Here is a 56260-nt window from a genome sequence, read left to right on the forward strand (position 1 = left end):
GGACGGCGCGGAGACGCTGGACGGGCCCACCTCCGACGCGATGTCGGCCGCCGCCCGGGCCGCCGGGGCCTGGCTGCACGCCGGTTCGATCGTCGAACGCGATCCGGACGGGCCGATCTACAACACCTCGCTGCTGTTCTCCCCGGACGGCGAGCTGGTGCACACGTACCGCAAGATCCACCGCTTCGGCTTCGACAGCGGCGAGGCGGTGGTGATGGGGGCCGGTCAGGAGATCGTCACGGCGCCCGTCGACTTCGCCACGCTGGGCCTGGCCACCTGCTACGACCTGCGCTTCCCGGAGCTGTTCCGGGCGCTGCTGGACGCCGGCGCGCAGCTGCTGGTGGTCCCGGCGGCCTGGCCGGCCCGGCGGCGCGAGCACTGGACGCTGCTGGCCCGGGCCCGGGCGGTGGAGGAGCAGGCCTTCGTGCTGGCCTGCAACACCGCCGGGACGCACGCCGGGGTCGAGCAGGCCGGGCACAGCATCGTGGTGGACCCGTGGGGCCGGGTGCTGGCCGAGGCGGGGCCGGACGAGGAGGTCCTGACGGTCGAGTTCGACCCGGCCGAGGTGGCCAAGGCGCGGGAGGAGTTCCCGGTGCTGCGGGACCGCCTGCTGGGGATCCCGGCGCCGGTCCAGCGCTGAGCCGGGGCGGGGCCGGGGCGCGGGGACGGCGTTTCGGAGGGTTGGTTCGTACCTGGGCCGGTCGGGTTTGAGAAGATGAGCACTCGTCGTGTTCCCCACCGGTCCGGACGAGGGCCGGCACGGTAGGCCGCCCGAGGAGGTCGCGTCCATGCCTGGCGACGGCGCAGGCGACACCCCCCGCCCCGTCATCCACCGCAACAGCCTGCGCGAGCAGATCGCCGGAGCGCTGCGCGAGGAGATGATGGCCGGCCGGCTCGCGGCCGGCCGCAACTTCACCGTCAAGGAGATCGCCGAGCTGTACGGCGTCTCCGCGACCCCGGCCCGCGAGGCCCTGGTCGACCTCGGTGCGCAGGGCCTGCTGCGGGCCGAGCACCACCGCGGCTTCACCGTGCCCGAGCTGGGGTGGGACGACTTCCTGGAGATCTTCGAGTCCCGGGTGCTGATCACCGACAGCTTCCACCGCCAGTTCGTCGCCCGCCGGTCGCTGCCCGACCTCAGCCGGCTGCCCTCGCTGCACCGCCGGGCGGACGCGGCGGTGCGGGCCGCCCGGGCCGGGAACCTGGACGTGATGGTGGGCTGCGACCGCCGGTTCTGGCAGGAGGTCGGCGGGCTGCTCGGCAACCGCCGGATCGCCGACTACCTGGACTGGCTGCGGGTGCAGTCCTGGATGTTCGCCGCGCGCTACCTGCGGGAACTGCCCGCACTGGGCGGGATCTGCTGGGAGCGCCACCCGGACCTGGTCGGGGCGATCGAGGCCCGCGACTCGGTCGGCGCGCACCGGATCATCTGCGAGTACAACCTGTACACCGTCCGGCTGCTGGCCGGGCTGGCCGGGCAGCCGCTGGAGTCGGTGACCGTCCTGGGGCTGCTCACCGAGTACGTCGGCGAGGAGCTGCCGCCGGTGCCGGTCGAGCCGCCGCCGGCACCGGCCGTCGAGCCCGCCGCCGGGCCCGGTCCGGAGCCCGGCGCGGCCCGCGCCGAGCGGAGCCGCCGCGGCGACGAGGTGGGCCGGGAACTCGGCCGTGAGCTGGGCCTGGGCCTCGGCCTGGTGCCCCAGCCGCGCACGCTGCCGTACGGCCGGTTCGGCCGGCGGCTGGCCGAGCCGGCCCCGGAGGCCGGGCGGGGACGGCCCGACCCGCACGCCGCGCCGGGCCGGTAGGGTGGGCGGGCGTCGGACCGGGCGCCCCGCCGAAGGGCCGTCCGGGCACCGACCCAGCCCCGTCGTCGCCCCGTCCGCGCGGGCGATCCCCGCCTCCGGAGAGGAACTGCCGGCCATGGCCTGCGACCTCTGGCTCGTCCCGCTGGTGGACGTGCTGAGCCACAGCACCGACAACCCCTTCCGGGACGACCTCGCGCTCTACAACTCGGTGCTGGCCTCGCGCGGGCTGCCCGAGGTGCCGGTCTACCGGTTCGTGCCGGGCGTCAGCGGCGCGGTCGAGCCGATAGCCGCCTTCGACTACGACTCGCTGCACTTCCTGCGCCGCGCCTACCTGTTGGGCCTCACCGGGCTGGACATCACCCCGGTCGACGCGCTCGGCGGCGACTACGAGCAGCTGCTGGAGATGTTCGAGAGCAGCGCCGAACAGTCGCACCTGGTCTGGCACTTCGACCACGCCGGCGCGTACGTGCCGGTCGAGTTCGCGGTGCCGCTGGTGGACGACACGCTGCTGGCCTCCGGCGGCCCGCTCGGCTCCAGCCACGGGCTGCTGCGCGAACTCCAGGCCGTCGCACCGGCGCTGGGCATCGACCCGCTCAACCCGCCGGACCCGACCCGGCCGCTCGGCCCGACCGGCCTGGAGCAGCCGTTCGGGCCGCCGATCGACGACGTCCACCCCTTCGCCCGGGAGCGGCACGCCTGGTCGGGGCTGTACGCGGCGGCGACCAGGAGCGTCACCCAGGGCTCGATGATCGTCTTCGCCTGAGCCCCCTCCGCGGCCAGGGCCCGGGCCCTCGCGGCCGGGCCCCGAGTCCTCACGTCCCGGTCCCGAGTCCCGCCGGGGTCCCGGGCGCTACCGCAGCGGACCCTCCGGCGGCCGCTGGCGCGGCATGGTGGGCCGGGTGCCGGGCGGCGGCAGCACCCGCACCTGGGCGCCGACACCGGGCTCGCTGCGCCCGCCCCAGGCTCCGCCGGACTGGGTGGGCAGCTGGGTCATCGAGGCGCGGAACTCCAGCATCCACTCCGAGGTCTCGGTGCGGACCATGTCCGAGACGTCCTCGCAGAACCGGCGCAGCACGCCCAGGCAGCGCTCGGCGGCCTCGCCCGCGGTGCCCTCGGTCGGGCCGAGCACCTCGCGCACGCACTCCGACGCCCAGTCGAACTGGAACGCCTCCAGACGGCGTTGCAGCGCCTGCCCGGTGGAGATGTCCCGCATCCAGCCGGAGGTGAGGCCGAAGACCCGGTCGGCGGCCAGACAGGCGGCGGAGAGCGCGAAGCCGACGTAGCCCCAGCCGGTGCCGTGCGCGAAGGCGCCGGCCAGGCCGACCAGCGGGGCGACGACCCCGCCCACCGCGAAGCCGGCCGCGCCGAACCGCAGCAGGCGCGCCCAGCGGCGCTTCCAGATCCGGTCCCGGCGGTACCACTCGATCGCCTCCACCGCCCGCTCCTCGGACCAGCGGTAGAGCTCCTCCAGCCGCTCGGCGGGCTCGCCCCAGTCCCCGAGGGGGAACTGGCGGGTGCTCAGATCGGTCCGGCGGCTGGTGGAGGCCCGTCGGACGACGGCGGCGACGGGCTGGTCCTCCTCACCGATCTCCTTGCCCCAGGCACTCTCCTCGGGCTGCATTTCCGGCTGGCTCACCTGTGGGGCTCCCTGTGGCGGGCGGACTGCTGGTCTGTCGGCGCAACGGCTGACGTGGTGTCCGCCGGTGGTTCTCCAACAGCACTTCTTACCGCCAAATGGCTGACCGTGGGGGCGCTTCTCCGCTGATCGTTACCGGTTTCGGCCAACGGAACCCGAGGTGGGCGGGTTGCGGGAGGCGGCGAGATTTCACCCGTCCGAGCGAGGGCCCGGTGACCCGACGTCGTGACCCGGCCACCGACCGCCGAACCGGCGGCGTCCGGATTGGAGGATCCTCCGACGCGCTCGCCCTGCGGAGCCGCCCTCCTGGAGGATCGGACGGGACCGGAGAGCGGCCGGAACCGGCCACCGACTACGCTGCCAGGCGTGAAGGTCCTCGTCATCGGCGGCGGCGCCCGCGAACACGCCCTGTGCCGCTCTCTGTCCCAAGATCCCGCAGTGACCGAACTGCACTGCGCCCCGGGCAACGCCGGGATCGCGCAGGTCGCGACGGTCCACCCGGTCGACCAGCTGGACGGTGCGCAGGTCGCCGCACTGGCCGGCCGGCTCGGCGCCGCCCTGGTCGTGGTCGGCCCGGAGGCCCCGCTGGTCGCCGGCGTCGCGGACGCCGTGCGCGCGGCCGGCGTCCCGGTGTTCGGCCCGTCCGCGGCGGCCGCGCAGCTGGAGGGCTCGAAGGCCTTCGCCAAGGACGTGATGGCCGCGGCCGGCGTCCCCACCGCCCGCTCCTACGTCTGCACCACCGCCGCCGAGGCCGCCGAGGCGCTGGACGCCTTCGGCGCCCCGTACGTGGTGAAGGACGACGGCCTGGCCGCCGGCAAGGGCGTCGTGGTCACCTCCGACCGCGAGGAGGCGCTGGCGCACGCCGCCGCCTGCGAGCGCGTGGTCATCGAGGAGTACCTGGACGGCCCCGAGGTGTCGCTGTTCGCGATCACCGACGGCACCACCGTCGTCCCGCTCCAGCCCGCCCAGGACTTCAAGCGCGCGCTGGACGGCGACGAGGGCCCCAACACCGGCGGCATGGGTGCCTACTCGCCGCTGCCGTGGGCGCCCGCCGGGCTGGTCGAGGAGGTCCTGGAGACCGTCCTCCAGCCGACCGTCGACGAGCTGCGCCGCCGGGGCACCGAGTTCTCCGGCCTGCTGTACGCGGGCCTGGCGCTCACCTCGCGCGGCACCCGGGTGATCGAGTTCAACGCCCGTTTCGGCGACCCGGAGACCCAGGTCGTGCTGGCCCGGCTGCGCACCCCGCTGGCGGGCGTGCTGCTGGCCTCCGCCAACGGCACCCTGGACCAGCTGGAGCCGCTGCGCTGGGACGAGGGCGCGGCCGTCACCGTGGTGGTCGCCTCCGAGGGCTACCCGGCCGCCCCGCGCACCGGCGACCCGATCGAGGGCCTGGCCGAGGCCGAGGCGGACGGCACCGCGTTCGTGCTGCACGCCGGGACGAGGACGGGCGAGGACGGCCGGGTGCTGAGCGCCGGCGGCCGCGTCCTGTCGGTCACCGCGACCGGTACCGACCTGGCCGAGGCGCGCGAGCGCGCGTACGCCGCGGTGGACCGGATCTCCCTCAAGGGCGGCCAGCACCGCACCGACATCGCGCTGAAGGCGGCCACCGCCTGAGGCGACCGCGTCCGCGCTGCCCGCGGCCCCCGTGCGAACCGCTCGCACGGGGGCCGCGGTGCGTGTGGCGCCCACGAGCACGGTGCGTGGCGCCCACGAGCACGGGGCGGGGGCGGGTCCCGACGGGGACGGGCGTGGCGTGGGCACGGGCGCGGCGCGGGGACGGGCGCGGCGCGGGGACAGCGGACCTCGGCGGGGCGAGCGGGAATCGAACGCCCGAGCCCACCGGTCAACCCCCATGGGCGCAGCGTCCCGGGCGTTTCGGGAGCGGAGCGGCCGCAGGGGCGGACGTCCCGTTCGGCCGACGGATTCCAGCCCATCGGGTGACAGCGTCCGCATCCGGCTGACGCAACCGGCCGTGCGGCCTTATGGTGCGCTGGATCGCGGTGCGCGGGGTCCGTGCGCCGGGGTCGCCGCCGGGTAGCGGTGCTCCCACGGGGGGATGCTGGACGGCGTCCGGCCGGGTGGTCGTCCGGGTGCTTCGCACCGGACCGGCCGCCGGAGTCCGGGTGGTGTCACCGGAACGACCGCGTCACCGGAACGACCGGGCGGTGTCACCGGGACGAGTGGAAACCGGGGCGATCCGGAACACCCGCCCGGACCGGGGCGTCGAAAATGTCAGTAGCGCCACGCAGCATGCACTACCGGGGATCGGACGCCTCCGCTTCCCGGTCGGAACTGATCGTTTCGAGTCGGCTCAGGGCCCGAAGCCGGGCGCCCGAGGGCTCCGAAGGGGGTGCCGCACCGTATGGCCGCAGTCGACATCGCGCGCGCTCACGCCCAGGCGGTCCTGCGGGTCCGAGGCCTCGCCCGGGCCGCCGCCGCCCTGCCCGCCGCCGTCGCGGTGGTCCTGCTCGCGGGCCGGTTCACCGGCCGGATCGGCGCGCCCGGGGCCGCCGACGCGGCGGGCTGGGACGCCGCCCGCTGGGTGGTCTGCGCGGTCGCCGCGCTGACCCTGGCGGTGGCCGGGCTGACCGCCCGGGCCGTGCGCCGGGCCGTGCCGCCGCGCACCCCGGCCGTCCCGCTGGACCGCGCCGAGGCCCCCGAGCTGTACCGGCTGATCGACGAGCTGGCGGACCGGCTGGACGTGCCCGCGCCCTCCGCCGTCGCCCTCACCCCGGACTGCGACAGCTGGCTGGAGGACGTCCCGTCGGCGGGGCGGCCGGCCCGGCCGCACCGGCGGGGCCCGGACGCCGGGGCACCCGCCCCCGTCCTGGTGATCGGCTCGCCCTTCCTGTGGTGGATGCGGGCGGGGGAGCTGCGCGCCCTGCTCGCCCCGGTGGTGGCCGGCACCGCCGCCTCCGCCGATCCGGAGATCGCCGCCGCCCGGCGCTTCCTGCGCGGCCTGGACGCCTGCCTGGACTCCGGCGGCGGCGCGGCCCCCGGCCTCGGCGGCGGCACCCTGGCCGCCCCGCCCCGGCCGCCCCGGCGCGGTCCGGCCGCGCTCGCGGACCGGATCGTCCGCAGGATCGTCCGCCGTCTGCTCGGCGCCTGCCGGGGCCACTCCGCCGAGCTGGAGCGCTCGGTCGCGGGCTGGGCCTCCGAGCAGGCCAGGGCGGTCGACTACGGCCTGCGGATCGCCGCCCAGGAGCAGGTCGGCCTGGCCTACGCGGGCTGGGACCGGCTGCTCACCCGGGTCGCGCTGCCCGCCTGGCGGCTCGGCCGGCACCCGGTCCACCTCAACGCCGGCGTGGTCTCCGCGCTCACCGAGCTGTCCCGGCGCGACCGGCTGGCCGACGGCTACGGCAGCCGGCTCGGCGACCGCCCCGCCTGCGACCTGCTGGAGGAGCCCGGCGCCGTCGACCGGGCGGTCTCCCGGCTCGCCGCCGAGCTGTTCTTCGGCCGCCCGGCGGCCGGCGCCTGGCACGAGCTGGAGTGGGCCGACTACCCGGCCGAGGTGGTGGACGCCGGCTGGCGGGCGGGCGCCACCACCCTGCAGACCGCGCTGGACCGGCTCGCCCCGCAGTCCCGTCCCGGCGCCCCGACCCTCACCCGGCTGCTCGGCCGGCTCGCCGAGGGCGACGGCGAGCTGTTGGCCGCCGCGCTCGCCGCCCAGCTGGCCCGCACCACCGCCCCGGCCCCGCTGCTCGAACCCGACCGCGGCGGCCGCGACCTGCTGGTCGACCACGTCACCGCGATGGTCTGCTGCGCCGCCGTGGACACCGCGGGCGGCGCCCCCGGCCTGGACTGGCTGGACGGCCCGGTGCTGCTGCTCGGCGGGGTGCGCCGCACCGACCTGGCCGGCCCGGTCGCCCAGGCCGTCGAACAGGGCCAGGACGGTCCGCTGCGCACCTGGCTGGACGCCGCCGACGTCCGCCTCGAGAAACCCGTCCGCCTCTGACGTCCCGTGCGTACCGGAAGGGCGCTCGGCATCCCGCCGCGCGCCCCCAAACCGGCCGACTGCCGGGCGTCTTCGCAGGCCGGAGGCCCTGCCCGGGAGGCGCGCGAGATTCCCTGCACCAATTGCTACCGGAGGGTGACGTTGCGCCAGCACTCTGTGGTGTATTAGACCGCACGCACATCCGGGGGGCACGTGCCAACCGGGCGGAAGTGCACCTGGGAGGGGCGCGTGGGGACCGAACTCAACCGCCGCTGGGAGTCGGGGACGCACGCCTACAGCGTCTCCGACCCCTTCGGGCAGGGCCCGCTGCCCTGGCTGCGCAGCCCGGACCAGTACCTGGCCGGCGCGGAGGGCGCCGTGCCCTGGTACGTCTCGGTGGACGCGCCCGGCCAGCAGTCGCTGACGGCCGGGGTCCGCCGCAAGCCGTCCGTCGGCTCCCCGCAGGGCGCCAACGACGTGGACCAGCAGATCAAGGGCTTCGCCTCGGCGGGGGTGGTCCGCCCCGGCGGCTCGGTGGACTTCCGGGTCACCGTCAACCCGCCCCGCGAGTTCACCGTGAACATCTTCCGGATCGGCCACTACGGCGGCGACGGCGCCCGCCACATGACCTCCAGCCCGCTGATCGCCGGCCTCGCCCAGCCCGCCCCGCTGGTGGTCGACCGGACGGTCTCCTGCCACCACTGGTGGCACTCCTGGCGGCAGCAGATCCCGGCGCACTGGAAGCCCGGCGCGTACGTCGCCGTGCTGACCACCGCCGACATGCTGCACCGCAGCCACATCCCGTTCACCGTCCGGGACTTCGAGGAGCAGGGGCGCACCGCCGAGCTGCTCCTGGTGCTCCCGGACGTGACCTGGCAGGCGTACAACCTGTTCCCCGAGGACGGCCGCACCGGCGCCAGCCTCTACCACGCCTGGGACGGCCGGGGCGGCCTGGTCGGCGAGCCGGAGGCGGCCGTCACCGTCTCCTTCGACCGCCCGCACGCCACCGCCGGACTGCCGCTGCACGTCGGCCACGCGTACGACTTCATCCGCTGGGCCGAGCGCTACGGCTACGACCTCTCCTACGCCACCGCCACCGACCTGCACGCCGGCCTGGTGGACGCCTCCCGGCACCGGGCGTTGGTCTTCCCCGGCCACGACGAGTACTGGTCGGAGCCGATGCGCCGGGCCGCCGAGCGGGCCCGGGACGGCGGCACCTCGCTGGTGTTCCTCTCCGCCAACACGATGTACTGGCGGGTCGAGCTGACCGCCGCCGCCTCCGGCGAGCCCAACCGGCTGCTCAACTGCCGCAAGCGGCAGAAGGTCGGCCCGGGCAGCCCGGCCGCCGGGGCGCCCGGCGCGGCCAGCGCGCTGTGGCGGGACGCCGGGGAGCCCGAGCAGCACCTGCTCGGGGTGCAGTACTCGGGGCGGGTCGCCGCGCCCGTCCCGCTGGTCGCCCGGCACACCGCGCACTGGCTCTGGGACGGCACCGGCCTCCAGGAGGGCGACGAGCTGCCCGGGCTGGTCGCCGGCGAGGCGGACCGCTACTACCCCAAGGTGGCGCTGCCCGAGCACGTCGAGCGGGTGCTGCTGGCGCACTCGCCCTACCAGGACCCGGCCGGCCGCACCCGCTACCAGGAGACCTCGCTGTACCGGGCGCCCAGCGGCGCGTACGTCTTCGCGGCCGGGACGTTCGCCTGGTCGCCCGCGCTGGGCCGCCCGGGCCTGACCGACGAGCGGATCCAACGGGCCACCGCCAACCTGCTGGACCGGCTCTGCAAGAACGAGTGACCGACGGCCGGAGGAGCGGCGTCCGGCGGGCGTGAAAGACTGCGGGGGCAGTGACCTCCCCTTTCGCGGTGCCCCCGCCCGTGAACGACCCCTGAGGACTGAACACCTTGAGCGGATTTGTCACCAAGCCCGAGCCGGTCCAGGTACCCGGCCTGGTCCACCTGCACACCGGCAAGGTGCGCGACCTCTACCGCACCGGGTCGGGTGAGCTGGTCATGGTGGCCAGCGACCGGACGTCCGCGCACGACTGGGTGCTGCCGAACGAGATCCCCGACAAGGGCCGCGTCCTCACCCAGCTGTCGCTGTGGTGGTTCGAGCGGATCGCCGACATCGTGCCCAACCACGTGATCTCCACCGAGGTCCCGGCCGGCGCCCCGGCCGACTGGAAGGGCCGCACGCTGGTCTGCCGCAGCCTGGAGATGGTCCCGGTCGAGGCGGTCGCCCGCGGCTACCTGGCCGGCTCCGGCCTGTCCGAGTACCAGGAGAGCCGTACGGTCTGCGGCATCGCGCTGCCCGAGGGCCTGGAGAACAGCTCCGAGCTGCCCGCCCCGATCTACACCCCGGCCCTCAAGGCCGAGGTCGGCGAGCACGACGAGAACGTCTCCTACGAGGAGACCGCCCGCAGGATCGGCGCCGAGCTGGCCGCCCAGCTGCGGCAGACCACGCTGAACGTCTACGCCCGGGCCCGGGACATCGCCCGCGACCGCGGCATCATCCTGGCCGACACCAAGTTCGAGTTCGGCCTGCTGGACGGCGAGCTGGTGATCGGCGACGAGGTGCTCACCCCGGACTCCTCCCGCTACTGGCCCGCCGACCAGTGGCAGCCGGGCCGCTCGCAGCCGTCCTTCGACAAGCAGCTGATCCGCGACTGGCTGGTCTCCCCGGCCTCCGGCTGGGACCGCTACAGCGAGCAGCCGCCGCCGGCGCTGCCGGCCGAGATCGTCGAGCGTACCCGGGCCAAGTACATCGAGGTCTACGAGCGGCTGACCGGGACCACCTGGGCCTGAGCCGCCCCGGACCGCCCGCGGGCACGGGCCTGGCCCGTCGTCGAACTCGCCGACGCGGACGCGATTTCGACGGCGGGCCTCAGATCCAGCCGTGCTCGCGGGCGATCCGCACCGCCGCGTGGCGGTTCTCCGCGCCCAGCTTGGTGGCCGCCGCGGACAGGTAGTTGCGCACGGTGCCCTGGGAGAGCGAGGCCCGTTCGGCGATCTCGGCGATCGAGGTGCCGTCGGCGGCCAGCTCCAGGACGTCCGTCTCGCGCGGCGTCAGCGGGGTCTCGCCGGCGCTGATCGCGTCCGCCGCCAGCTCCGGGTCCACGTACCGGCCGCCGGAGCGCACGGTGCGGATGATGCCGGCCAGGTCCGCCGCCGAGACGGTCTTCGGCAGGAAGCCGCGCACCCCGACCTCCAGCGCCCGCTTCAGGTAGCCGGGGCGGCCGTGCCCGGTGACGATCATGCAGCGGCAGTCCGGCAGCTGCAGCCGCAGCTGGGCGGCCACCTCGATGCCGTCCCTGCCCGGCATCTGGAGGTCCAGCACCGCGACGTCCGGGCGGTGCGCCTGCGCCATCGCCAGCGCCTCCGTGCCGGAGCCGGCCTGGGCGACCACCTCGATGTCGTCCTCCAGCGAGAGCAGCGCGGCCAGCGCGCCCCGGATCAGGTGCTCGTCGTCGGCGAGCAGGACGCGGACGGGTGCGGTGTTCTCGGTCATCGGGCGGTCCTTCTTCCTCAGCCGGCGAGCGGGACGGTGGCGAGCATCCGGAAGACGCCCGCCCCGGTGGGGGCCACGGTCAGCTCGCCGTCGTGGGCGGCGAGCCGCTCGCGCAGTCCGCGCAGCCCGGTGCCGCTGCCCTGGGAGGGGAACGGGATCTCGGGCACCCCGTCATTCTCCAGTTCCAGCACGGCCCGTCCGTCCTCGGTCCGCAGCCGGATCAGGCAGCGGTCGGCCTCGCTGTGCCGCAGCACGTTGGTGGTGGCCTCGCGGATCACCCAGCCGAACACCGACTGGACCGCGGCCGGCAGTTCGTCGGCGTGCTCGCCGAGGTCGATCTCGCAGGCGACGTCCGCCGAGCGCAGCACCGCCCGGGCGCCGATCGCCTCGGCGTGCAGGTCGGCGGCGCGGTAGCCGCGGACGACGTCCCTGACCTCGCGCTGCGACTCCTGGGCGATCCTCTGCACCTCGGCCATCTGGTCGGCGGCCTCCGTACGGCCCCGGCGGGCGAGCTGCACGGCGAGTTCGCTCTTCAGCGCGATGGTGGTGAGGTTGCGGCCCATCACGTCGTGCAGGTCGCGGGAGAAGCGCAGCCGCTCCTCGGCGACGGCCAGCCGGGACTGTGCCTCGCGGGCGGCGTCCAGCTCCCAGACGATCGAGGTCAGCCAGGCGAAGCTGCGGCAGCTGGAGCCGAGGAAGGCCATGCCGATGGTGAGCCCGGTCAGGTATCCGGCGGTGCTCGCGGTGTCGAGCCCGGCCAGCGTCGCGGCCGGGACGACGGCCGCCAGGATGCCCAGCCCGACGGCGGTGGCCCCGCGCGGGGTCAAAGCCACGCAGACCTGGCCGTGGGAGAAGAGCAGCAGGCTGCTGGCGACGAACAGGGTGAAGGGCGGCCCCGGGCTCTCCGCGCTGCCGCCGGTGGGCCCGAACAGCAGGACGGTCCAGGAGCCGGCCACCGCGAGGCCGACCGAGAGGGCGGTCCAGACCCGGTGGTCGGCGGGGCGGCCCAGATAGTGGTCGAGGGCGGCCCGGTAGGCCCGCAGCAGCACCAGGGTGACGGCGAGTCCGATCAGCACGGAGATCCGGACGGCGGGGAGGTTCCCGGGCTGGTCGGCGGCGCTCCCGGCGGCGATCAGGACGCTCGGGAGGACGAACAGCGCCATCAGGTAGAGCGACCAGCGCAGGTACAGCTCGGTGCGCTGGGGTTTGCTCAGGCCCGTCCAGCTGCGAAGCGGTGACCGCATTCTCAATTCTTCCGCCCCAGTTCGATCACGATCTTGCCGGTGTCTTCATATCAGAGGCCCGGAAGGCGCCCATCCATCGGATGAGCGCCTTCCGGGGGGCACGTCCTTCGGGTCAGCGGCGCGGTTCCCAGCGGAAGTAGCGCACCGCGCCCCAGACCGCCAGGCCCAGCCAGATGGTCCCGGTGACCAGGTGCGAGCCGGCCGCGCCCCAGGAGCCGATGAAGTCCGTCGCGGGGGCCGAGCCGTCGGTGCCGAACCAGCCGATCCGGATCAGCTGGAAGGCGGGGGTGGTCGGCAGCAGCCGGCAGACGTCGGCCACCTGGGAGGGCATGACCTCCAGCGGGACGAACAGGCCGGAGCCGAGCTGCATGACCAGCATGACCGGCAGGGTGGTGATGCCCGCGCTCTCCACGGTCCTGGTGAAGGCGCTGGACAGCGCGGCCAGGGCGATCATCGTGGCCAGCGCCAGCAGCAGGCCGACCAGCATCAGCAGCGGGTTGACCGGCACGGCCAGGTGCAGGCCGAGGCTGCCGCCGATCCCGATCAGAGCGGCCATCAGCAGGCCGAGGGCGAGCGAGGGGACGGCGGTGCCGAGCAGGATCTCGACGTCCCGGGCCTCGCCGGTGCGCAGCCGCTTGAGGACCAGCTCGCCGCGCCGCCCGACGTACGCGGCGGTCAGGTTGTAGTACACGACGAAGGCCAGGATCATCCCGACCGAGCCGTAGACCAGCAGCGAGTCGACGTCCAGCCCGGGGTGGGACTCGGCCTGCGCCGACAGCGTGCCCCGCAGGGTGAAGACCAGCACCAGCGGCAGCACCAGGGCGGTGAACAGGGCCGTGCGGTTGCGCAGCAGCAGGGTGGCCTCGGCCCGGCCGAGGGCGAGCAGCCGGCGGACGGCGGTGCTCCGCGGACCGGCGGTGGCGGCGGGGACGGCGGTGGTGGTCATCGGGCGGATCCGATCAGGCGGCGGCGGGCGGGGCGGGTGGCGGCGGGCGCCTGCGGGGGGTTCCGGTGGGCGGCCTCGGAGGCGATCGCGAGGAAGGCCTCCTCCAGCGAGGCGCTGCGGGCGTCCAGGGCACCGAGCGCGATCCCGTGCTGCCGGGCCCAGCCGAGCAGGTCGGTGAGGGTGTCCTGGAGCCCGAGGGTCTGGACGGTGACCCTGCGGCCGTCGACGCCGACCTCGGCTCCGGCCAGTACGGGCAGCGCGGCCCCGGTGAACGCGGGCAGCTCGAAGGTGATCCGGGAGGGCCGGCCGGCGATCACCTCGGCGACGGTGCCGGTGGTGACGACCTGGCCGCCGTGCATGATGGCCAGCCGGTCGGCCAGCTCCTCGGCCTCCTCCAGGTAGTGCGTGGTGAGCAGCACCGTGGTGCCCTGGGCACGCAGTTCGCGGACCAGCTGCCAGACGGCGGCGCGCGCCTCCGGGTCCAGGCCGGTGCTGGGCTCGTCCAGGAAGAGCACCTCGGGGCGGCCGAGCAGGGCCATCGCGAGGTCCAGCCGGCGCTTCTCGCCGCCGGACAGCTGCTTGACCCGGACCTTGGCGCGGTGGCCGAGGCCGACCAGCTCCAGCGCCTCCGCCACCGGGCGGGCGCCGCTGGTCATCCCGGCCCAGACGCGGCCGGTCTCGGCGGCGGTGAGCTCGCCGGGGAAGCCGCCCTCCTGGAGCATGATGCCGATCCTCGGGCGGACGGCGGCGCGCTCCCCGAAGGGGTCCCGGCCGAGCACCCGGACGGTGCCGCCGGTGGGGGCGGCCAGGCCCTCGATGACCTCCATGGTGGAGGTCTTGCCGGCCCCGTTGGTGCCGAGCAGCGCGAACAGCTCGCCGCGGCGGACGGTCAGGTCGACGCCGCGCACGGCGTGGTACCCGGAGGTGCCGCCGCCGTAGTGGCGGTGCAGGTCGGTGACCTCGATCACGTCTTCGCTGGGGCGGGAGGGCCGGCTCGTTTCCATGCCCCAAGCCTCCCGTCGGCCGGGCCGCGGGGGCAGTGCGCGCCGTCATGACCTCGCGGTGGGGATCCACGGGTCGGCGATGACAAACGTCATGGGCGATATCGCGACAGCCGGGGCGGGTTCCGCGGGCGCCGGGGAGGGAATGCCGAAGGGCCCCCTCATTCGAGGGGGCCCTTCGTATCGGAGCGGACGACGAGATTCGAACTCGCGACCCTCACCTTGGCAAGGTGATGCTCTACCAACTGAGCCACGTCCGCAGGTCAAACTATTGAGTTGTGCTGTGCTCGCGCACTGCGAGCGGACGACGAGATTCGAACTCGCGACCCTCACCTTGGCAAGGTGATGCTCTACCAACTGAGCCACGTCCGCATGGTGCCTGGTGGGGCACCCGCCGCCTCTTCGGATCTCTCCGTTGCGGCGACGAGGAATACTCTACAGCATCGTTCGGGGTGGTCGCCCCACCCTTTCGGTCCGGGCGGGCGGGGCGACCGGGAGCGGGCTCCCGCAGGGCTCAGTTCGCCTCGGCGAACGCCTCGTACACGTGCTTGGGGATGCGGCCGCGGGCCGGCAGCTCCATCCCGCGGGACAGCGCCCAGGCGCGGACGGCGGCCGGGTCGGGGGTGAGGGCGGTGCGGCGGAACGACTTTCCGGTGCGGCTCTGGCGGCGGCCGGCGGCGACGAACGGAGCGAGGGCCTCCCGCAGCTTTTCCGCGTTGTCCACGGACAGGTCGATCTCGTACGACTTCCCGTCGACGCCGAAGTGGACGGTTTCCGCGGCGGCGCCGCCGTCCAGGTCGTCGGAGAGCGTGACAACTACACGCTGAGCCATGGGTGTCAATCCTCTCGGGCAATTCGGCCCCGGTCCGAGGGGGTACCGGGGCCTGATGTGCACCAACTCGCGCAAGCGCGTACGGGCGGGCCGGACGGCTCGCCTGATACGCAGCACTTGCCGCGACAGGTGGCCCTATTCTGCACCCGAAGGGGGCCGAAATCGAAGAGTCCGGCATTCTTTTCCGGATATTCACGTCTCTTCGCGGGACTCCTGGATACCGGCGTGCGGGACGGGCGGATCTGTCCCCAAGTGCCGTATTCGGGTGTTCTCCGGACGGCGCCGTTCCGAGCGCCGAATCCGGGGAAACCGGCCGACCCGGTCCGGTGGGGACCCGCCCGGATCCCTTGCGGCGTAAGGGTCTCGGGTCTACGCGCGTCGCTATCCCCGGCCAGCAATCCTGCCCGAAACCACCGGTAGTCTGGAGTTCCCCCGCCTCACCGAAGACACCACCGGGAGTGCCAGTGGCACGCGTCGTAGTCGACGTCATGCTCAAGCCGGAGATCCTCGACCCCCAGGGACAGGCGGTGCAGCGTGCACTGCCCCGTCTCGGATTCACCGGGATCGCCGACGTCCGCCAGGGCAAGCGTTTCGAGCTGGATGTGGAGGGCCCGGTCGACGACGCGGCGCTCGCCCGTATCCGCGAAGCCGCCGAGACCTTTCTCGCCAACACCGTGATCGAGGACTTCACCGTCCGCGTCGAGGAGGAGGGCAAGTGACCACCCGCGTCGGCGTCGTCACTTTCCCCGGCTCGCTCGACGACCGCGACGCCCAGCGGGCGGTCCGCCTCGCCGGCGCCGAGCCGGTCGCCCTCTGGCACCGTGACAAGGATCTCCACCAGGTCGACGCCGTCGTCCTGCCGGGCGGATTCAGTTACGGCGACTATCTGCGCTGCGGTGCGATCTCCCGCTTCTCGCCGGTGATGGAGACCGTCATCGAGCAGGCGAAGCTCGGAATGCCGGTCCTCGGTATCTGCAACGGCTTCCAGGTGCTCTGCGAATCGCACCTGCTGCCCGGTGCGCTCACCCGGAACGACTCGCTGCACTTCATCTGCCGCGACCAGAAGCTGCGCATCGAGAACGCCGGCACCGCCTGGACCCGGGATTACTCGGCGGGCCAGGAAATCGTCGTGCCGCTGAAGAACGGCGAGGGCCGCTTCGTCGCCGAGGAGCGGGTGCTGGACGAACTGGAGGCGGAGGGCCGGGTGGTCGCCCGTTACCTGGACGTCAACCCGAACGGTTCGTACCGCGACATCGCCGGCATCACCAACGCCGCCGGCAATGTCGTCGGCCTGATGCCGCACCCGGAGCACGCCGTGGAGCCGCTCACCGGTCCAACCACCGAGGGCCTGGGCTTCTTCACTTCCGTCCTGAAGCAGCTGGTGAACGCCTGATGAGCCTCGACACCGTCAAGAACGCCGAGCAGACCCCGGACGCCGCCCAGCCCTGGGCCGAACTCGGCCTCAAGGAGGACGAGTACGCGCGCATCCGGGAGATCCTCGGCCGCCGCCCGACCGGCGCCGAACTCGCGATGTACTCGGTCATGTGGTCGGAGCACTGTTCGTACAAGAGCAGCAAGGTCCACCTGAAGCAGTTCGGTGAGAAGAAGCCCGACTCGGACGCGATGCTCGTCGGCATCGGCGAGAACGCCGGCGTCGTCGACGTCGGCCAGGGCTACGCGGTCACCTTCAAGGTCGAGTCGCACAACCACCCGTCGTACATCGAGCCCTACCAGGGCGCGGCCACCGGCATCGGCGGCATCGTGCGCGACATCCTGGCGATGGGCGCCCGCCCGGTCGCCGTGATGGACCCGCTGCGCTTCGGTGCGGCCGACCATCCGGACACCCGGCGCGTGCTGCCCGGGATCGTCTCGGGCATCGGCGGCTACGGCAACTGCCTGGGCCTGCCGAACATCGGCGGCGAGGTCGTCTTCGACTCCTGCTACCAGGGCAACCCGCTGGTCAACGCGCTGTGCGTGGGCGTCATGAAGCACGAGGACATCCACCTCGCGCAGGCCTCCGGCGCCGGCAACAAGGTCATCCTGTACGGCGCCCGCACCGGTGGCGACGGCATCGGCGGCGTCTCGGTGCTCGCCTCCGAGACCTTCGACGACACCAAGCCGGCCAAGCGCCCGGCCGTCCAGGTCGGCGACCCGTTCCAGGAGAAGCTCCTGATCGAGTGTACCCTGGAGATCTTCCGGGAGAAGCTCGTCAAGGGCATCCAGGACCTCGGCGGCGCCGGCCTGTCCTGCGCCACCAGCGAGCTGGCCTCGGCCGGCTCCGGCGGCATGCGGATCGAGCTCGACACCGTGCACCTGCGCGACCACACGCTCTCGCCCGAGGAGATCCTCATGAGCGAGTCGCAGGAGCGCATGTGCGCGATCGTGGAGCCCGACAAGGTCGACCGCTTCCTGGAGATCTGCGAGAAGTGGGACGTCATCGCCAACGTCATCGGTGAGGTGACCGACGGCGAGCGCCTGGAGATCTTCTGGCACGGCGAGCTCGTGGTGGACGTCCCGCCGCGCACCGTCGCCCACGAGGGCCCGACCTACCAGCGCCCGTACGCCCGCCCGAGCTGGCAGGACGCGCTGCAGGCCGACGCCCCGACCGCCGAGCGGCTGGCCCGCCCGACCACCGGCGAGGGCCTCAAGGCCGACCTGCTGAAGGTCGCGAGCCACCCGAACCAGGCCTCCAAGTCCTGGATCACCGACCAGTACGACCGCTACGTGCTCGGCAACACCGTGCTCTCGGTCGGCGAGGACTCGGGCATGATCCGGATCGACGAGGAGACCAACCTCGGCGTCTCGGTCGCCACCGACGGCAACGGCCGCTTCGCCAAGCTGGACCCGTACACCGGTGCCCAGCTGGCCCTGGCCGAGGCGTACCGCAACGTCGCGGCCGGCGGTGCCAAGCCGCTCGCCGTCTCCGACTGCCTCAACTTCGGCTCCCCCGAGGACCCGGACGTGATGTGGCAGTTCGCCGAGGCCACCCGCGGCCTGGCCGACGCCTGCCTGGTGCTCGGCACCCCGGTCACCGGCGGCAACGTCTCGCTGTACAACCAGACCGGCGACGTCGCCATCCACCCGACCCCGGTGGTCGCGGTGCTCGGCGTCATCGACGACGTCACCCGGCGCACCCCGCTGGCCTTCGCCGAGGAGGGGCAGCTGCTCTACCTGCTCGGCGACACGGCGGACGAGCTCGGCGGCTCGGCCTGGTCGCAGGCCGTCCACGACCACCTCGGCGGCCTGCCGCCCAAGGTGGACCTGGAGCGCGAGCGGCTGCTCGGCGAGATCCTGATCGCCGCCTCGCGCGACGGCATGATCGACGCCGCGCACGACCTGTCCGACGGCGGTCTCGGCCAGGCGCTGGTGGAGAGCTGCCTCAAGGGCGGCCACGGTGCGCGGATCATCGTGCCCGAGGGCCAGGACCCGTTCGTCCTGCTGTTCTCGGAGTCGGCCGGCCGCGCCGTCGTGGCGGTGCCGCGCAGCGAGGAGCTCCGGTTCAACGACATGTGCACCGCGCGCGGCCTGCCGGCCACCCGGATCGGTGTCGTGGACGGCGAAAGCCTGGACGTCCAGGGCCAGTTCAGCGTCTCGCTGGCCGAGCTGAAGGACGCCCACACCGGCGTCATCGAGGCCCTGCTGGCCTGACGTCACGGTTCCCTCCGGGGCGGGTGGTTCTCTGGTGAACCACCCGCCCCTGGGCGTATGTTGACGCCCATGCCTGCCAAGTCCCGTACGTATCAGCCGCAGAAGACGAGCGCCGCGCTGGTGGCGCAGTGCGAGGCGGTGCGCGACGTCGTGCACCAGCTGACCGAGTCCGACCTGGAACGGCCGACCCGCCTCGGCTCCTGGCGGGTGCGGGAGCTGGTGACCCATGTGAGCCTGGCGCTGAGCCAGATGCGGGCCGTGCTGGACGCCGCGGAGGTGGACGGGCCGCCGCTCCCGCTGGCCGACTACGCGGCGCTGGCCGCGTCGATGGCCGAGTTCGTCGACGCCGCGACCACGGAGCACACCGCGATCGGCTTCGCCGGCCCGCCCAAGGAGGTGGCCGCCGCGTTCGACGAGGCGCTCGACACCGTGCGGGCCGTGCTCGGCCGGGCGGCCGCGCTGGAGCCGGACCGGCGGGTCACCTTCCTGAGCGGCCATCCGCTCCACCTGACCGACTACCTGGTGTCCCGGCTGGTCGAGACCGTGGTGCACGCCGACGACCTGGCCGACGCGCTCGGCCTGGACGCCTTCCCGCACGACCGCGAGGCCGTCGCCGCCGTCACCCGGATGCTGGCCGACGCCCTCGCCGGACAGGTGCCCGGCGGCGCGGTCGAGCTGCGGATCCCGCCGTACGCGGTGGTCCAGGCGGTGCCGGGGCCGAAGCACACCCGCGGCACCCCGCCCAACGTGGTGGAGACCGACCCGCTGACCTGGATCCGGCTGGCCACCGGCCGGGCCGACTGGGCGGCGGCGGTGGAGGCGGGCGAGGTGTCCGCCTCGGGCGAGCGCAGCGACCTGAGGGAGTACCTGCCGGTGCTGCGGTAGCCCCCGGCTACCGCAGCTGGCCGGCCAGGGCCTCGGCGGCCCTGCGCAGCGGCTCCCCGGCGAGGGCGCGGTCCAGCTCGGCGCCGGTGCGGTCCTGGGAGACCAGCAGTATGAGGTCGCCGTCGCCCTTGATCGGCACCCGGGCGAGGGCGGCCCCGCCCGTGCCCGGGACCAGCTTGGCCTGACCGGCAGCCGGCTGGTCGGTGGAGATCTGCTGGAGCTGGTCGACCCCGGCACCGGCGGCTCGCTGGATGAGCGGCAGCACCAGGTTGACGGCGACCCCGCGCTGGGTGGTCGCCACCAGCTCGGCCCTCACCGGGGTCCCGTCCACCCGCCAGTCGCAGCCGACCGAGGCGTGCGGGGGCCGGGCCGGGACCGACGGCATCTCCGGCGGGTGGGTGAAACCGGACGGCCACGGCTGCGGTGGCGCGCCGGAGCCCGTGTCGCCGTCCACGGCGCGCCCGTCCCCGGTGTCCGGGGTGGCCGTGCCGGGGATCCCGGCCGCGGTGAGCGCCTTGCCGAGGTCCAGGCCGAAGGGGCAGACGTCCTGCCCGCCCTGGTTCTGCCGGAGCTTCTCGGCGGTCGAGCGGACGGCGTCGTACGAGAGGGCGCCCGAACCGGGCAGGCTCCCGGACGAGGACGTGCAGGCGGCCGTGCCGAGCAGGACCCCGGCGGAGGCGAACAGGGCGGCGAGGGTGCGGCGTCGGGCGGTGGTCATGACCGCAGACTATGGACTGTTCCAGCCGGGTTGGCCAGCCCTGCGGCCGGTTCCGCGGCCCGGTTCACGGGACGGCCGGCCCGCTGAGGTAGGCGCCCTCCGCCGAGTACGGCCAGGCGTTGGGCGCGCAGCCCTTGAGGCCGTAGATCTGCTGCATCATCGCGGGCGCGGGCTTGCCGTCGCCCGGGCAGCCCTCGTGCCCGTGGCCGATCCGGTGGCCCACCTCGTGGTTGACGATCAGCGCCCGGTACTCGTCCAGCGGTCCGCTGAACTGGGGCGAACCGGTGTTCCAGCGCTTGGAGTTGACGAGCACCTGGTTGCCGACGTTGCAGTTGACCTCGCCGTGGGTGTCCAGGCCGGAGGCACCGCAGATCCGGTCCACGGTGGCCGGTGAGGCGATCTTCACGGTGAAGTCGTACGGGCCGTCGGCGACCAGGTGGAAGCCGTTCCTGCGGTCGTTGGTCCAGCCGCGCCGGTCGCCGAGGATGCCGTGGATCTGCGCGGCGGCGGTCGGGGCGTCGATGCCGATGCCGTCCTCGACCTCGACCCGGTAGCGGCGCACGTTGCCGCGCCCGACCGGCTTGGCGGTGGCGGGGGCGACGGCGAAGGTGCCCGCGCCCTTGGTGGGCCCGGGGTCCGGCCCGGCGGGGCCGGGCGGTGCGGCCGGGGGCGCGGTGGGCGGTGCGGCCGGTGTCGGGGGCTGTGCGGGTGACGGGGCTCCCGCCGGTACCGGTGCGGGGGCGGCGGCCGGGGGCGGGGCCTGCTCGGGCGCCGGCGCCGCCGTGGCGGCCTGCTCGGCCGGCGGGGCGACCCTCGCCTGGGTGGTCGACGGGGCGGCGGCCGGCGTCCCGCCCGGGCGGGTCAGCGCGATCGCGGTGGCGCCCAGCACCAGGACGGAGAGCGCCAGTGCCGTGAGCATGCCAGGACCGGGTCCGCGCCGCGGCCGGCGGCGTCGGCGACCGCCCTTCCGGGGCGGTGCGGTGCGCCGGCCGACGGATCGGGCTGCGGACATGATCTTCACACTGGCACGACGAACGGGTGAATGTCCACACACCCCGGACGCGGCCGGCGGTGCGCCGGTGGCGGTGAACCGCACGGGACGGCGGTTGACCCCTGCGTCTCGGGTGGCAGACTTCAGGGCATGGCGATTCACAGGAACCTTCTCGACGGTCCCGAACCGACCCTCCTCCCGGAGGAGGAGCGGCCCTACCGGATGCTGGCGGAGGAGTCGGCCTCCCCGACCCAGGTGGCGGCCGAGTTCCCGGCCTTCTGCCTGGCATGGGCGATGCTCGCCGACGACGCCTACGCGGCCGGCCGCTACGTCGAGTCGTACGCCTACGCTCGTACCGGCTACCACCGTGGCCTGGACGCGCTGCGGCGGAGCGGATGGAAGGGGCACGGCCCGGTGCCGTGGGAGCACCGCGGCAACCGCGGCTTCCTGCGCTGCCTGGCGGCGCTCGCCCGGGCGGCCGGCGCGATCAAGGAGACCGAGGAGGAGACCCGCTGCTGGCAGTTCCTGAAGGACAGCAGCGCTGAGGCGTACGCGGAGCTCAAGCAGTAGACACCCCCCGACACACGGGTGCCCCCGGCGGTCTCCGCCGGGGGCACCCGTGTTCCGCGCTCGGGCGCGGGCCCTACGCCGAGCGCGGCCCTACGCCGAGCGCGGCCCTACGCCGGGCGTGTGCCCTGCGCGGGGCGCGGGCCTCACTTCAGGCGCTTGCCCGCCGAACGCAGCTGCTCGGCGGCCTCGACCACGCGGGCGGCCATGCCGGCCTCGGCCAGCTTGCCCCAGGTGCGCGGGTCGTAGGTGTTCTTCTTGCCGACCTCGCCGTCGACCTTCAGCACGCCGTCGTAGTTGGCGAACATGTGGCCGGCCACCGGGCGGGTGAAGGCGTACTGGGTGTCGGTGTCCAGGTTCATCTTCACGACGCCGTTCTCCAGCGCGGTGGCGATCTCCTCGGCGGTCGAGCCCGAGCCGCCGTGGAAGACGAAGTCGAACGGGTCGGTCTTGCCGTACTGCTTGCCGATCGCGTCCTGGAGCTCGCGCAGCAGCTCCGGCTTCAGCACGACGTTGCCCGGCTTGTACACGCCGTGCACGTTGCCGAAGGAGGCGGCCAGCAGGTAGCGGCCCTGCTCGCCCAGGCCCAGCGCCTCGGCGGTGCGCACGGCGTCGTTGACGGTGGTGTACAGCTCGTCGTTGATCTCGTGGGTGACGCCGTCCTCCTCGCCACCGGTCGGGGTGATCTCGACCTCGAGGATGATCCGGGCGGCGGCGGCCTGGGCCAGCAGCTCCTGGGCGATGGCCAGGTTGTCGGCGAGGGTCTCGGCCGAGCCGTCCCACATGTGCGACTGGAACAGCGGGTCCCGGCCGTTGGCCACGCGCTCGGCGGAGATCGCCAGCAGCGGGCGGACGTAGCCGTCCAGCTTGTCCTTCGGGCAGTGGTCGGTGTGCAGCGCGACGGTGACGTCGTACTTGGCGGCCACGATGTGGGCGAACTCGGCGAGCGCGACGGCGCCGGTCACCATGTCCTTGTTGTGCTGGCCGCCCAGGAACTCCGCGCCACCGGTCGAGATCTGGATGATGCCGTCGCTCTCGGCCTCGGCGAAACCACGCAGCGCGGCGTGCAGGGTCTGCGACGACGTGACGTTGATGGCCGGGTAGGCGAACTTGCCCGCCTTGGCCCGGTCCAGCATCTCGTTGTAGACCTCGGGAGTTGCGATGGGCATGCGATCCGCTCCTGTCGGGTTGCGGCGTACGGACGGTGCTGTCCGACGCTGTGTACGCCTTCGTGACGACTCCGTGCCGGCCCGCCGACGCGCGGCGTTGCGGTGTGGCTCTCCGGCACGTTCGAGGCGACCTCCGCGGTACGGCCATGAGGGTGGTGTGCCGTTGCGGACCGGACGCCTGTGCCATCTTCCCAGACTCGTGCCCGCAGGTCAGCAGGAGCCCGCCATGCGGAACGGCGCACGGCACGGGCGCACGGCGGTTCCCGGGCGGCCCCGGCGGGGGGCGGGAGCGGTCCCGGCCGGGCTCCGCCGGCACGGGACGCCCGCTCCGTCGGCGAGGTGCGCCCGCTATCCTGCGCCCGTGGACTACAACCAGCTGGCCGTCAACCTGCTCGACGCCAAATCCCTGATCTCGTCCCTCGGCGCCATCGGGCTGATCGCGATCATCTTCGCGGAGACCGGCCTGCTGGTCGGCTTCTTCTTCCCGGGTGACTCGCTGCTGATCCTCGCGGGCGTCGCCGCCTCGAACGCCGCCTCGTCGGTGCTCGGCGACGGGGCCAAGCTGCCGATCGCCGTCCTGCTGATCGGCTGCCCGATCGCGGCGATCGCCGGTGCCCAGCTGGGGCACCTGATCGGCGCCAAGGTCGGACCGAAGATGTTCGACAAGCCCGAATCGAAGATCTTCCGCCGCGAGTACGTGGTGAAGGCGGAGGAGTACTTCAACAAGTTCGGCTCCGGCAAGGCGGTGGTGCTGGCCCGCTTCATGCCGATCGTCCGCACCTTCCTGAACCCGGTCGCCGGCACCCTGGAGATGCCCGCCCGGACGTTCTTCCTCTGGAACGTGGTCGGCGGCGTGCTGTGGACCGAGTCCATGCTGCTGATCGGCTACTTCTTCGGTGACGCGCTCGCCCCGGTGATCGACAAGTACCTGATCCCGGCGGTGCTGCTGATCGTCCTGCTGTCGATCTCGCCGATCCTGGTCGAGGTCGTGCGCGAGCGGCGGAAGAAGCGGGCCGGCGGCGTCGAGGCCGCCGACGACAACCAGGTCCAGGCCGGTGGCGGCCGGCACCGGCGCGGCTGAGCGCCCGGCGCCCCGGACACGGCGAGGGCCGGTGCTGTTTCACGTGAAACAGCACCGGCCCTCGGTCGTTCGTCGTGCCGGGCTCGTGCCGGGCCGGGTCAGAGGCCCAGGTCGTCCAGGGTGTACGCGGTCACGTACTCCAGGCCCTGGGCCTCCACGGCGGCCGCGCCGCCGCGCTCCACGATCACCGCGACGCCGACCACCTCGGCGCCCGCCTCGCGCAGCGCCTCCACGGCGGTCAGCACCGAGCCGCCGGTGGTGGAGGTGTCCTCGACGGCCAGCACCCGGCGGCCCTTGACCTCGGGGCCCTCGATCCGGCGCTGGAGGCCGTGCGCCTTGCCGGTCTTGCGGACCACGAAGGCGTCCAGCTGCCGCCCGCGCGCGGCGGCGGCGTGCAGCATCGAGGCGGCCACCGGGTCGGCGCCCAGGGTCAGACCACCGACGGCGTCGTACTCCAGGTGCGAGGTCGCGTCCAGCATCACCCGGCCGACCAGCGGGGCGGCCACGCCGTCCAGCGTGATCCGGCGCAGGTCGACGTAGTAGTCGGCCTCCTTGCCGGAGGAGAGGGTGACCTTGCCGTGCACGACGGCCTTGTCCTTGATCTGTGCCAGCAGGGCGTCGCGGTCGTTGCTCATGAGCGTTCAGTCTAGGCCCTGCGCACGGACGCGGCGCCCCGGCCTCAGCGTCGGCGCAGCGCCCTGACCAGCACCACGGCACCGCCCAGCAGGGCCACCGAGCCGCCGATCACCCACGGCACCGCGTTGCGGCCGCCGGTGCCCGGCACCACGATCCCGCCGGCCTCGCCGCCCCAGCGGGACGCCGCCCGGGCCCGCGCGCTGCGGGCGGGCAGCGCCGGGGCGTACGGGCCGCGTGGCGGGGCGTGGTCCACCTCCTCGGCGGACCGGCCGACGATGCTGCGGCGCACCGGGCCGCTGAGCGCCGGCTCCTCCTCGTACGCGAAGAGCGGCTCGGCGGGGAGTTCCTCGGCGACGCCGTCCTGCTCGGCGGAGACCCCCTCGCCGTCGACGTCGTCCTCGTCGTCGTCGGCGGAGCCGGTGGGCAGGCCGAAGCGCTCGGCGTCGGCGTCGGAGAACGCGATCAGGTCGGAGAGGTCGTCGTCCAGGTCGTCGCCGGGCTGGTCCTGGCGCTCCTCGATGAACACCACCCCGGCCTCGATCCCCTCGGCGGCGGAGTCGGCCGCCGAGGCGTCCTCCTGGTCCTGGTCCTGCGGCTGCTCGCCCTCCGGGGCCACCAGCGCGGCGGCGAACCTGTCCAGCAGGCGGCGGCCGGTGGCGTCGAGGGTCTCCGCGTCGAACTCGGTCAGCCGACCGGTGGCGCTGAGGTCGCCGGTGAAGCGGATCGCCGCGGTGCCGTCCTCGGCGCCGTCCGCGACGCTGACCCGGACGGTCGCGGTCACCTCGCCGCTGCCCCGGGCCTCCTCGCCCTCGGCGAGCACGGTCAGCACGCCCTCCCGGCCCTCGATCAGCGACAGCACACCCTTGTACGTGATCGTGGAGCCGCCGATCCGCAGCTTGAGCCGGCCGCTGATCTCCTCGGCCGCACCGGCCCCGACCGCGGCCGGCTCGGTGCTCAGCCCCGGCACGCTCCGGGCCAACAGCGCCGGATCCTGCAAGGCCTGCCGCACCAGCTCGGCGGACATCGGGACGACAACCTCATGCTCCATGCAACGGAGCCTACCGACTGGGCCCCGCACGGTCCCTACCCACCACCACCAGATTTTCCGGGTCCCCGCTTGTTCCCCCGGCCGTCGCACCACCGCCGGGCCGCCCCCGGCCGTGCCCGGTCGTCGGCGGACGGGCGGACGGGCGGACGGGCAGCGGGGGCGAGGACGCGGGACGGTGGGGCCCTTGGCGGTCGCAGCCCTGCCTCCCCCTCCCCGGCCACCCCCGCACGGCTGGCGCCAGGTCATCGCTCCTGTGGCCTCAGTGGGTGAGAACAGCCGGGAGGGGGGTGGGGCGCGGTCGCACCACCGCCGCGCCTTCCGACCCATGCGGGGCTGGCGGCGCCGTGCCTTGGCCGTTGGTCCGGTGGCGGCAGCGGGGCCGCACGGGTGAGGGCGGCCGGGGGCGGGGCGCGGTTCCCTGTCGCGACTGTTTCCTGGCCGTCGCGATCTCGTCTCCTGAGCCCTGCCGCCGCCCCCGCGGCGTCGGCGGGGGCCGAGGGGCCGGGCGTTTCCTGCCCCTTCTTGTTCCCTTGGCGTCGCGACCTCGCCCCCTCCGTCCTGTCGCCGCTCCTGTGGCGTCGGCGGGGGCCGAGGGGCCGGGCGTTTCCTGCCCCCTCTGATTCCCTTGGCGTCGCAACCTCGCCCCTGCCCCGCCCCCGCGGCGTCAGCGGGGGCCGAGGAGGGTGAGGGCGGCCGGGGGGTGGGCGGGGCGGAGGGGGGTGAGGCGGGTGGCGGCGGCGTGGAGGGTTTCGGGGGTGAGGGCGCGGGGCGGCGGGGCGTCGGGGGCGAGGGTGAGCGGGGGCGGGGTGGCGGCGGCGAGGAGGAAGTTCTCGGCGCCGTCCGGCGGCCCGGGGCGGCAGCCGGCGGTGGCGCTGCCCGGGACGGCGTACGGGACGGTCCGCAGGCCCGTCGTCCGCAGGCCGGACTCGATCTGCCAGAGCCCGGCCAGGTCGCTGCCGGCGCGGACGGCGAGCCGGCCGCCGGGGGAGAGCAGCCGGCCGGCGAGGCCGTAGAACTCCTGGGAGTGGAACTTGACCGGCCCGCCGTCGGCCGGTGCCGGGAGGTCGGCGAGCACCACGTCGTACGGGCCGTCCCCGCCGGAGGCGTCCGCGCCGCGCAGCCAGGCCATCGGGTCGGCCGCGGTGGTGCGGACCCGGGGGTCGTCCAGCGAGTGGCCGCCGAGGGCGGCGAGCCCGGGGTCGGTGCGGGCGAGCCGGGGGAGGGCCGGGTCGGCGTCGACCAGCCGGACGGTGCGCACGCCCCGGTGCCGCAGCACCTCCCGCAGGGCGAGGCCGTCGCCGCCGCCGAGCAGCAGCACCCGGGCGTCCGGGCCGGCCGCCATGGCGGGATGGACCAGGCCCTCGTTGCCCCGGTACTCGTCGGGCCCGCAGACCGCGAGCCGGCCGTCCAGGTAGAGCCGCAGCGGGCCCTCGGCGGGGCCGGAGAGCACGATCTCCTGGGAGCGGCCGCGGGTCGCGTAGCGGACCTGGTCGCCGTACAGGGCGTGCCGGGCGGCGCGTTCGACGGCGTCGGAGCCGGCCGCGGCCGCCGCGAGCAGGGCGAGGACGAGCAGGCAGCCGCCCCAGAGCAGCCGTCGTATCCGGGGGGCGGGTTCCTCGCGGAACAGCCAGAGCACCACGGCCGCTCCGGCGACGGCGTTGACGGCGCCGGTGAGCAGGGCGCCGTCGCCCGGTCCGAGGGCGGGCAGGATCAGGAACGGGAAGGCGAGGCCGCCGATCAGCGCGCCCACGTAGTCGGCGGCGAACAGGTCGGCGACGGCCCGTCCGGCGTCCTCGCGCCGGATCCGTTGGATGAGGGTCATCAGCAGCGGGATCTCGGCGCCGATCAGGACGCCGATCAGGCAGGTGAGGCCGACCATGGCGGCCTGGTAGCGGCCGATCCAGGCCCAGCAGGAGTAGAGCGCGAGGACGGAGAGTCCACCGGTGAGCGCGAGCGCGCACTCGACCAGGGCGAAGGCGGTGGCGGGCCGACTGGTGAACCGTTTGGCGAGCAGCGAGCCGAGGCCCATCGCGAACACCATGACGGAGAGCACGACGGAGGTCTGGGTGACGGTGTCCCCGAGCAGGTAGTCGCCGAGCGCCACGAGTTCGAGCTCGTAGACGAGTCCGCAGGCCGCGCAGACGAACGCGGCCAGCAGGACGGTCAGGCGGGCGAGCCGGGGGCTGGAGCGCAGCCGGGACCGACGGCGGGTGGGCGGGAGTGGGGCGAGGCCTCGCCCGGGCCGGAGCGGGGTGCCGTCGTCGAGGTCCACTCGCGGGCGTGCGGGCGGACCGGCCGGATGGTTGATCACGAACAAACGCTAGGGGACGTGCGGGACGGATGGCTGCGCCCATCCGACGGACAGTGGGCGACGTCGGATTGACGAACCGTTCCTGCGTACGATTCGTAGGCCTGTGGTGGGCGGCCTGCGGCCGGATCGGTGCACCGCTCCGGGCTTCGGGCGGTCATGCCCCGGACACCACCAGCGAGGAGCGGGTGCACACCAGCTGCCCCTCCTGGGGGTAGGCGTGCCAGGTGCGCCAGAGTAGCCGGTCCGCGCCGCCCTGGGTGACCAGCGCGGTGAAGGCGCTCGGGTCGCCCGGGAAGACCCCGGCCAGGCCCCGCGGGTGCCCCTCGACCAGGGCCAGCAGCTCCTGGGCGCGGGCCGCGAAGTCGTGCGGGGGCAGCGCCTCGATCCGGGCGGCGAACTCGTACTCCCAGCCGCCGACCTGCTTGGCCACCCGGGCCGGCAGCGGGGTGCGGCGGCCGGGCAGGCAGGCGACGGTCTCCAGGCACTGGCCCGGGCCCGCGTCGATCACCACCTGGTGGGAGGCGCCCAGCAGGCGCAGTTGGAGGGCGCCGGAGGTGCCCGGGCGGCCGGCTCCGTCGAGTCTCAGGTCGCGGACGGCGAGAGCGGGCAGCGGGTCGCCGCCGAGGCACCAGGCGAGGTCACCGGCGCGGGTGTCCGTGTAGGAGGTCTGCAGTGTGGTGAGCATGCTCGGCTCCGCGTTTCAGCTCCGTGCGCGCCCGTCGGGCAGCAGCGAGTAGGCCTAGGCGATGGCGAGGCTGTTCGTGGCTGTCCGGCCCTGGGCGCGGCCGACCGTGGAAGGAAGGATTCCGGCTGGAGATTCAGCAGCAGAGAAGCACGAATACGCCGGGTCCGCCGGTGATTTACCCAACTTTGTCAAGCATTCACCGTTTCGAGCACACCTGCTTCCCGGGTCTGATCGAGCCCATGTGCGAGTCTGCACAGCGCGCGCCCCTGCCACCGGATCGTGCGCCGTGCGCGCCGGGTGTGCGCCGTTCGGGTGCATCACGCACCGCCGCCCTCCGAACGCGGGGCGCGGAGGGCGGCGGGGAAGTGCCGGCGCGGCGGACGGACTGCCACCGTGGCACCAAAAGGGCAAGCGGATCAAGTGAGTTGGTGATCAATCAGAACTGGTGTCGGATCACCGGCGGTCCTGTTCGAGGGGCGCGAAAGGGGGCGTGCGGCCGCTCACAGGCGCTGCAGCCGGGTGACGGCCTCCTGGAGGACCTCGTCCTTTTTGCAGAAAGTGAAGCGGACCAGGCTACGGCCGGCCTCCGGGTCGTCGTAGAACACCGCGTTCGGGATCGCGACGACGCCGCAACGGCCGGGCAGGGCACGGCAGAACCCGATGCCGTCCTGCTCGCCGAGCGGGGTGATGTCGGTGGTGACGAAGTACGTGCCCTCGGGGGTGAACGCCCGGAAGCCGGCCGAGGTGAGGCCGTCGACCAGCAGGTCCCGCTTGCGCAGCAGGTCGGCGCGGAGGGCGTCGAAGTACGCGTCGGGCAGCCGCAGCGCCTCGGCGACGGCGTACTGGAAGGGGCCGGCGCTGACGTAGGTGAGGTACTGCTTCGCGGTGCGCACGGCCGCGACCAGCTCGGGGACCGCGGTCACCCAGCCGACCTTCCAGCCGGTGAAGGAGAAGGTCTTGCCGGCCGAGGAGATGGTGACGGTGCGCTCGCGCATGCCGGGCAGGGCGGCGAGGGGGCGGTGGACGGCGCCGAACACCAGGTGCTCGTAGACCTCGTCGGTGACGACCAGCAGGTCGTGCTCGACGGCGATCGCGGCGACGGCGGCGAGCTCCTCGGCGGTGAGGACGGTGCCGGTCGGGTTGTGCGGGGTGTTGATCAGCAGCAGCCGGGTGCGCGGGGTGACCAGCGCGCGCAGCTCGTCCAGGTCGGGGCGGAAGGACGGGGCCCGCAGGGTGAGCGGGCGGCGGGTGGCGCCGGCCATCGCGATGCAGGCGGCGTAGGAGTCGTAGAAGGGTTCGAGGGCGATCACCTCGTCGCCGGGCTCCAGCAGGGCCAGCAGGGTGGCGGCGATGGCCTCGGTGGCACCGGCGGTGACCAGCACCTCGGTGTCCGGGTCGTACGACAGGCCGTACAGGCGCTGCTGGTGCTCGGCGATCGCGGTGCGCAGCTCGGGGATGCCGGGGCCGGGCGGGTACTGGTTGCCGCGGCCCTCGCGCAGGGCCCGGACGGCCGCCTCGCGGACCTCCTCGGGCCCGTCGGTGTCCGGGAAGCCCTGGCCGAGGTTGATCGAGCCGGTGGCCGTGGCCAGGGCGGACATCTCGGCGAAGACCGTCGTGCCCATCCCGGCCAGTCGGCGGTTCAGCAGTGGCCTGGTACCCATCGGTGGCTCCCTCACGGCTCGTCGTCAGGGCCATCCTGGGTCAGCCGGGAGCCGGGGACAAGAACGGCCCGCCACCGGCGCTGAGGCGGTGGCGGGCCGTACCCGGGGGCGCGGGGCGGGATCAGGCCTCGTCGGTGCCCTCGGTGCCCTCGCCGTCCTCGCCCTCGATCTCGTTCTGGAGGCCGAGGCGCTCGACGATCCACTGCTCGAAGCCGACCGAGGCCTGGGTCCAGTTGGCGGTGGTGGTGACGAAGTAGTCCAGGTTGACGCCGGTGCCGACGATCATCTGGGCCTCGCCGATCAGGCGGACCACGCCGTCCTCGTGGGTGTGGGTGTAGACCTTGGGCCAGAGGGTCTCGCGGTTCCACTCGTCGATCAGGTCGAGGATCTCGCCCTTCTTCTCCAGCGGGTACGAGCGGTCGTAGAAGGCGCGCACCGCGAAGAGCTCCTTCTGCTCGCCGCGGAACATGTAGTAGACGCGGAAGCCCTCCCAGGGGGCGGTGAGGTCGCCCTCCTCGTCCACGACGTGCTTGAGCTGCATCTGGTCCAGCAGCTGGGCGACCAGGGCCTGGTCCGGGACGACGATCGGCGGCGGGCCGGCCGGCCGCCCGCCCTGGCCGCCGGGCTGGCCGCCCTGGGGGACGCCGAAGGACGGGATGGACGACGGGTCGATGCTCATGGGGGTCCTCTTCCTCAGTGCACGTGGTGGCCGGCAATGAGAGGCCGCCCTTTCCACCTCCCATCCTGCCTCATCCGGGGCTCCGCTCACAGGGGCAGCCGAGGGGTGCGTCGATCTTCGTCCGGCGTTCTTTCCGGCGTCCTGCGTTGCCTCCGGCGGGGGCCGAACGGGTGGTGGTCACGCAGGGTGCGCGGCATGGGGCCGGACCGGGGCGCGGGGCCGCACGGAGGGGTGGGCGGGAGCCGGGCACGCAGCCCGGCGCGCTGGTCCGGCGGCCCCGCCGGGCGGTCGGCATCGGCGCGCCGAGGAACACGCGTCGGTCAAACACCGTTACTGCCGGGAGAGTTGAGCCGTCCTGAGGCGGACGGCCCGGAATCAGGGAGGGAACGGGCATGGGTGGAGCGACGGGGGACGGCGCGACGCTCGGGGCGCTGCTGCGGAGCATCCGGCTGGACCGGGGGATGACACAGGAGCAGTTGGGCGAGGCGACCGGGCTGAGCGTGCGGTCGATCCGGGACCTGGAGCGGGAGGTGTCCTGTCCGCGGGTGACCACGCTGCGGCTGCTGACCCAGACCTGGGGGCTGCCGGACGCCCAGGTGGCCGAACTGCACCGGTTGGCGCGCAGCCGCCGGGACCGGGCCCGGCGGCTGCTGCGCTCGGGCGGCGGGGCGACGGCCGAGTGACCGCCGCGGAGTAGCCGAACCGGGCCCCGGGCGCGAACCGGCCCCGAGCGCGGACCGGGCCGAGCGCGGACCGGGCCGCCCCCTTGCCGCCGGAGCGGAGGGGGCGGCCCGTGCGCCGGACGCCCGGCGGTGCTACTTCTCCAGCGGCCCCCGGCCGCGGACGGTGAGGCGGTCGCCCGTCTCGTCCCGGTCGACCACGACGGTGTCCCCGTCGTGCACCGCGCCGGACAGGATCGCCCGGGCCAGCTGGTCGCCGATCGCGGACTGCACCAGCCGGCGCAGCGGGCGGGCGCCGTACGCCGGGTCGTAGCCGGTGAGCGCCAACCAGTCGCGGGCGGCCTCGGAGACCTCCAGGGTGAGCCGCCGCTCCTGCAGCCGCTCGCCCAGCCGGGCCACCTGGAGGTCGACGATCCGGCTCAGCTCGCCGGTGCCCAGCGGCTCGAAGACCACGATGTCGTCCAGCCGGTTGAGGAACTCCGGCTTGAACGCGGACCGGACGGCGCCGAGCACCAGCTCCCGCTTCTCCGCCTCCGGGGTGGTCGGGTCGACCAGGTACTGGCTGCCCAGGTTGGAGGTGAGGATCAGGATGGCGTTGCGGAAGTCCACCGTGCGGCCCTGGCCGTCGGTGAGCCGCCCGTCGTCCAGCACCTGGAGCAGGACGTCGAAGACCTCCGGGTGCGCCTTCTCCACCTCGTCCAGCAGCACCACGCTGTACGGGCGGCGGCGGACCGCCTCGGTGAGCTGGCCGCCCTCCTCGTAGCCGACGTACCCGGGCGGGGCGCCGACCAGCCGGGAGACCGAGTGCTTCTCGCCGTACTCGCTCATGTCGATCCGGACCATCGCCCGCTCGTCGTCGAACAGGAAGTCGGCCAGGGCCTTGGCGAGTTCGGTCTTTCCGACACCGGTCGGGCCGAGGAAGAGGAAGGAGCCGGTCGGGCGGTCCGGGTCGGCGATGCCGGAGCGGGTGCGCCGCACCGCGTCCGAGACGGCCTGCACGGCCTCCGCCTGGCCGATCAGGCGCTTGCCCAACTCCTCCTCCATCCGCAGGAGTTTGGCGCTCTCGCCCTCCAGCAGACGACCGGCCGGGATGCCCGTCCAGGAGGCGACCACGTCGGCCACGTCGTCCGGGCCGACCTCCTCCTTGACCATCGGGGCGGCGGCGGACCCAGGCTCGGTGTCCGCAGTGGCGGCGCGCTCCTGGGCGTCGGCGAGCTCCTTCTCGGCGGCCGGGATCTCGGCGTACATCAGCTTGGACGCCCGCTCGAAGTCCCCGTCGCGCTGGGCGCGTTCGAGCGCGCCCTGCAGGTCGTCCAGCCGCTCCTTGAGCTCGCCGACCCGGTTGAGGCTCTTCTTCTCCTGCTCCCAGCGCGCGGTGAGCACGCTCAACTGCTCGTTCTTGTCGGCGAGGTCGCGCCGCAGCCGGGCCAGCCGGTCGACCGAGGCCGGGTCCGACTCCTTCTCCAGGGCCAGCTCCTCCATCCGCAACCGGTCGACGGCGCGCTGGAGTTCGTCGATCTCGACCGGGGAGGAGTCGATCTCCATCCGCAGCCGGGAGGCCGCCTCGTCGACCAGGTCGATCGCCTTGTCGGGCAGGAAGCGGGAGGTGATGTAGCGGTTGGACAGGGTGGCCGCGGCGACCAGGGCGGCGTCCGAGATCTGCACCTTGTGGTGCGCCTCGTACCGGCCCTTGAGGCCGCGCAGGATGGCGATCGAGTCCTCCACGCTGGGCTCGCCGACTAGCACCTGCTGGAAGCGGCGCTCCAGGGCCGGGTCCTTCTCGATCCGCTCGCGGTACTCGTCCAGCGTGGTGGCGCCGACCATCCGCAGCTCGCCGCGGGCCAGCATCGGCTTGAGCATGTTGCCCGCGTCCATCGCGGAGTCGCCGCCGGCGCCCGCGCCGACCATGGTGTGCAGCTCGTCGATGAAGGTGACGACCTGGCCGTCGGAGGCCTTGATGTCGTTCAGGACGGCCTTCAGCCGCTCCTCGAACTCGCCGCGGAACTTGGCGCCGGCGACCATCGCGCCGAGGTCCAGCGCGACCAGCCGCTTGCCGCGCAGCGACTCCGGCACGTCGCCGGCCACGATGCGCTGGGCCAGGCCCTCGACCACGGCGGTCTTGCCGACGCCGGGCTCGCCGATCAGCACCGGGTTGTTCTTGGTCCGGCGGGAGAGCACCTGGACCACCCGGCGGATCTCGTGGTCGCGGCCGATCACCGGGTCGAGCTTGCCGTCCCGGGCGGCCTGGGTGAGGTCGGTGCCGTACTTCTCCAGCGCCTTGTAGGTGCCCTCCGGGTCCGGCGAGGTGACCCGGCCGCTGCCGCGCACGTCCTTGAACGCGGCGACCAGCGCCTTGGGCGTGGCGCCCTGCTGCACCAGCAGCTCGGCCACCTGCCCGCCCTCGGCGGCCAGGCCGACCATCAGGTGCTCGGTGGAGACGTACTGGTCGTCCAGGTCGTTCGCGCGCCGGCCGGCCTCGGTGAGCACCGCGATGGTGTCCCGGGCGAGCTGCGGCGCGGCGACCGTCGAGCCCATCGCGCTGGGCAGCGCGGCCGCCTGGCGGCGGGCCTCGGCGTCGACCCGGGCGACGTCGGCCCCGACCGCCTCCAGCAGGGGCCGGGCGATGCCCTCGGGCTGCTCCAGCAGGGCGATCAGGATGTGCACCGGCCTGACGTCCGGGTTGCCGGCCGTGCCGGCCTGCCGGATCGCGGCGGACAGGGCGTCCTGCGTCTTGGTGGTGAACTTGCTGGCGTCCACTGCTGGGGGGTCCTCCCTCGTCGTCGTTCACTACTGCCACGTGCGGCGGCTGGCGAGCAGCACTGCCATGTACAGCATGCACTAAGTTGAGTCTATTCCGCTCAACCTTTTCCGACTCCGTTCGTCCCGCGACGTCCCGGTGAACGCTCGGCGGACCGCCGGGTCAGCCCCAGCAGCTCCCGGGCCGGCCCGCCCGGCCGCTGTCCGGCCGGCCAGACCGCGCGCAGCGGCCGCCGCAGGTCCAGCTCCTCCGCCAGCGGGACCTCGACCAGCCGCCGGGTGGCCAGCTCCTCCCGCACCACCAGCTCGCTCAGGCAGACCGGGCCCGCCCCGGTCATCGCCGCCGCCTTCAGCGCGGTGGACGAGGCCAGCTCCATCCGGGGCCGGGCCGCACCCCCGTACGGCCGCAGGGCCGTCTCCAGCACCTCCCGGGTGCCCGAGCCGGGCTCGCGCAGCACCAGCGGGACGGCCGCCAGCTCGGCCCCGGTCAGCGGGGCGCGGCGGCGCGCCCACGGGTGGCCGGGCGCCACCACGACCACCAGCCGGTCCGCCGCCACCACCGTGCAGGCCAGCCCGGGCGGAGCGGACGGGCCCTCGATGAAGCCGAGGTCGGCCTCCCCGGCCAGGACGTGCCCGGCGACGTCCGCCGAGTTCGCCGTCCGCAGCGTCACCGCCGTCCCCGGGCTGGCCTCGGACAGGCCGAGCAGCCAGCCGGGCATCAGGTACTCGGCGACGGTCAGACTGGCCACCACCCGCAGCTTGGCGTCCCGCCGCTCGCGCAGCGCGTCGATCCCGGCGTCCAGCGCCTGCGCCGCCTCCACCACCTGCCGGGCCCACTCGACCACCAGCCGGCCCGCCTCGGTCGGCCGGCTGCCCCGGGGCGAGCGGTCCAGCAGCGGGACGCCGATCTGCCGCTCCATGCCCTTGATCCGGGCGCTGGCGGTCGGCTGGCTGACGCCCAGCTCGGCCGCCGCCCGTCCGACGCTGCCCAGCCGGGCCACCGCGAGCAGCAGTTCCAGGGCGCCGAGTTCGGGGACGTGCGGGGAGAGGGGCATAGGTTCAGGCTATGCCCCCATAGAAGCCCGGGCGCTACCGGCCGCCGGGCCGTCCGGGCGACGGTGGGAGCATGTCCACTCTGGCCGGAATCCGCCCCCTCGCCCGCCCCGCCGTCCGCCCCCGGTTCGACCTCGCCCAGCTCGGCCCCAACTGGTACGCCGCCGTGATGGGCACCGCGATCCTGGCCAACGGCGCCGCCGTCCTGCCGGTGCGGCTGCCCGGGCTGACCGGCTTCGGCGAGGTGATGTGGGCGCTCGCGCTGGCCGCGCTGCTGGTGCTGGCCGGGGCCCGGCTGGTCCACCTGACCCGGCACCGCGAGGCGGCCCGCGCCCAGCTGCTGGACGACCCGGCCACCGCGGTCTTCTACGGCTGCCCGCCGATGGCGCTGCTGGCGGTCGGACTGGGCACCCTGCTGCTCGGCCCCCGGGTGATCGGCACCGGCCCGGCGGTCGCCCTGGACGCGGTGCTGTGGAGCCTCGGCACGCTGTACGCGCTGGCCGTGGCCGGCGGCATCCCGTACCTGATGATCACCCGGCACCCGCTCTCCGCGCTGGAGGCCAACCCGACCTGGCTGCTGCCGGTGGTCGCCCCGCTGGTCGCCTCCGCCTGCGGCCCGGCGCTCGTCCCCCACCTGCCGGCCGGGACGGCCCGGGAGGCGATGCTGTACGGCTGCTGGGCACTGTTCGGGGTCGGCCTGCTGGCCACCCTGGTGCTGCTGCCGGTGGTGTTCACCGGGCTGTTCCACAGCAAGCTGCCCGCCCTGGCGCTCACCCCCTCGCTGTTCCTGGTGCTCGGCCCGCTCGGCCAGTCCGTCACCGCGGTCCACCAGCTCGCCGACGCCGCCCGCCCGGTGCTGCCCGCGCTGGCGCCCGCCATGGCCGACCTCGCCGCGCTGTACGGCGTGGCGGTGATCGGCGTCGCGATGCTCTGGCTGGCCGTCGCGCTCACCGCCAACCTGCGCGCCCGACGGGCCGGGATGCCGTTCGCGATGACCTGGTGGGCGTACACCTTCCCGGTCGGCACCTGCGTCACCGGCGCCTCCGCGCTCGCCCGGCACACCGGCTTCGGGGGCTTCGACGCACTGGCCGTCGGCCTCTACCTGCTGCTGGCGTCCGCCTGGGTGCTCGCCGCGGGCGGCACCGCGACCGGGCTGGCGCGGCGCCGGCTGCTGGCCCGCTGACGGCGGCGGGCGCCCCGGCAGGCGCGGCCGCGCAGCCCAGGAGCACGCCGCCGGTGCAGGAACGTGCACGGCCGGAGCGCCGCCGACCGCCGACCGGCGGTGGTGCCCGGGCGGCGCCGACTACCGGCGCCCGTCCCGGTTCCCACCGGAACCCGCCCCGCCGTCCGAACCGCCGCGTCCGCCCCGGGATGCAGATAGCTGCAATTGCGCGAACCTGCACTCGGGCGGCACTTGTTCACCGGCCGTCACGCTGTGAGGGTGGAGGCACGTCAAGTCGTCCAGGCACCGCAGCCTGATGGTGGCGACTGGCTCTTCGAACGGACCGCGGGTGCGACACGTCTCGCGCCGGCGGAACGGGGGAGCGAAGAGCGCCGGCCGGGGGCCATGTGTGGTGATGGCCTCCTGCCGGACCCGTCGAGGCGTTGCTGCTCCGCCTCGACGGGAGCGCCTTGGCATTGGCGTACGACGGCGGCCCCCGGACGACCCGGTGTGCGACGGCACCCGGACCCGGGGGCCCGCCGTCCCACCCGGTACGGTGACCGCCTGATCCGTGGTCACGCCGTACCGGCCCACCGGTACCGTGCGCCCGCCCGGCCCACCGGTACCGCGGCCCGCGCGGCGGGGAGCACGGGCAGCACCAGGAGAGGCGTCCGGCAGGGAGAGTGCGACGTGACGGCGGAACCGGCGGTCACACCGCATCACGGGCCGTTGGGCGAGGAGCCCGACGAGGCCGCGCGACAGCTCTACCTGGCCATCATCGCCGCGGGCGGCCGCGTCCCCACCGGCGAGGTCGCGGACGCCGACCGGGACGCCCTCCAACAGCTCATCGACATCGGCCTGTTGATGGTCAACCGGATGGACCGCTGCTACACCGCGGTCAGCCCGCGCTCGGTCAGCGACCGCCTCGGCGCCGAACTGCGCAGCGAGGCCACCAGGCTGCTGGTCCGCGCGGAGAACCTCCCGGGTGCCCTGGACGGCCTCACCCGGGCCTACGACGCGATGCCCCGCCCGACCGACCGGGCCGGCGGCGCCGTCCACGTCGAGGGGCACGTCCACATCCGCCAGCGGATCTCCCAACTGGTCTCCGACTGCCGCTCCGAGGTCCTCACCGCGCAGCCCGGCCACCGGCCCGCCGACATGCTCCAGGTCGCCGTGCTCCAGGACGTCCAACTGCTCCAGCGCGGCTGCTCGCTGCGCACCATCTACCAGCCGGTGGCCCTCGCCGACCCGCCCGCCCTCGCCTACGCCGAGGAGGTCACCCGGCACGGCTCGCTCATCCGGGTGCTCGACGAGCCCTTCCAGCGGCTGATCGTCTTCGACCGGTCCGTCGCCGTGATCTCCGCCAACGACGACAACAGCACCGCCGCCTTCATCACCGACCCGGCCACCATCACCTACCTGGTCGGCACCTTCGAACGCGACTGGGCCCGGGCCGACACCGCCGAGGCCGCCGCCCCCGGCCAGGCACCCGCCCGCACCGTTCCCGACCGGGTCGGCCGGCTGCTCGCCCGCGGCCTCACCCAGCGCGCCGTCGCCACCCGGCTGGGCCTGAGCGAACGCACCGTCGCCGCCCACATCTCCCGGCTGCGCGACCGCTACGGCGCGCAGACCCTCTTCCAGCTCGGCTGGCTGATGCGGGGCGCCCGCGATGACCGATGAGCCGGGCCCGGCCGAACGGGCCCTCTACCTCGCCGCCGTCCGGAGCGGCGGGCGGCTGCTCCCCGAGGACCTCGCCCCCGCCGACCGCCCCGCCCTGGCCGCCCTCGTCGCCCGCGGCCTGCTCACCCCCACCGCCACCGGCTGGACCGCCGCCAGTCCGCGCGCCGTCGGCGACCGGATCGGGTTCCACCTGCGCACCCGCGCGGTCCGCCTGCTGCGGTACGCCGAACGGCTCCCGGGCACCCTGGGGCCGCTGGCCCGCGCCTACGACGAGGCCCGCCACCCGGGGGCGGGCACGGACCGGCCGTCCGGGGCCGTGGATTCGGGTGCCGTGGACTCCAGGGCCGTCGACTCCGGGGCCGGCACCGTCGCCGACGTCGCCGAGGTGCGCCGCCGGATCGCCGAACTCGTCTCGGAGTGCCGGCAGGAGGTCCTGGCGGCCCAGCCCGGACCGCGTCCGGTCGAAGGCCTCCGGACTGTCCTCGCCCAGGACCTCTCGCTGCTCCGCCGCGGCTGTTCGCTGCGCACCGTCTACCAGCCGGCCGCCCTCGCCGACCCGGCCGTGCAGAGCCAGGTGGCCCTGCGCACCGGACAGGGCGCCCAGGTCCGGGTCCTCGCCGAACCGTACGAGCGGATGCTGGTCTTCGACCGCGCGGTGGCGGTCATCCCCGCCGACGAGGAGCGCGGCCGGGCGGTCTTCCTCACCGATCCCACCACCGTCGCCTACCTGGCCGCCCAGTTCGAACGCGACTGGGCCCGCGCCACGCCCGCCGGCCGCCACCTCGACCCGCCGTCCGTCACCACCGTGCGGATCGGCCGGCTGCTCGCCCGCGGCCTCACCCAACGGGCCGTCGCCACCCGGCTGGGCGTGAGCGAACGCACCGTCGCGGCCCACATCTCCCGGCTGCGCGACCGCTACGGCGCCCACACGCTGTTCCACCTCGGCTGGCAGCTCCGGGGCGAGCGCCATGACTGACGGACCGGCCGGCGCCAGGGCGATCGGTGGAACCCGGGCCGCCGCTTCCGGAGCCGGCGGCCGGTTCGGCGCGGGCGGTCCCGGGCGGTCGGCGGGCGGGTCGGTGCGGTCCTGCGGCGGCGCGCCGTACCAGTGGGCCGGCCGGCCGTTCGTCCGCGGGCTCACGCGGCGGGCGAACGGCCGGCCGGACGGGCTTGAGCGGGCACATGGTGCGGTGGCCGGTCACATCGCCCGGCTGCGGGAGCCGTACGGCGCGGAGGCGCTGTTCCGAGGGGGCCGGTGGACGTCGGGAGTCCGGGCGAGGGAAAGCGGGGCAGGGGAGCCCGGGCGGGGGGAGGCCGGGCGGGGGAGTCCGGTGGGTGGCCGCGGCTCAGCCGGTGGCGGCGCCGGTCGGCCAGTAGCCGGGGACCGGGGGCTGCTGCCGGGGGACGTTGAACTGCTCGCCGGGGGCGGTCCAGAAGCCCTCGCGCAGGGAGAGAGCCATGCCGGCCCAGTCCAGGGCGGTCTCGACCGTGTGGTTGAGCGCCTCCTGCGACCAGGTGTCGTCGAAGACCAGCGGCAGGACGGGGGCGACCTGCTCGATGGTGGCGATCAGCGGGTTGTGGGTGATGGCCTCGTCGACGAGGAGGACGATCGGCTTGCGCAGCGCCGACGCCCAGCCGAGCTCCAGGCTCACACCGGCCGAGAGCGGGGCCCCGACGTAGGCGAACACGAGGTCCGCGGACTGCAGGGCGCGGAAGTCGGAGGGGACGCGGGGCTCCGGAGCGCGGCCGGAGATGGTCCAGGCGTCGCTGTGGTGCGCGCTGTACACGGCGGCACCGCTGCGGAGCAGGGTCGTGCGGAGCGTCGTCAACCGCGTCCGGCTGGCGAGCGTCACCACACTGTCGGCCGGCCCGGTCAGTCGCATCAGCGGGGCGGCCAGGAACACACGTGCACGCCGACCCTCAGGGGCCTGGCTGTCGTGGTGACGCAGGTAGGGCTCGGTCATGTCGACTCCGGGGAAAGGCCGACCGGGTTGCGAAGTGGTGCCGGCGGGCGCTGAGGACGGTGGTTTTCCAGTCCGAGGACTGAAGAGATCTGGCAGGATATTTGACGGTACAGCGGCAAGTTCGCTATCCGTGCTGGACCATTGGGAGCGAATTGATCGTCTATCAGCGCACGCGGCCGCGTCCAGCGTCCCGCCCTGTCATCTGGATGCCTGGCAGAGAGATGACGCTCCGGTCGAGGTGAGGGGGGATGGCACTCTCGCGGAACGTACGGCATCATGTGGACGCTAGTGCTATTGATTCAGTCCACAGTGTTAGAGAGTGGGAGGGTGGGTCCGTGTCTGTGCGTCGACTCGTCTGCAAGGCTGCGCTTCCGATCCTCATCGGTATAGCGGTGGTGACCGGAGTGTCCGTTTCCTCCGACAGCGGGCAGTCCGCTGGTACCACCCGCGCGGTGGAGGCTGTCGCGGACGATCTCCACTGGGGCTGAATCCCGCCGGACGCCCGGTCGGGACGAAGCGGACAGTAGGGGTGAACCCTGTCGCGCCGGGCGGGGCGGGGTTTCGACCGCTGCCCTCAGCCCAGGTCCGGTCTCGCCGACCGGCCGAGCGCGTAGCCCAGCTGGAAGAGGGAGTCGACGTGGTACTCCTCCCGTAGTTCCGCGATGTGGCGGGCGAGGGTCCGCTCACTGATTCCGAGCCGACGGGCGATGACCCGGTGGTTCGTTCCGGCGAGCATCAGGTCGATTATCGTCTGGCGCAGTCTGGACACCACCTGTTGCGGGACGGACCGGTCCCCGTCGAATTCCAGGGCCCGGTTCCAGCTGCGCTCGAACACCTCCTCGATGAGGAAGTTGACGATGGCCGGGTCGTGGATGAACGCGGCCAGGTCGTCGTCCACCACCGGGATCACGGCGAGCTTGCGGTCCACGATGATCAGCCGGGCGTACGGCTCGTCGAGGGTGCGGAACTGCCACCCCGCCTCGGTCAGCTTCGCGACGTAGTCCCGGGTCGGCTGGTGGTAGCGGGTGCTCGCGTTGTAGATGGTCCGCATGGACGCGCCGTGCCGGAGAATCTCCAGGTCGCGCGCCAGGAATGACGTGAGCATTTCCGCCGGCCGGGGGCCGCCGGGCTGCATGGCCAGCCCCTCCGTTACTCCCGCCGCGGCCGACTGCTGAAGTCTCTGATTAATTCGCGCTTTCCCGTGGATGTATTCGATGGCGCCGCCCGTGGTGTCCGGGGCGTGAAATGCCTCGGCGAGTTCGCTGAGATCGGCGGGTAGTGTCACCGCTTTCGAAAGCAGCTCGAGGGCCTGCCGCTGCCAGGTCGAACTCAGACTGTGGGCGAGCTGCGTCGGATCGACGGCGAGCAGTTCGCCCGGTTCGTCGCTGTCGGGTATGAGAAGTCCCAGCTTCAACAATTCTTCGAGGGCGGGGGAGCCGGCGGCTGGGCAAGCGCTCTTGGTGAGACGACCGTTCTCGTTCACGGCCTGCAGATAGAGCTTTCGGGCGCCCTCGGACAGGACGCGCGATCCGCTGGATGCAGCTCCCGCGTGCTCTCGCCCACTCATCTCGGCTCCTAGTGTTGACCGGGAAGTAGTCAACGCGACTGTCGTCTTCCGTGGCAAGAATCCTAGGCGGCGCGAACCGGGTGCCCTGCCGCCCGCGGATCGACCGTGCGGGCCCGGCAGAGCACTCTCTCACCACACGGCAGCCGCCGGCACCCCCCCGGGAGGAGGGGCCGGCGGCTCGGGTGCGTACGACGGTCAGCGCCGGGGACGCCAGACGACGAGGGCGCTGGACTGCGGGGTGGGGGGCTGGTACGGGACGAGGTCGCGGCGGTAGGAGGCGTGGACGGCGGCCTCGCGCTGCTGGAGCGCGGCGGCGGCGCCCTCCAGGGAGTCGACCAGTTCCGCGACGCGGGACTGGAGGGCGGTGACCTGGTTCTCCAGCTCGATGATCCGCTTGATGCCCGCGAGGTTGATGCCCTCGTCCTGGGAGAGCCGCTGGACCTCGCGCAGCTGCTGGATGTCGCGCGCGGAGTAGCGGCGGCCGCGGCCGGCGGTGCGGTCGGGGCAGACCAGGCCGAGGCGGTCGTACTGGCGCAGGGTCTGCGGGTGCAGGCCGGACAGTTCGGCGGCCACGGAGATGACGTACACCGGGGTGTCCTCGGTGAGGACGTACGGCGGCGGGCCCGCGGCGGCCCGGCGGGCGCGGCGGGGGCCGGCTCCGGGCAGGCCCTCGCCGAGGCCGGGACCGATCGCGGTCTCGGGGTCGATCGGGTTCATCGGGGACATCTGGTCGTCACGCTCCCTTCGCCGCCCGGAACAGGGCGGCGCGCGGATCGTCGGAGGCGGTGGCCTCGCGGTACTGCTCCAGGGCGTTCAGCGCGTCACCGGTGACGTGCTGGGGCACCACGACCTCGACGGTGACGAGGAGGTCGCCGCGGGTGCCGTCCTTGCGGGTGGCGCCCTTGCCGCGGGCGCGCATGGTGAGGCCGTTGGCGCTGCCCGGGGGCAGCTTGAGCTTCACGGCCGGGCCGTTCAGGGTCGGCACCTCGATGGTGGCGCCGAGCGCCGCCTCGGGGAAGGCCACGGGGACGGTGACGGTGAGGTTGTCCCCCTTGCGCCCGAAGACCGGGTGCGGGTCGACGTGCACGGTGACGTAGAGGTCGCCGGGCTGCCCGCCGCGCTCGCCCTGGGCGCCCTTGCCCTTGAGCCGGATGCGCTGGTCGGCCTGGACGCCGGCCGGGATCCGGACCTGCATGGTGCGGGCCGAGCTGGCGCGGCCGCTGCCGTGGCAGTCGGGGCACGGGTCGTCGACGATCATGCCCCGGCCGCGGCAGTCCTTGCACGGCTCGGAGAGCGCGAAGGCGCCCTGGCCACGGCTGACGGTGCCGGCGCCGACGCAGGTCGGACAGACCCGCGGGGTGGTGCCGGACTTGGCGCCGGTGCCGTTGCAGCCGCGGCAGGGGGCCTGGCTGGTCATCCGCAGCGGGACGGTCGCGCCGTCCACCGCCTCCTCGAAGGAGAGCGTCACCTCGGTCTCGACGTCGGCGCCGCGCCGGGGCTGGGCCTGCCGGGTGCCGCCGCGGTTGAACAGGCCGCCGAAGACGTCGCCGAGGCCGCCGCCCTGTCCGCCGCCCTGGCTGCCGCTGAAGAGGTCGCCGAAGTCGAAGCTGTAGCTGCCGGTGCCGCCGGGGCCGCCGGCCCGGAAGCCGCCGTTGGCGAAGAGGCTGCGGGCCTCGTCGTACTCCTTGCGGCGCTTCTCGTCGGAGAGGACGTCGTACGCCTCGGAGATGTCCTTGAACCGCTCCTCGGCCTTGGCGTCGCCCTTGTTGGCGTCGGGGTGGAACTCGCGCGCGAGCTTCCGGTAGGTCTTCTTGATCTCGGTGGCGGTGGCGTCCTTGGGCACGCCGAGGACCTTGTAGTAGTCCTTCTCCACGTAGTCCTTGCCACTCATGCGTCCACCTCGCTGCGCTCGCCGGCCGCTGAGCGGTACACGCGCCCTCCAACGGTTCGCTCGCTGCGCTCGTTCACGGCGTCCACCTCGCTGCGCTGGGCAGCCGCTGAGCGGTACACGCGTCCCCCGATGGTTCGCCCGCTGCGCTCGCTCACGGCTTCCGCCACCTCCCGATGTCCATCGTCACTGCGCTGTCAACAGCCGGTGAAGAAACGGCGGTTGACAACGCGCTGCGGAGCCGGCCGCCGTACTGGCCGGCGTACGACTCCGCAGCGCACTGGTTGTCAGCTGTCACAGGTTGTCAGCTGTCCGAGCCACCGTCGGACTTGTCCGTGTCGGCGGGCTTCGCCTCGGCGCCCGAGGACGCCTGGCTGCCGGGCTGGGGCTCCGCGACGGCCACCATCGCCGGGCGGATGATCCGCTCGCCGATGCGGTAGCCGGGCTGGAGCACCTGCACACAGGTGTCTTCGGTGACGTCCGAGGAGTAGCTGTGCATCAGCGCCTCGTGCATGGTCGGGTCGAAGGGCTCGCCCTCCTTGCCGAACTGCTGCAGGCCCAGCTTGGCGACGACCGTCTCCAGCGACTCGGCGACGGACTTGAAGCCGCCCGTGACCTCGCCGTGCTCGCGGGCGCGGCCGATGTCGTCCAGGACCGGGATCAGCGACTCCAGGATGTTGGAGACGGCGATCTCGCGGACGGTCAGCCGGTCGCGCTCGACCCGCTTGCGGTAGTTCTGGTACTCGGCCTGGAGGCGCTGGAGGTCGCCGGTGCGCTCGGCGAGCTCCCGCTTGGCGGCGGCGAGGTCGTCCGAACCGGACTCCCCGGCGCCGGCCGCGGCGGCCTCCTCGGCGGCCTTGATCACCTCGTCGGCGGCGGAGTCGTCGCCGGGCTTGCCGCCCTGCGGCTTGTCCGTCATGCCGCACCGCCCTTGGGCTTCTCGTCGTCCACGATCTCGGCGTCGACGACGTCGTCGTCCTTGGCCTGGGCGGAGTCACCGGCGGCGGCACCGGCGGGGGCGTCGGCGTTGGCGTACAGCGCCTGGCCGAGCTTCTGCGCGGTGGTGGAGACCTTCTCCGAGGCCTCGCGGATCTTCGCGATGTCCTCGCCCTTCAGGGCCTCCTTGAGCTCGCCGACGGCGGTCTCGACCTCGGTCTTGACGTCGCCCGGCAGCTTGTCGGCGTTGTCGGCGATGAACTTCTCGGTCGAGTAGACGAGCTGCTCGGCGGAGTTGCGCGTCTCCACGGCCTCGCGGCGCTTGTGGTCGTCCTCGGCGTACTGCTCGGCCTCGCGGCGCATGCGGTCGACCTCGTCCTTCGGCAGCGAGGAGCCGCCGGTGACGGTCATCTTCTGCTCCTTGCCGGTGCCGAGGTCCTTGGCACCGACGTGCATGATGCCGTTGGCGTCGATGTCGAAGGTGACCTCGATCTGCGGCAGGCCGCGCGGCGCCGGCGGCAGGCCGGTCAGCTCGAACATGCCGAGCTTCTTGTTGTACGCGGCGATCTCGCGCTCGCCCTGGTAGACCTGGATCTGCACGGACGGCTGGTTGTCCTCGGCCGTGGTGAAGATCTCGGAGCGCTTGGTCGGGATCGTGGTGTTGCGCTCGATCAGCTTGGTCATGATGCCGCCCTTGGTCTCGATGCCGAGGGACAGCGGGGTGACGTCGAGCAGCAGGACGTCCTTGACCTCGCCCTTGAGGACACCGGCCTGGAGCGCGGCGCCGATGGCGACGACCTCGTCCGGGTTGACGCCCTTGTTGGCGTCCTGGCCGCCGGTCAGCTCCTTGACGAGCTCGGCGACGGCCGGCATGCGGGTCGAGCCGCCGACCAGGACGACGTGGTCGATCTCGGAGAGCGAGATGCCGGCGTCCTTGATGACGTTGTGGAACGGGACCTTGCAGCGCTCCAGCAGGTCCGCGGTCAGCTGCTGGAACTGGGCCCGGGTGAGCTTCTCGTCCAGGTGCAGCGGGCCCTCGGCGGAGGCCGTGATGTACGGCAGGTTGATCGAGGTCTCGGAGGACGAGGACAGCTCGATCTTGGCCTTCTCGGCGGCCTCGCGCAGACGCTGCAGGGCCATCTTGTCCTTGGACAGGTCGACGCCGTGGCCGGCCTGGAAGACCTTGACCAGGTGGTCGACGACGCGCTGGTCCCAGTCGTCACCACCGAGGTGGTTGTCACCGTTGGTGGCCTTCACCTCGACGACCCCGTCGCCGATCTCCAGCAGGGAGACGTCGAAGGTGCCGCCGCCGAGGTCGAAGACCAGGATGGTCTGGTCGTCCTTGTCCAGGCCGTACGCGAGGGCGGCCGCGGTCGGCTCGTTGACGATGCGCAGGACGTTGAGGCCCGCGATCTCACCGGCCTCCTTGGTGGCCTGGCGCTCGGAGTCGTTGAAGTACGCCGGGACGGTGATGACGGCGTCGGTGACGGTCTCGCCCAGGTACGCCTCGGCGTCCCGCTTCAGCTTCTGCAGCACGAAGGCCGAGATCTGCTGGGGGTTGAAGTCCTTGCCGTCGATGTTGATCTTCCACCCGGTGCCCATGTGGCGCTTGACCGAGCGGATGGTGCGGTCGACGTTGGTGACCGCCTGGCGCTTGGCCACCTCGCCGACCAGGACCTCGCCGTTCTTTGCGAAGGCGACGACGGACGGCGTGGTCCGAGCGCCCTCGGCGTTCGTGATGACGGTGGGCTCGCCACCCTCCAGAACGCTGACGACCGAGTTCGTCGTACCGAGGTCGATGCCGACCGCGCGTGCCATCGTAGATACCTCCACGGAAGAGTTGAGCTTTACAGGCTCAAGGATGCACGACCCGAGGGGTGGCGTCAACAGGTATGAGTGCCGGTCGCTCAACTTTGCTGAGCTGATCGCGCGGCCAGGGCTCCCGGGCGCCCGCCACGCCGTGGCGGGGGTGCGCCCACGTGACTGCCGCCATAGCTTGGGAATCTTCTGGAGAACTGTTGCCCACCGGTAATGTCCGGGCCGTCGGCCCGGCAAGTTACCGACCAGTACACTCAGTCCGAAGACCGTAGGACCGCAGAGAGCCTGCTCAACCGCAAAGCCGCAGGAGACGGAGAGCCGATGCAGCTAGCAGCGATCGTCATCTCGCTGGTCACATTCGTGATCGGCACCGCGCTCGCCGCCCGTGCGGCGCTGTACATCTACAAGGTGGTCCGCACCGGTGCGCCGGACTCCACCCGCTTCGGGCAGCCCGCCCAGCGGGTGAAGACCCTCGCGACCGAGTTCGTCGGCCACACCAGGATGAACCGGTGGGGGATCGTCGGCATCGCCCACTGGTTCGTCGCGGTCGGCTTCTTCAGCCTGGTGCTGACCATCGTCAACGCCTTCGGCCAGCTCTTCGACGCCGACTTCGCGCTGCCGGTCATCGGCCACTGGATGGTCTGGCAGCTCTTCGTCGAGCTGATCGGCACCCTGACCACGCTGGGCATCCTGGTCCTGATCGTGATCCGGCTGATGAGCCTGCCGTCCCGGTCCGGCCGCAAGTCCCGGTTCGCCGGCTCGATCGCGTGGCAGGCCTTCTACGTCGAGTACACGATCCTCGGCATCGGCCTCTGCATCCTGATGCTGCGCGCGCTGGAGGGCGCCCTCAACGGCGTCGACTCGTACGGCCCGGAGCACCTGGTCTCGTACCCGCTGGTCTCCGCGCTGAGCGGGCTGTCGCACGGCACGCTGGAGAACCTGATCTACCTGTTCGCGATGCTGAAGATCTGCATCTCGTTCGCGTGGGCGACCACCATCGGCCTCAACCCCTCGATGGGCGTGGCCTGGCACCGCTTCCTCGGGTTCTTCAACATCTACTTCAAGCGCGAGGAGGACGGCGGCACCGCGCTCGGCGCCCTGCGTCCGATGACCAGCAACGGTCAGCCGATCGACTTCGAGGACCCGGCCGACGACGCCGTGTTCGGCGTCTCCCAGGTCGAGCACTTCTCCTGGAAGGGCATCCTCGACTTCTCCACCTGCACCGAGTGCGGCCGTTGCCAGTCGCAGTGCCCCGCCTGGAACACCGGCAAGCCGCTCTCGCCGAAGCTGCTGATCATGAGCCTGCGCGAGCACGCCTACGGCAAGGCGCCGTACCTGCTGGCCGGCGGCGGCAAGGACATGGAGGGCGAGGAGAAGGCGACCTCCGAGCAGCTGGAGGGCGTCCCGGCGGCCGCCCTGGCCGAGGCCGAGCGCCCGCTGGTCGGCACCGCCGAGGAGAACGGCGTCATCGACCCGGACGTGCTGTGGTCCTGCACCACCTGCGGCGCCTGCGTCGAGCAGTGCCCGGTGGACATCGAGCACATCGACCACATCGTCGACATGCGCCGCTACCAGGTGATGATCGAGTCCTCGTTCCCGACCGAGGCCGGGACGATGCTCAAGAACCTGGAGAACAAGGGCAACCCGTGGGGCATGGCCACCAAGGCCCGCCTGGACTGGGTCAAGGAGCTCAAGAAGGAGACCGGCATCGAGGTGCCGGTGATCGGCGAGGACATCGACCCCGCCGAGGTCGAGTACCTCTACTGGGTCGGCTGCGCCGGCGCCCTGGAGGACCGCGCCAAGAAGACCACCAAGGCCTTCGCCGAGCTGCTGCACACCGCGGGCGTGAAGTTCGCGATCCTCGGCAAGGAGGAGTCCTGCACCGGTGACTCCGCCCGCCGCCTGGGCAACGAGTTCCTGTTCCAGATGCTCGGCGCGCAGAACGTGGAGACGCTCAACGCGGCCCTGGAGGACGCCCCGGTCAAGCGGATCGTGGCCACCTGCCCGCACTGCTTCAACACCATCGCCAACGAGTACCCGCAGCTGGGCGGCCACTTCGAGGTCATCCACCACACCCAGCTGCTCCAGCACCTCATCGACGAGGGCAAGCTGATCCCGGTCAACCCGGTCGAGGGCCTGATCACCTACCACGACCCCTGCTACCTGGGCCGCCACAACAAGGTCTACAGCCCGCCGCGCGAGATCATGGACAAGGTCCCCGGTCTGCGCCAGCAGGAGATGCACCGCCACAAGGAGCGCGGCTTCTGCTGCGGCGCCGGCGGCGCGCGGATGTGGATGGAGGAGCGCATCGGCAAGCGGATCAACACCGAGCGCGTGGACGAGGCGCTGTCGCTCAACCCGGACATCGTCTCCACCGCCTGCCCGTTCTGCCTGGTGATGCTCTCCGACTCGGTCAACGGCAAGAAGAACGAGGGCGCGGCCAAGGAGCACCTGAAGGTGGTCGACGTGGCCCAGCTGCTGCTCGACTCGGTGAAGGCCGTCCCGCCGGCCGACAACGAGGAGCAGCCCGCGACGGTGGACGCGTAACAGCCCTCGCGGAGCCCGCTGTTCGACAGTTCTGCTACAACCGCCCGGCCCGGTGGACGCCGCGAACGCGCCCGCCGGGCCGGGCTTTTGGGCGGCCCGGACGGCCTGCGCCGGTACGGCGGGCGGACGGCGGGTGACGGCGATCGCACAGGCGCCGGACGGGCATTCGGTCGGAAGCAAATACAGTAGGCCCGGACCGGCTTCGTGCCGGTCCACCCGTTCCGGACGGAAGCCCCGGACGGGTGGCGACCCGCGCCGGCCGGCCGGCCGGGTCCAGACCGACGACGAGGCGTCGGCCCGCCGGGCCGGGGCCGCAGAGACCACAAGGGGAACAGCGCAGACCATGACCGAGGCGATCATGCTGGTCGGTGGTAAGGGCACGCGACTGCGTCCGCTGACCACCCACACCCCCAAGCCGATGCTGCCGGTGGCAGGCGTCCCGTTCATCGCGCACCAGTTGGCCCGCGCGGCAGCCGCCGGCGTCACCCGCGTCGTGCTGGCCACGTCATACCTGGCCGAGGTGTTCGAGGACCACTTCCAGGACGGCACCCCGTACGGCATCGAGCTGGTCTACCTGACCGAGCGCGAGCCGCTGGGCACCGGCGGAGCCATCCGCAACGCCGCCTCCGGCCTGACCTGCGGCCCCGACGAGCCGGTCCTGGTCTTCAACGGCGACATCCTCTCCGGCGTCGACATCGCCGCCCTGCGCGACGGCCACGTGGCCGCCGGGGCCGACGTCACCCTGCACCTGACCCGGGTCGAGGACCCGCGGGCCTTCGGCCTCGTCCCGACCGACGAGGACGGGCGGGTGCTGGAGTTCCTGGAGAAGCCGGAGACCCCGGAGCAGATCGTCACCGACCAGATCAACGCCGGCTGCTACGTCTTCACCCGGTCCGTGATCGACCGCATCCCGGTCGGCCGCGAGGTGTCCGTCGAGCGCGAGACCTTCCCCGAGCTGCTCGCCACCGGCGCGCTGCTGCGCGGCGTCGTCGACACCTCGTACTGGCTGGACCTGGGCACCCCGGCGGCGTTCGTCCGCGGCTCGGCCGACCTGGTGCTCGGCAAGGTCGACTCCCCGGCCGTCCCCGGCCCGACCGGCGACGCCCTGCTGCTGCCCGGCGCCACCGTCCACCCGGGCGCGGTGCTCAGCGGCGGCACCGTGGTCGCCGAGGACGCGGTGGTCGAGGCCGGCGCGATCGTCGAGGGCAGTGTGATCCTGCCGGGCGCGGTGATCGGCCCGGACACCCTGGTCAAGGACTCGATCGTGGGCGCCTTCGCCACCGTCGGCGACCGCTCGGCGCTGGACGGCGCGGTGATCGGCGACGGCGCGATCGTGGAGTCGGACAACGAGCTGCCGACCGGGATCCGGATCGCCTGCGGCACCCTGCTGCCGGTCGGCGCCGTCCGCACCTCGGCCGGCCCGGGCGGCTGCCCGGCCGGCACCAGCGCGGCCGCGGCGGTGCACGCGCCGTCGGTCGGCGCCCAGCGGTAGCGCCTCCGGGCGTCGGGTTCGCGCGGCTTCGCGGGTCTGCGGGTTCGCGGCGCTCCGGGCCCGTTCCGGCGGGTTTTCGGCCCCGTTCGTCTCAGCCTCGCTGCAAACCGGCCCCGGCTCCGTCCGGGGCCGACGCGGGCGGGGCGGGGCGGGTACCTTCGGACCGTGGCTGGTAATCGATACGACAGCGGTCAGGGCGCGGACCGCCCGCACGGCGGGTGGTCGGCCCCTCCGCCGCCGGCGTCGCCCGGGGGGACGGACGGGCCGGAGTACTTCACGGCCCCGCACACGGCACCGCCCGGCGGCCCGGGCGGCACGTCCGGCGGCCCGGGGCACCCGGCGGGGCACGGGTACGACCCGTACGCGGCCGACCGGCCCGGCAACACCCGGGCCTTCCCGGCCGGCGACCCGTACGCGGCCGGCGGTCCGTACGGGCAGCAGCCGCCGTACCAGGGGCACCCCGGCCCGGAGCACGGCTACTACGACGACGGCCACGGGCAGCAGCCGCCGTACGGTGCCGCGCAGGGCTACGGCCCCGACCAGGGCTACGGCCCGGACGGGGGGTACGGCCCCGAGGCGGGCTACGACCAGCAGCCGTACGGCCAGGACAACGTCGCCGTCTACCGGGCCGGCGGCCAGTCCGCCCCGCACGTCGCGGGCCCCCGGCCGCACTGGCGCGAGCTGTTCGCCGGCCTGTTCCGCAGCCCGACCGCGATCTTCGACCGCACCCGCGACCACCAGGTCTGGCTGCCCGCCCTCACCGTCTCGCTGCTGTACGGCGCGCTCGCGGTGCTCGGCATCGGGCTGACCCGCGACGACATCGTCAACTCGACCTTCACCGTGGCGGTGACCGGCCTGCTCGCCGCCGCCGTCGGCTTCACCGTGGCGGGCGCGCTCTTCGGCGGGGTCACCTACGGGCTGGCCCGCCAGCTGGGCGGCGACGGCCCGTGGAAGGCGACCGTCGGCCTGGCCGCCCTGATCGGCTGGCTCACCGACGCGCCCCGGCTGCTGCTCGACCTGGTGCTGCCCTCCGGCAGCGCCGTCGTCCAGGTCGTCGGCTGGGCCACCTGGATGCTCTGCGGGTACCTGCTGACCAGCATGGTCCGGCGGCTGCACGACCTGCCCTGGGGCAAGGCCGCGGCCGCCTCGGCGATACAGCTGGTCGCGCTGCTGGTGCTGATCAAGCTGCCGACGCTGGGCTGAGGGCTCCGACGGGCGAAGGGCAGAATGGGGGCGGGCCGCGGCCGAGCGCCGAGCCCGCCCCACCCTCGTCGTCCCACCTTCACCGGAGCCAGGCATGACCCTCCCCACCACCCACGTCAGCTTCCCGGCCGGGGCGGTGACCGGCGAGTCCCCGGTGCTGGCGGTGCACCCGCTGGCCGACGGCCGGTACGCCGTCGTCACCGAGGCGACCCCGTTCCACCCGCTCGACCACACCTGGCCCGACCAGCCGGCCGACCTCGGCACCCTGACCGTGGACGGCACCGAGCTGGCCGTGGTCGACTGCCTGACCGGCGCCGTCGGCCCGGAGGGCGGGGAGCCGGCGGTCGGCGCCGACATCCCGGTCCGGCGCGGCGACGAGGAGTGGTCCTGGCTGGTCCTGCACGTCCTCGACACCGACCCCGGTGACATCGTCGGCCGCACCGCCGCGCTCGCCGTCGACGCCCGGCGCCGCGGCGCCCTCAGCGCCTCGCACAGCGGCTGCCACCTGCTCGCCCTCGCCCTGAACGCCGCGCTCGCCCCGCGCTGGCGCAAGGACCCGGGCCGCTCGGACGCCTTCGGCAACCCGGACTTCGACAGCCTCGCGATGGCGAGCTCGGTGATGGACACCGAGGCCAGCACCGACACCTACCGGCTCGGCAAGTCGCTGAAGAAGAAGGGCTTCACGGCGGACGCCACCGAGGAGTTCCCGGCCCTCGCCGACGCCCTGCCGGCCCTCACCGAGGCCGTCAACGCCCGGCTGGCCGCCTGGGTCGCCGCCGACGCCCCGGTCCGCATCGAGGTGCCCGGCCCCGAGCTCACCGCCCGCCGCCAGTGGCACTGCGAGCTGCCCGAGGGCGGCGCGCGGATCTTCTGCGGCGGCACCCACCTGCACCACCTCGGCGAGCTGGCCGAGCTGCGCACCGAGCTGCGGCTGTCCGAGGACGGCACCGAGCTGGTCGCCGTCACCAGCCCCAAGCGGGCCTGAGAACGCCGCGGGCGGCCACCCCCACCGGTGGGTGAGGGGTGGCCGCCCGGCTGCGTGCGGCTCCGCGGGTCTCCGGTCTCCCGGGGTCAGACCTGGCTGCGGTGGAAGTTCAGGAACGAACGGGACGGCGTCGGGCCGCGCTGGCCCTGGTAGCGCGAGCCGTAGCGCTCCGAGCCGTACGGGTGCTCCGACGGCGAGGAGAGCCGGAACAGGCACAGCTGCCCGATCTTCATGCCCGGGTACAGCTTGATCGGCAGCGTCGCGACGTTCGACAGCTCCAGCGTCACGTGGCCGCTGAAGCCGGGGTCGATGAAGCCGGCCGTGGAGTGGGTGAGCAGGCCCAGCCGGCCCAGGCTCGACTTGCCCTCCAGCCGGGACGCGACGTCGTCGGGCAGCGTGATGACCTCGTACGTCGAGGCCAGCACGAACTCGCCGGGGTGCAGGATGAACGCCTCGTCGCCCTCGGGCTCGACCAGCCGGGTCAGGTCCGGCTGCTCCTCCGAGGGGTCGATGTGGGGGTACTTGTGGTTCTCGAACACGCGGAAGAAGCGGTCGAGGCGCACGTCGATACTCGACGGCTGGACCATCGCCGGGTCGAAGGGGTCGATGACGACCCGGCCCAGGTCGATTTCGGTCCGGATGTCCTTGTCAGAGAGCAGCACGCTTCGAGGTTACGTGCAAGAAAGGGCCCCGGACGAATCCGTCCGGGGCCCACCTCCGCGTCCGTCCGCGGTCAGGCCAGGAACTCCGCGGCCTCCAGCCGCATCGCCCGCGCCAGTTGCGGCTCCGACAGCTCCCGCACGTCGGCCAGCACCGAACTCCGCAGCCGTCCGCACTGCGGACAGCGGATCAACCGCCCGGGGCCGAGCCGGCCCGGACCGAGGTTCTGCATCGGGAACGTGGTGGTGCTGAACAGGTGCCCCTCGGCACAACGAACGACGGCGCGCTGCTCCATCGATCCCCTTCCCATCCCTAACCCAGTACTCACCCGTACTCACGCGCCCCGGCGGCCGAGCCCCGGGACAGCGTCACATTAGGGGATGTTCCGGACATTCCTCACCATGGCTCGCCGCCTCGGCCCCCACCCACCGGAGCACTCGCACGCGGCCCAAACAGTACGCCTCCACACCCGCCCCACGGCGCTCCGCCACGTCCGCCGGCCCCCCGTGCAACCACCGTCGCGAATGGGGTACAGTGACACTGGATCGAGCGGTCTCTGACGGCTCATCAGGCGGGCGTAGTTTAATGGTAGAACATGAGCTTCCCAAGCTTAGAGCGCGAGTTCGATTCTCGTCGCCCGCTCCACTACCGAAAGCCGCAGGTCATATGACCTGCGGCTTTCGCGTTGTCCGGGCCGTTCAGGGTGGCCGGTGGTCAGTGCGGGAGGGCCCAGGCGGGGGTCCAGGTTTCGGGGGTGGCGGGGGTGGGGGCGGCGGTGGCGAGGTGGGTGCGGAGGGTGGGCAGGGCGGGGTGGGGGTTGTCGCGGTGCCAGAGGAGTGAGTGGGGGTAGACGGGCGTCGGGTCGGTCACCGGGATGCGGCGCAGGCCGTGGCCGGCCGGCCAGACGAGGCGGGTCTGCTCGCTCATGAAGGTGGCCAGGGCCGGGGTGTCGGCGATGGTGTCGAGGAGGGCGTCGGAGCCGAAGTTGGGGCCGGTGGCCTCGATGGTGAGGCCGAACTCGGCGACCAGGTCGTCGTAGTAGGCGCCCCACTCGCTGCCGGGGAGGATGCCGGGCATCCAGATCCGGTGGCCGACCAGCTCGGCGACGGTCACCGACCGGGCGCCCGCCAGCGCGTGGGCCGGGCCGGTGAGGAGTTGGAGCGGTTCGTCGAGGACCCGGACGGACGCGATGTCCTCGGGCAGGGGCCGGCCGGGCATGGCGACGGCGCGGAAGGACGCGTCGATCGTGCCGGAGCGGAGGGCGGCGACGGCGGTCTCGATCTCCAGCAGCATCAGCACGTCGAGGTCGATCCCGGGGTGGGCGTGGTGGAAGCCGCGCATCAGGCCGGAGGCCGCCCCGCGCGAGGCGATCACGTCGACCCGCAGCGGGCGGCGGCCGGCGCGGACGGACGCGACCGCGCGCTCGGCGACGCGCAGCAGCTCGCGGGCGTGGGGGAGGAACGCCTGCCCGTCGATGGTGAGTTCGGCGCCGCGCGGGGTGCGGGTGAACAGCCGCACGCCGAGGTCGCGCTCCAGTGCGGCGACGCGCTTGGAGACGGCCTGCTGGGTGATCGCCAGGTCGACGGCGGCCCGCTGGAACTGGCCGGCCTCCGCGATGGCGGCGAAGGTGCGCACTGCTTCGAGGTCCACGTCGGCCCACCTTAGGGAACAACCCGTGGTTGTGCGGAGTGGGTGAACCGGTTGTTTGACCCGCCGCCGCGCCGCCCGGTTGGCTCGCCCCGGTCAACCTCGGTTTGTGCGGCCGAGGGCGGGACGGCGAGGGAGGGCACCGGGCATGACGGGCGAGAGACGGCTGGGCAGGCCGTTCGGCCGGCTGTGGGCGGCGTACGCGGTGAGCGCGTACGGGTCGGGGCTGGGGTTCGGGGCGCTGCCGCTGATCGCCGTACTGGTGCTGCACGCCGGCCCCGCGGAGGTGTCCGCGCTGTCCGCGGTGGGGCCCGCGGTGGGCGCGCTGGTGGCGGTGCCGCTCGCGCCGTGGGTGGAGTTCCGGCGCAAGCGTCCGGTCATGGTCGCGATGGACCTGGTCCGGTTCGCGGCCATGGCGACGATCCCGGTCGCCTACGCCTTCGGGCGGCTCGGCTTCGTCCAGCTGCTCGTGGTCTCGACCGTGGTCGCCGCGGCGAAGATCGCGTTCGGCGCGGCCGGCGGTGCCTACCTCAAGGCGCTCGTCCGGCCGGAGGACCTGCTCGTGGCCAACGCGCGCTTCGAGTCCACGAATTGGAGCTCCATCGCGATCGGGCCGCCGCTGGGCGGGGCGGCGGTCGGCCGGTTCGGGCCGGTCACCACCGTGGTGGCGGACGCGCTCGGCTACCTGTTCTCCGCGCTGTGCGTCCTCGCGATCCGGGGCCGGGAGGAGGCACCGCGGCGGACGGGCGGGAGCCCGCTCCGGGCCGACGGGAGCCCGTCCCGGGCCGGTGGGGTGCTCGACGGCTGGCGGCACATCGCCGGCGATCCGGGCCTGCGGGCGCTCCACCTCAACAACATGCTCGTCGCCGGCCTGATCATGGCCACCGAGCCGGTGCTCGCCGTGCTGCTGCTGGGCCAACTCCACTTCGCCCCTTGGCAGTACGGCCTCGCCTTCGCCGCCCCCTGCCTCGGCGGACTGGTCGGCTCCCGGCTGGCCCGGCGGGTCGTGGAGCGCCACGGCCGGGACCGGGTGCTCCGGACCGTCGGCACCCTGCGCGCCGTCTGGCTGATCGGCCTGGCCTTCGTCCGCCCCGGCGTGGCCGGCCTCGTCACCGTGATGGCCGTCGAGCTGGCGATCATCGTCAACATGAGCCTGTTCAACCCGGTGCTCGCCACCTACCGGCTCGAACGCACGCCCGCGCACCTCGTCGCCCGCACCCTGACGGCCTGGTCGATCGGGCAGCAGGCG

The 56260-nt window shown here is 73.6% G+C and carries 47 protein-coding genes, 3 tRNA genes and 1 pseudogene (2 of these 51 only partly in view); 23 read left to right on the forward strand and 28 right to left on the reverse strand.

Features of this window, described 5'->3' with window-relative positions:
* From ACFY0X_RS11110 to ACFY0X_RS11120, 3 genes are all read left to right on the forward strand, one after another.
* Positions 1–640 carry the 3' portion of a carbon-nitrogen family hydrolase gene (locus ACFY0X_RS11110; RefSeq protein WP_387752059.1) on the forward strand. It extends 158 nt beyond the left edge of the window, so only the last 640 of its 798 coding nucleotides appear in the window; its start codon lies beyond the left edge, outside the window; its stop codon occupies positions 638–640.
* 148 nt (positions 641–788) lie between these two features.
* Positions 789–1799, forward strand: coding sequence for a GntR family transcriptional regulator (locus ACFY0X_RS11115; protein ID WP_387752062.1), 1011 nt, complete (start codon positions 789–791; stop codon positions 1797–1799).
* A 115-nt stretch (positions 1800–1914) separates the two neighbouring features.
* Positions 1915–2562 carry a hypothetical protein gene (locus ACFY0X_RS11120; RefSeq protein WP_387752065.1) on the forward strand — a complete coding sequence of 216 codons (648 nt, stop codon included), beginning with the start codon at positions 1915–1917 and terminating at the stop codon, positions 2560–2562.
* An 87-nt stretch (positions 2563–2649) separates the two neighbouring features.
* Here the strand turns inward: ACFY0X_RS11120 and ACFY0X_RS11125 are convergent, their stop codons facing one another.
* Positions 2650–3435 carry an SLATT domain-containing protein gene (locus tag ACFY0X_RS11125; protein ID WP_387752067.1) on the reverse strand — a complete coding sequence of 262 codons (786 nt, stop codon included), beginning with the start codon at positions 3433–3435 and terminating at the stop codon, positions 2650–2652.
* A 366-nt stretch (positions 3436–3801) separates the two neighbouring features.
* On the opposite strand from ACFY0X_RS11125, the gene purD reads away from it, so the two are divergent.
* The 4 genes from purD (at position 3802) to ACFY0X_RS11145 (ending at position 10167) form a co-directional block, all read left to right on the forward strand.
* Positions 3802–5049, forward strand: coding sequence for a phosphoribosylamine--glycine ligase (gene purD / locus ACFY0X_RS11130; RefSeq protein ID WP_387752070.1), 1248 nt, complete (start codon positions 3802–3804; stop codon positions 5047–5049).
* Between the two features lie 748 nt (positions 5050–5797).
* Positions 5798–7390: a hypothetical protein gene (locus ACFY0X_RS11135; RefSeq protein WP_387752073.1), complete on the forward strand. Its 1593-nt coding sequence runs from the start codon at positions 5798–5800 to the stop codon at positions 7388–7390.
* 228 nt (positions 7391–7618) lie between these two features.
* Entirely contained in the window at positions 7619–9160 is a 1542-nt protein-coding gene (locus ACFY0X_RS11140; protein ID WP_387752075.1) for a N,N-dimethylformamidase beta subunit family domain-containing protein, read from the forward strand.
* 107 nt (positions 9161–9267) lie between these two features.
* Positions 9268–10167 (forward strand): phosphoribosylaminoimidazolesuccinocarboxamide synthase, encoded by a 900-nt coding sequence (locus tag ACFY0X_RS11145; protein WP_387752077.1) that lies wholly within the window; start codon positions 9268–9270, stop codon positions 10165–10167.
* Positions 10168–10246: 79 nt separating this feature from the next.
* Here the strand turns inward: ACFY0X_RS11145 and ACFY0X_RS11150 are convergent, their stop codons facing one another.
* From ACFY0X_RS11150 to ACFY0X_RS11180, 7 genes are all read right to left on the reverse strand, one after another.
* Entirely contained in the window at positions 10247–10870 is a 624-nt protein-coding gene (locus tag ACFY0X_RS11150) for a response regulator (RefSeq protein ID WP_387752080.1), read from the reverse strand.
* A 17-nt stretch (positions 10871–10887) separates the two neighbouring features.
* Positions 10888–12114 carry a sensor histidine kinase gene (locus tag ACFY0X_RS11155; protein WP_387752083.1) on the reverse strand — a complete coding sequence of 409 codons (1227 nt, stop codon included), beginning with the start codon at positions 12112–12114 and terminating at the stop codon, positions 10888–10890.
* 112 nt (positions 12115–12226) lie between these two features.
* On the reverse strand, positions 12227–13060 hold the full coding sequence (locus ACFY0X_RS11160; protein WP_387752085.1) for an ABC transporter permease: 834 nt from the start codon (positions 13058–13060) through the stop codon (positions 12227–12229).
* Entirely contained in the window at positions 13057–14064 is a 1008-nt protein-coding gene (locus ACFY0X_RS11165; protein ID WP_387752088.1) for an ABC transporter ATP-binding protein, read from the reverse strand. The genes ACFY0X_RS11160 and ACFY0X_RS11165 overlap by 4 nt, the downstream gene beginning before the upstream one ends.
* A 184-nt stretch (positions 14065–14248) precedes the next feature.
* Positions 14249–14321, reverse strand: a tRNA-Gly gene (locus ACFY0X_RS11170).
* 39 nt (positions 14322–14360) lie between these two features.
* Positions 14361–14433, reverse strand: a tRNA-Gly gene (locus ACFY0X_RS11175).
* Positions 14434–14575: 142 nt separating this feature from the next.
* The gene (locus tag ACFY0X_RS11180) at positions 14576–14893 is read right to left on the reverse strand and encodes an Lsr2 family protein (RefSeq protein WP_030056585.1); all 318 of its coding nucleotides are present in this window, start codon (positions 14891–14893) and stop codon (positions 14576–14578) included.
* Between the two features lie 464 nt (positions 14894–15357).
* Here ACFY0X_RS11180 and purS point away from each other — a divergent pair, with 464 nt between their 5' ends.
* The 4 genes from purS (at position 15358) to ACFY0X_RS11200 (ending at position 19426) form a co-directional block, all read left to right on the forward strand.
* Positions 15358–15612, forward strand: coding sequence for a phosphoribosylformylglycinamidine synthase subunit PurS (gene purS, locus ACFY0X_RS11185; RefSeq protein WP_049654013.1), 255 nt, complete (start codon positions 15358–15360; stop codon positions 15610–15612).
* A complete protein-coding gene (purQ, locus tag ACFY0X_RS11190) occupies positions 15609–16286 on the forward strand; it encodes a phosphoribosylformylglycinamidine synthase subunit PurQ (RefSeq protein WP_387752090.1) in 678 nt (225 codons plus the stop codon). The genes purS and purQ overlap by 4 nt, the downstream gene beginning before the upstream one ends.
* Positions 16286–18541 carry a phosphoribosylformylglycinamidine synthase subunit PurL gene (purL, locus tag ACFY0X_RS11195; protein ID WP_387752092.1) on the forward strand — a complete coding sequence of 752 codons (2256 nt, stop codon included), beginning with the start codon at positions 16286–16288 and terminating at the stop codon, positions 18539–18541. Before purQ ends, purL begins: the two co-directional genes overlap by 1 nt.
* Positions 18542–18610: 69 nt before the next feature.
* A complete protein-coding gene (locus tag ACFY0X_RS11200) occupies positions 18611–19426 on the forward strand; it encodes a sterol carrier family protein (RefSeq protein WP_387752094.1) in 816 nt (271 codons plus the stop codon).
* Positions 19427–19433: 7 nt separating this feature from the next.
* Here ACFY0X_RS11200 and ACFY0X_RS11205 read toward each other — a convergent pair whose 3' ends face one another.
* Both ACFY0X_RS11205 and ACFY0X_RS11210 read right to left on the reverse strand, forming a co-directional pair.
* On the reverse strand, positions 19434–20144 hold the full coding sequence (locus tag ACFY0X_RS11205) for a hypothetical protein (RefSeq protein WP_387752097.1): 711 nt from the start codon (positions 20142–20144) through the stop codon (positions 19434–19436).
* Between the two features lie 64 nt (positions 20145–20208).
* Entirely contained in the window at positions 20209–21063 is an 855-nt protein-coding gene (locus tag ACFY0X_RS11210; RefSeq protein ID WP_387752100.1) for a DUF3152 domain-containing protein, read from the reverse strand.
* Between the two features lie 222 nt (positions 21064–21285).
* On the opposite strand from ACFY0X_RS11210, the gene ACFY0X_RS11215 reads away from it, so the two are divergent.
* Positions 21286–21705, forward strand: coding sequence for a DUF3151 domain-containing protein (locus ACFY0X_RS11215; RefSeq protein ID WP_350749668.1), 420 nt, complete (start codon positions 21286–21288; stop codon positions 21703–21705).
* A 143-nt stretch (positions 21706–21848) separates the two neighbouring features.
* Here the strand turns inward: ACFY0X_RS11215 and fbaA are convergent, their stop codons facing one another.
* A complete protein-coding gene (gene fbaA, locus ACFY0X_RS11220; protein ID WP_387752104.1) occupies positions 21849–22871 on the reverse strand; it encodes a class II fructose-bisphosphate aldolase in 1023 nt (340 codons plus the stop codon).
* A 361-nt stretch (positions 22872–23232) separates the two neighbouring features.
* Between fbaA and ACFY0X_RS11225 the strand changes: the two genes are divergently transcribed.
* Positions 23233–23952 carry a DedA family protein gene (locus ACFY0X_RS11225; protein ID WP_387752106.1) on the forward strand — a complete coding sequence of 240 codons (720 nt, stop codon included), beginning with the start codon at positions 23233–23235 and terminating at the stop codon, positions 23950–23952.
* A gap of 98 nt (positions 23953–24050) precedes the next feature.
* Here the strand turns inward: ACFY0X_RS11225 and pyrE are convergent, their stop codons facing one another.
* From pyrE to ACFY0X_RS11255, 6 genes are all read right to left on the reverse strand, one after another.
* Positions 24051–24587 (reverse strand): orotate phosphoribosyltransferase, encoded by a 537-nt coding sequence (gene pyrE, locus ACFY0X_RS11230; protein ID WP_387752109.1) that lies wholly within the window; start codon positions 24585–24587, stop codon positions 24051–24053.
* 44 nt (positions 24588–24631) lie between these two features.
* Positions 24632–25636, reverse strand: coding sequence for a CoxG family protein (locus ACFY0X_RS11235; RefSeq protein WP_387752112.1), 1005 nt, complete (start codon positions 25634–25636; stop codon positions 24632–24634).
* 664 nt (positions 25637–26300) lie between these two features.
* The gene (locus ACFY0X_RS11240) at positions 26301–27947 is read right to left on the reverse strand and encodes a polyamine aminopropyltransferase (RefSeq protein ID WP_387752114.1); all 1647 of its coding nucleotides are present in this window, start codon (positions 27945–27947) and stop codon (positions 26301–26303) included.
* A 154-nt stretch (positions 27948–28101) separates the two neighbouring features.
* Positions 28102–28632: a DUF2617 family protein gene (locus ACFY0X_RS11245; RefSeq protein ID WP_387752117.1), complete on the reverse strand. Its 531-nt coding sequence runs from the start codon at positions 28630–28632 to the stop codon at positions 28102–28104.
* Between the two features lie 500 nt (positions 28633–29132).
* Complete coding sequence (locus tag ACFY0X_RS11250; RefSeq protein WP_387752120.1) at positions 29133–30293, reverse strand: pyridoxal phosphate-dependent aminotransferase; 1161 nt, start codon at positions 30291–30293, stop codon at positions 29133–29135.
* A 121-nt stretch (positions 30294–30414) separates the two neighbouring features.
* A complete protein-coding gene (locus tag ACFY0X_RS11255; protein ID WP_387752122.1) occupies positions 30415–30972 on the reverse strand; it encodes a YbjN domain-containing protein in 558 nt (185 codons plus the stop codon).
* A 392-nt stretch (positions 30973–31364) separates the two neighbouring features.
* Here ACFY0X_RS11255 and ACFY0X_RS11260 point away from each other — a divergent pair, with 392 nt between their 5' ends.
* Positions 31365–31655, forward strand: coding sequence for a helix-turn-helix domain-containing protein (locus tag ACFY0X_RS11260; protein ID WP_387752125.1), 291 nt, complete (start codon positions 31365–31367; stop codon positions 31653–31655).
* A 132-nt stretch (positions 31656–31787) separates the two neighbouring features.
* Here the strand turns inward: ACFY0X_RS11260 and clpB are convergent, their stop codons facing one another.
* Both clpB and ACFY0X_RS11270 read right to left on the reverse strand, forming a co-directional pair.
* Positions 31788–34409 carry an ATP-dependent chaperone ClpB gene (gene clpB / locus ACFY0X_RS11265; RefSeq protein ID WP_387752128.1) on the reverse strand — a complete coding sequence of 874 codons (2622 nt, stop codon included), beginning with the start codon at positions 34407–34409 and terminating at the stop codon, positions 31788–31790.
* 101 nt (positions 34410–34510) lie between these two features.
* Positions 34511–35464 (reverse strand): LysR family transcriptional regulator, encoded by a 954-nt coding sequence (locus ACFY0X_RS11270; protein ID WP_387752130.1) that lies wholly within the window; start codon positions 35462–35464, stop codon positions 34511–34513.
* A 71-nt stretch (positions 35465–35535) separates the two neighbouring features.
* Between ACFY0X_RS11270 and ACFY0X_RS11275 the strand changes: the two genes are divergently transcribed.
* The 3 genes from ACFY0X_RS11275 (at position 35536) to ACFY0X_RS11285 (ending at position 39280) form a co-directional block, all read left to right on the forward strand.
* Positions 35536–36645, forward strand: a complete 1110-nt coding sequence (locus ACFY0X_RS11275; protein ID WP_387752133.1) for a TDT family transporter — start codon at positions 35536–35538, stop codon at positions 36643–36645.
* A 708-nt stretch (positions 36646–37353) separates the two neighbouring features.
* The gene (locus ACFY0X_RS11280; protein WP_387752136.1) at positions 37354–38304 is read left to right on the forward strand and encodes a LuxR C-terminal-related transcriptional regulator; all 951 of its coding nucleotides are present in this window, start codon (positions 37354–37356) and stop codon (positions 38302–38304) included.
* On the forward strand, positions 38294–39280 hold the full coding sequence (locus ACFY0X_RS11285) for a helix-turn-helix domain-containing protein (RefSeq protein WP_387752138.1): 987 nt from the start codon (positions 38294–38296) through the stop codon (positions 39278–39280). The genes ACFY0X_RS11280 and ACFY0X_RS11285 overlap by 11 nt, the downstream gene beginning before the upstream one ends.
* 370 nt (positions 39281–39650) lie before the next feature.
* Here ACFY0X_RS11285 and ACFY0X_RS11290 read toward each other — a convergent pair whose 3' ends face one another.
* From ACFY0X_RS11290 to dnaK, 6 genes are all read right to left on the reverse strand, one after another.
* On the reverse strand, positions 39651–40268 hold the full coding sequence (locus ACFY0X_RS11290; protein WP_051709310.1) for a hypothetical protein: 618 nt from the start codon (positions 40266–40268) through the stop codon (positions 39651–39653).
* 574 nt (positions 40269–40842) lie between these two features.
* The gene (locus ACFY0X_RS11295) at positions 40843–41835 is read right to left on the reverse strand and encodes a hypothetical protein (RefSeq protein ID WP_387752141.1); all 993 of its coding nucleotides are present in this window, start codon (positions 41833–41835) and stop codon (positions 40843–40845) included.
* Between the two features lie 195 nt (positions 41836–42030).
* Positions 42031–42561, reverse strand: a complete 531-nt coding sequence (locus tag ACFY0X_RS11300) for a heat shock protein transcriptional repressor HspR (protein WP_387752143.1) — start codon at positions 42559–42561, stop codon at positions 42031–42033.
* Positions 42562–42568: 7 nt separating this feature from the next.
* Positions 42569–43726: a molecular chaperone DnaJ gene (gene dnaJ, locus ACFY0X_RS11305; RefSeq protein ID WP_387752146.1), complete on the reverse strand. Its 1158-nt coding sequence runs from the start codon at positions 43724–43726 to the stop codon at positions 42569–42571.
* A gap of 301 nt (positions 43727–44027) precedes the next feature.
* Positions 44028–44642, reverse strand: a complete 615-nt coding sequence (gene grpE / locus ACFY0X_RS11310; protein ID WP_387752148.1) for a nucleotide exchange factor GrpE — start codon at positions 44640–44642, stop codon at positions 44028–44030.
* On the reverse strand, positions 44639–46477 hold the full coding sequence (dnaK, locus tag ACFY0X_RS11315; protein ID WP_387752150.1) for a molecular chaperone DnaK: 1839 nt from the start codon (positions 46475–46477) through the stop codon (positions 44639–44641). Before dnaK ends, grpE begins: the two co-directional genes overlap by 4 nt.
* A 321-nt stretch (positions 46478–46798) precedes the next feature.
* Here dnaK and ACFY0X_RS11320 point away from each other — a divergent pair, with 321 nt between their 5' ends.
* From ACFY0X_RS11320 to ACFY0X_RS11335, 4 genes and pseudogenes are all read left to right on the forward strand, one after another.
* On the forward strand, positions 46799–49024 hold the full coding sequence (locus ACFY0X_RS11320; protein ID WP_387752153.1) for a heterodisulfide reductase-related iron-sulfur binding cluster: 2226 nt from the start codon (positions 46799–46801) through the stop codon (positions 49022–49024).
* A 343-nt stretch (positions 49025–49367) separates the two neighbouring features.
* Positions 49368–50441, forward strand: a pseudogene (locus tag ACFY0X_RS11325) (sugar phosphate nucleotidyltransferase); the annotation flags it as partial.
* Positions 50442–50681: 240 nt separating this feature from the next.
* Positions 50682–51719, forward strand: coding sequence for a Yip1 family protein (locus tag ACFY0X_RS11330; RefSeq protein WP_387752156.1), 1038 nt, complete (start codon positions 50682–50684; stop codon positions 51717–51719).
* Between the two features lie 94 nt (positions 51720–51813).
* Entirely contained in the window at positions 51814–52704 is an 891-nt protein-coding gene (locus tag ACFY0X_RS11335) for a metal-dependent hydrolase (protein WP_387752159.1), read from the forward strand.
* 86 nt (positions 52705–52790) lie between these two features.
* Here the strand turns inward: ACFY0X_RS11335 and dcd are convergent, their stop codons facing one another.
* Positions 52791–53366 carry a dCTP deaminase gene (gene dcd, locus ACFY0X_RS11340; protein ID WP_387752162.1) on the reverse strand — a complete coding sequence of 192 codons (576 nt, stop codon included), beginning with the start codon at positions 53364–53366 and terminating at the stop codon, positions 52791–52793.
* Positions 53367–53437: 71 nt separating this feature from the next.
* The gene (locus tag ACFY0X_RS11345) at positions 53438–53659 is read right to left on the reverse strand and encodes a hypothetical protein (RefSeq protein WP_174315667.1); all 222 of its coding nucleotides are present in this window, start codon (positions 53657–53659) and stop codon (positions 53438–53440) included.
* 276 nt (positions 53660–53935) lie between these two features.
* Between ACFY0X_RS11345 and ACFY0X_RS11350 the strand changes: the two genes are divergently transcribed.
* A tRNA-Gly gene (locus tag ACFY0X_RS11350) sits at positions 53936–54009 on the forward strand.
* 69 nt (positions 54010–54078) lie between these two features.
* Here the strand turns inward: ACFY0X_RS11350 and ACFY0X_RS11355 are convergent.
* On the reverse strand, positions 54079–55014 hold the full coding sequence (locus tag ACFY0X_RS11355) for a LysR family transcriptional regulator (RefSeq protein ID WP_387752164.1): 936 nt from the start codon (positions 55012–55014) through the stop codon (positions 54079–54081).
* A gap of 145 nt (positions 55015–55159) precedes the next feature.
* Here ACFY0X_RS11355 and ACFY0X_RS11360 point away from each other — a divergent pair, with 145 nt between their 5' ends.
* A protein-coding gene (locus ACFY0X_RS11360) for an MFS transporter (RefSeq protein WP_387752166.1) crosses the window boundary here: on the forward strand, positions 55160–56260 show its 5' portion. The gene runs 225 nt beyond the window's last position; the window shows 1101 of its 1326 coding nt (coding positions 1–1101); its start codon is at positions 55160–55162; the stop codon falls past the right edge of the window.

It is taken from the genome of Kitasatospora sp. NPDC001547, from assembly GCF_042894165.1.
GTDB lineage: Bacteria > Actinomycetota > Actinomycetes > Streptomycetales > Streptomycetaceae > Kitasatospora.

What these genes read in the sequence shown, in the direction of transcription:
- ACFY0X_RS11115 (WP_387752062.1), top strand. Translation starts at nt 789, where the DNA reads ATGCCTGGCGACGGCGCAGGCGACACCCCCCGCCCCGTCATCCACCGC.
- ACFY0X_RS11120 (WP_387752065.1), top strand. Translation starts at nt 1,915, where the DNA reads ATGGCCTGCGACCTCTGGCTCGTCCCGCTGGTGGACGTGCTGAGCCAC.
- ACFY0X_RS11135 (WP_387752073.1), top strand. Translation starts at nt 5,798, where the DNA reads ATGGCCGCAGTCGACATCGCGCGCGCTCACGCCCAGGCGGTCCTGCGG.
- ACFY0X_RS11150 (WP_387752080.1), bottom strand. Translation starts at nt 10,870, where the DNA reads ATGACCGAGAACACCGCACCCGTCCGCGTCCTGCTCGCCGACGACGAG.
- ACFY0X_RS11155 (WP_387752083.1), bottom strand. Translation starts at nt 12,114, where the DNA reads ATGCGGTCACCGCTTCGCAGCTGGACGGGCCTGAGCAAACCCCAGCGC.
- ACFY0X_RS11160 (WP_387752085.1), bottom strand. Translation starts at nt 13,060, where the DNA reads ATGACCACCACCGCCGTCCCCGCCGCCACCGCCGGTCCGCGGAGCACC.
- ACFY0X_RS11165 (WP_387752088.1), bottom strand. Translation starts at nt 14,064, where the DNA reads ATGGAAACGAGCCGGCCCTCCCGCCCCAGCGAAGACGTGATCGAGGTC.
- ACFY0X_RS11180 (WP_030056585.1), bottom strand. Translation starts at nt 14,893, where the DNA reads ATGGCTCAGCGTGTAGTTGTCACGCTCTCCGACGACCTGGACGGCGGC.
- purL (WP_387752092.1), top strand. Translation starts at nt 16,286, where the DNA reads ATGAGCCTCGACACCGTCAAGAACGCCGAGCAGACCCCGGACGCCGCC.
- ACFY0X_RS11200 (WP_387752094.1), top strand. Translation starts at nt 18,611, where the DNA reads ATGCCTGCCAAGTCCCGTACGTATCAGCCGCAGAAGACGAGCGCCGCG.
- ACFY0X_RS11205 (WP_387752097.1), bottom strand. Translation starts at nt 20,144, where the DNA reads ATGACCACCGCCCGACGCCGCACCCTCGCCGCCCTGTTCGCCTCCGCC.
- ACFY0X_RS11210 (WP_387752100.1), bottom strand. Translation starts at nt 21,063, where the DNA reads ATGCTCACGGCACTGGCGCTCTCCGTCCTGGTGCTGGGCGCCACCGCG.
- ACFY0X_RS11215 (WP_350749668.1), top strand. Translation starts at nt 21,286, where the DNA reads ATGGCGATTCACAGGAACCTTCTCGACGGTCCCGAACCGACCCTCCTC.
- fbaA (WP_387752104.1), bottom strand. Translation starts at nt 22,871, where the DNA reads ATGCCCATCGCAACTCCCGAGGTCTACAACGAGATGCTGGACCGGGCC.
- pyrE (WP_387752109.1), bottom strand. Translation starts at nt 24,587, where the DNA reads ATGAGCAACGACCGCGACGCCCTGCTGGCACAGATCAAGGACAAGGCC.
- ACFY0X_RS11235 (WP_387752112.1), bottom strand. Translation starts at nt 25,636, where the DNA reads ATGGAGCATGAGGTTGTCGTCCCGATGTCCGCCGAGCTGGTGCGGCAG.
- ACFY0X_RS11245 (WP_387752117.1), bottom strand. Translation starts at nt 28,632, where the DNA reads ATGCTCACCACACTGCAGACCTCCTACACGGACACCCGCGCCGGTGAC.
- ACFY0X_RS11250 (WP_387752120.1), bottom strand. Translation starts at nt 30,293, where the DNA reads ATGGGTACCAGGCCACTGCTGAACCGCCGACTGGCCGGGATGGGCACG.
- ACFY0X_RS11255 (WP_387752122.1), bottom strand. Translation starts at nt 30,972, where the DNA reads ATGAGCATCGACCCGTCGTCCATCCCGTCCTTCGGCGTCCCCCAGGGC.
- ACFY0X_RS11260 (WP_387752125.1), top strand. Translation starts at nt 31,365, where the DNA reads ATGGGTGGAGCGACGGGGGACGGCGCGACGCTCGGGGCGCTGCTGCGG.
- ACFY0X_RS11270 (WP_387752130.1), bottom strand. Translation starts at nt 35,464, where the DNA reads ATGCCCCTCTCCCCGCACGTCCCCGAACTCGGCGCCCTGGAACTGCTG.
- ACFY0X_RS11275 (WP_387752133.1), top strand. Translation starts at nt 35,536, where the DNA reads ATGTCCACTCTGGCCGGAATCCGCCCCCTCGCCCGCCCCGCCGTCCGC.
- ACFY0X_RS11285 (WP_387752138.1), top strand. Translation starts at nt 38,294, where the DNA reads ATGACCGATGAGCCGGGCCCGGCCGAACGGGCCCTCTACCTCGCCGCC.
- ACFY0X_RS11290 (WP_051709310.1), bottom strand. Translation starts at nt 40,268, where the DNA reads ATGACCGAGCCCTACCTGCGTCACCACGACAGCCAGGCCCCTGAGGGT.
- ACFY0X_RS11295 (WP_387752141.1), bottom strand. Translation starts at nt 41,835, where the DNA reads ATGAGTGGGCGAGAGCACGCGGGAGCTGCATCCAGCGGATCGCGCGTC.
- ACFY0X_RS11300 (WP_387752143.1), bottom strand. Translation starts at nt 42,561, where the DNA reads ATGTCCCCGATGAACCCGATCGACCCCGAGACCGCGATCGGTCCCGGC.
- dnaJ (WP_387752146.1), bottom strand. Translation starts at nt 43,726, where the DNA reads ATGAGTGGCAAGGACTACGTGGAGAAGGACTACTACAAGGTCCTCGGC.
- grpE (WP_387752148.1), bottom strand. Translation starts at nt 44,642, where the DNA reads ATGACGGACAAGCCGCAGGGCGGCAAGCCCGGCGACGACTCCGCCGCC.
- dnaK (WP_387752150.1), bottom strand. Translation starts at nt 46,477, where the DNA reads ATGGCACGCGCGGTCGGCATCGACCTCGGTACGACGAACTCGGTCGTC.
- ACFY0X_RS11320 (WP_387752153.1), top strand. Translation starts at nt 46,799, where the DNA reads ATGCAGCTAGCAGCGATCGTCATCTCGCTGGTCACATTCGTGATCGGC.
- ACFY0X_RS11335 (WP_387752159.1), top strand. Translation starts at nt 51,814, where the DNA reads ATGACCCTCCCCACCACCCACGTCAGCTTCCCGGCCGGGGCGGTGACC.
- ACFY0X_RS11345 (WP_174315667.1), bottom strand. Translation starts at nt 53,659, where the DNA reads ATGGAGCAGCGCGCCGTCGTTCGTTGTGCCGAGGGGCACCTGTTCAGC.